Source organism: Flavonifractor sp. An306 (assembly GCF_002159455.1).
GTDB lineage: Bacteria > Bacillota > Clostridia > Oscillospirales > Oscillospiraceae > Flavonifractor.
In genome coordinates this window covers 1-54,713 of the sequence record NZ_NFIQ01000014.1, presented here as the reverse complement: position 1 = coordinate 54,713, position 54,713 = coordinate 1, and the positions used below count along the sequence as shown (strand labels likewise).

Here is a 54,713-nt window from a genome sequence, read left to right as displayed (position 1 = left end):
CGGCGGAGATAATGGCGTTGGCCTCCGCATGGACCGAGCGGCACAGCTCGTACCGCTCTCCGGAGGGGATATTCAGGGCCTCCCGGGTGCAGTAGTTCAGATCCACGCAGTTTTTCCGGCCCCTGGGGGCGCCGTTGTAGCCGGTGGCGATGATCTCGTCGCTCTTCACCAGAATGGCCCCGTAGTGCCGCCGCAGGCAGGTGGCCCGCTCTGCCACCGTCTGGGCGATATCCAGATAATAGTTCTCTTTGTCAATGCGTCCCATGGGTTCCCCTCCGCCGCTTTTTTCCCAAGTATACCGGCTTTTTTCCCCCGGTGCAAGCCATTTTTTCCGCCGCTGAATTCACATATTGTTTACGTTTCCTTCCTTGACGAAAAAAGCCTCAGGCGGTATCATATTATTTAAGAAAAATGTAAGCTTTCTGACCAAAGGAGACGACCCTTGCTCATGCTGATGAATTTTTTCAGAAAACTGATGTACGGGCGGTATGGCAGCGACCAGCTCTCCTTTTTCCTCCTCATCACCTATGTGGTTTTGATCCTGCTGTCCGGCCTGCCTCATATGGGCTTTCTCTCCTGGGTGGCCCTGGTGGTGCTGCTGTGGGATCTGTTCCGCATGTTCTCCCGGCGCATTGACCGCCGCCGGGCGGAAAACGCCCGGTTCCTCCACGCAGTGGGGCCGGCCGTCCGCTGGGTGAAAATGCGCCACACCATCCACCGGGACAAGGAACACCGCTATTTTAAATGTCCCAACTGCGGACAGTACCTGCGGGTGCCCCGGGGAAAGGGAAAGATCACGGTGAGCTGCCGCAACTGCGGCGCCAGTTTTGAGGAGCGGAGCTGACTGCCCGCGCCCGGCCCGGCGCGCCCCTGGCGCGCCGGCTTTTTGCAACCTTTTACAGGAGAGTGAGCACATGAGACAGTGTATGGACGCAGACAATCTGCACCGCCGGCTGAGAAAGGTCATCGGCCAGCTCAACGCCATCGATCGGATGGTGGACGAGGACGTGCCCTGCGAGGAGATGCTGATGCAGATCAACGCCGCCAAAAGCGCCCTCCACAAGGTGGGCCAGGTGGTGCTGGAGGGCCATCTCAACCACTGTGTCCGGGACGGCATCGAGCACGGGGACGCCGACAAGACCATTTCCGAATTTGCCAAGGCCATCGAGCACTTTTCCCGCATGAGCTGAAAACCATCGCCCGCCGCATTGTGCTTGCGGCGGGCGATGGTTTTTTATTTTCCCACGCAGAAGCGCGCAAAGATCCGGGCGGTGATGTCCTCCCGCAGGTTGGCGCCGGTGAGCTCTCCCAGGGCGGACAGGGCCTCCTCCACATCGGTGAGCAGGGCGTCGGGGGTGATCCCCGCCTCCAGGCTGTCCTCCGCCCGGGCCACGCTGTCCAGCGCCCGCCGGGCGGCCTGGGCTTGCCGCAGGTTGGTGAGCAGCTCTCCCGCCGCCCCCTGTCCGCCGGAGGGGAACAGCCGATCCACCGCCTTTGCCAGCGCCTCCAGCCCCTGGCCGGTTTTCGCGCTGAGCTCCACCACCGGCGGCATGGGGTCCAGCGCCGGAAGGGGGGCGGCGGGCAGATCCCCCTTGGTCCACACCAGAATGGTGGGGGCGTGGGCCGTTGCCTCCTTCAACAGGGCGGCGTCCTCCGCCGTAAAGGGCACCGAGCCGTCGCACAGCAGCAGCACCAGGGCGGCCTCCTCCAGGGCGGCCCGGCTGCGCTCCACCCCGATGCGCTCCACCTCGTCGGCCGCCTCCCGGATGCCGGCGGTGTCGATCACCCGCAGGGTCACGCTGCCCAGCCGGCAGCGGGCCTCCACCGTGTCCCTTGTGGTGCCGGGCACCGGGGTGACGATGGCCCGCTCGTACCCCGCCAGGGCGTTGAGCAGGGAGGACTTGCCGGCATTGGGCCGGCCGATGAGGGCGCAGGGGATACCCCCCGCCAGATACCGGCCCCGGTCGTAAGTGGCCAGCAGGGCGGACAGCTCCCCTTTGGCGGTTTCCAGCCCGGTTCGGATGGTGTCCGCCCGGAAGGGGTCGATGTCCTCGTCGGGGTAGTCCAGCACGGCGTGGAAGTGGGCCAGCAGGTCCACCAGAGCGTCGTAAATGCCCTGTACCCGGCGGCTCAGGGCGCCGGAGAGCTGCCCGGCGGCCTGGTGGACGGCGGCGGGGGTCTCCGCGTCGATCAGGTCGGCCACCGCCTCCGCCTGGGCCAGGTCCATCCGGCCGTTGAGCAGGGCCCGGCGGGTGAATTCTCCCGGTCCCGCCTGCCGCACCCCCTGGGCGAACAGGGCCTCCAGAGCCAGGGTGAGCACCATGGGGGAGCCGTGACACTGCAGTTCCGCCGTGTCCTCCCCGGTGTAGCTGTGGGGACCGTGGGAAATGGTGGCCAGGGCCTGGTCAATGACGGCCCCGTCCGCCCCCAGCAGAGAGCCGTACACCAGCTGCCGGTCCCTGGATTCCTCCAGAGGCCGCCCCCCGGCGGGGCGGAACACGGCAGAGGCGGCGGGAATGGCCCCCGGCCCGGAAAGCCGCAGAATCCCAATGGCTCCGGGGGCCGGGCCGGTGGCGATGGCTGCGATGGTATCGGACATGATCATCACCTCAGAGTCAACCTTGTGTTGACCGAATTATACCAGATTTCGTCCCACTTGGGGAGGAAAAAACTTTGGCGAAAGCGACGTGGTTTTTTCTCTTGACTGGTCTTATGTCAACGATTTTTGAATATCCACAGGCTGTGCAAAACTGTGCAAAACTGTGGAAAACCATGTGGACAATGTGGAAAACCCTTCTCCAGTCTGGTTTTTACCAAATCCACATGGGCCCGTTACGATGTATATTTCTCTGTATAACAACAACCAAACGGAATTTATGGTGTCCGGCAGGAAGGCTTTGTCAAATTGGCAAAAAAGATACACCAAATTTAGGTAAAGTTGCCCTTGAACCGGGTGATTTTTGGTGCTAAACTATTATTAGTACTAAAAAATAATTTTTTGGAGGCGTATCAAATGGACCATGCACCCCTGCCCCGGCGGTATCTGATGTTTTTTGCCGGCGTGGTGAGCTCCGCGCTGGGGATCGCCCTCATTACCCTGGCGGGCATGGGGACGTCGGCGGTATCCAGTCTGGCCTATGTGCTGACCTTTGTGTTTCCCGGCGTATCCTTGGGGTGCTTTACCTTCCTGGTGAACTGCGCCATGCTGGGGGGACAGGCGCTGCTGCTGCGCAGCAAGTTTCAGCCCATCCAGCTGCTGCAGGTTCCGGCCACCTTTGTGTTTTCCGCCTGCATTGACCTGTGGATGGATCTGCTGTCCGCCCTGGTGCCGTCGTCCTATGCCGGCCGGTGGGTGGTGCTGCTGCTGGGCTGCGGTTTCCTGGGGCTGGGCGTGGCCCTGGAGGTGGTCCCCAACGTGCTGATTCTCCCCTGCGAGGGCTTTGTACGCACCTGCAGCCAGGTGTTCGGCTGGGACTTCGGCAAGACCAAGACGGGTTACGACCTGGCCATGCTGTGCGCCGCGCTGCTGGTATCCCTGCTGTGCCTGCGGTCGGTCCACGGCCTGCGGGAGGGCACGGTGGTGTGCGCCCTCACAGTGGGGTCCATCTCCCGCTTTTTCTGCCGCCGGATCCAGCGTGTGTGGGAGCACAGGCACCCGTCGCTGGCCCATACGTAAGGGTAACGGCGGAAGGAAACAAGATAAAAACTGCCGCGGGCCATGGCCTGCGGCAGTTTTTTTGTATCCAGTGTCAGCCCAGACGGCTCAGGATCACCTGGGCGGCCTTGACGCCGGAGGCGCCGGCCTGGGCCAGGCCCCGGGTGATGCCCGCCCCGTCGCCCACGGCGAAGAAGCCGGGCAGGGAGGTCTCCAGCTCGCCGGACAGGGCCAGCCGGGCGGAGTAGAACTTTACCTCCGCGCCGTAGAGCAGGGTGTCGTAGTTGGCGGTGCCGGGGGCGATCTTGTCCAGCTGATAGATCATCTCAATGATGTCGTCCAGCTGCCGCTTGGGCAGGGCCAGGGACAGGTCGCCGGGCACGGCAGCGGTGAGGGTGGGACGGACGAAGGACTTGCCCAGCCGGTGCTCGTTGGTGCGGATGCCGCTGACCAGATCGCCGAACCGCTGCACGAGCACGCCGCCGGCCAGCATGTTGGACAGGGAGGCGATGTGCTTGCCGTAGCGGTAGGGCTCGTTGAAGGGCTGGGTGAACCGGTTGGACACCAGCAGGGCGAAGTTGGTATTCTCGCTCTGGAGGGCGGGGTCGGAGTAGGAGTGGCCGTTGACGGTGTTGATCCCCTCCACGCTCTCGGCCACCACATGGCCGTAGGGGTTCATGCAGAAGGTGCGCACCGGGTCGCCGTACTGCTTGGTGCGGTAGACCAGCTTGGACTCGTACACCACGTCGGTGATGTGCTCAAAGACCTTGGCGGGCAGCTCCACCCGCACGCCGATGTCCACCTGGTTGTTGATGAGCTGGATGCCCAGTTCCTTGCACTGGTTGGAGAACCACTCCGCCCCCGAGCGGCCGGGCCCGGCGATGAGCCAGGTACAGTCGATCTCGTCGCCCTGCTGGGTGATCAGGCGGTAGCCCTCGCCGTTGAGGTTTTCGATCCTGGTCACCGGGGTGTGGAATCGGAACTCCACCCCCTTGCGGCACTCCTCATAGATGCTCTGGAGGATTTTCAGGTTGTTCTCGGTGCCCAGGTGCTTGCACCGGGCCTGGAGCAGGTGCAGGTCGTGCTCCAGAGCCTTTTTCTCCAGCGCCCGGGCCGCCGGGGTGTCGGTGGAGAACACCTTGTCAGTGGCCCCGTGCTTCATGTTGATGGAGTCCACATAGTCAATGAGGCCCATCACCTCTTCCCGGGGCATGAAGTCGGTGAGCCAGCCGCCGAAGGCGGTGGTGAAGTTGTACTTGCCGTCGGAAAAGGCGCCGGCGCCGCCAAAGCCGCACATGGTGCCGCACACCTTGCAGTGGATGCACTCCTTCACCTTGCCCGCCACGATGGGGCAGCTGCGGGTATAGATGTCGGCCCCCTGGTCCAGGGCCACCACCTTCAGGTTGGGATTGCGGTGCATCAGCTCGTACCCGGCGAAGATGCCGGCCTCTCCGCAGCCCAGAATGGCAACGTCATACCGTGTGTTCATGTGCGATCTCTCACTTTTCGTTATATTAGGCAGGCATCACACATGCCTATCCAAGTTAGTATTATACCAAAGCGGCAGTTTTTTGACAACAGCAACTAAAAGATTTTCAGGGAGCCTGTTCAAAAATCATCCCCCTGGCGTATAGGGCGCCACCTCCACGCCGGTGTAGTACCACTTCAGGATCTCGTCGTAGGTTTTGCCCTGCTTGGCCAGGGCGTTGGCCCCGTACTGGCTCATACCCACCCCATGGCCGTAGCCGGTAACCGAGAAGGTCACCCCCTGGCTGTCGGCGGTCACAGTAAAGCTGGTGGAGCGCAGTCCCAGCAGGGTGCGCAGGGCCCCGCCGGAGACGGTGACGCCCCCCACGTCCACCTGCTCCACCCCGCCGGCGGAGTTGGGCACGGTGTTCTGAAACCAGCCGGCGGGGTCCCCGGACAGGTCGGCGTCGGGGTACTGGGCCAGCAGCTTGCTTTTGAACTCCTCCAGGGTAAAGGTGACGGTGGAGTGGTAGTTGGGCACCTCGTCCCCCTCGGGGCTGTCCACTCCGGTGAGATAGGGCACTGAATTGCCCCACACCTCCACCGCGTCCACCGTCCGCCCGGCGGCGGAGGAGAAAAACACCGCCTGAATGGGATGGCCATCGTATAAAACGGCCATCCCGTCGGTCTCCGACACGGCGGAGGTGATCTTGGCGGTGTATGCCGCCCCATTGTCCCCCCAGTTGGCGGCGGCCTGGTCCGGGTCTATGTAGGCCTGGCAGCAGGTGATGTCGGTGCACACGTCGGCGTCGGGGTGCTTTTCCACCGTGCGCCCCAGCTTGGACAGGGTGTAGGTCCGGGCGGCGGCGGCCTGGGCCTTCAGCGCCTCCAGCTCAAAGGAGGCGGGCATCTCCGCCGCCACCACCCGCCACAGGTACTGGTCCAGCCCCAGGGTGAGCACGCTGCCGTCGGTCAGCGCCACCCGGATCTGGGTCTGGCTGTCCGCCGAGGGGCTGGGGGTGACCACGGTCCGGTCGATGGGCAGCTCGCCGGTGGGGGCGGCCTGCTCCGTCTGCTCCAGCCCTCCCGTTCCGAAGAGCAGCAGCGGCAGCAGAAACAGAACCAGCAGCAGCGCCAGGGCCGTGGCCACCACCTGTTTCACACCCCACCGCTGTCCATAATTTTGCAAGTTATTCTTCATCACAATTCACTTTCCAACTTGGTTGTGGGTATCCTCTTCAGGTTGTTTTGCCAAAAATCCTTGGAATAACTTGTTTTGGATTGACGGCAGGGGAAAAAGGGATTACAATGAATACCATCAAAATTTGGGAGAAGGAGCGGGTTTGGATGCAAAATGCGGAGCGCGAGGCCTTTGCAGGGTTCCTCACCAGTCTATGCGCGGAGTACCAGAAGCATAACCAGATTGATCCGGCATATTATGAGCGCTACAACGTGAAGCGGGGCCTGCGCAACGCCGACGGCACCGGCGTGATGGCGGGCGTGACCCAGATCGGCAACGTCATGGGCTATTACCTGCAGGACGGCGAGCGGGTGCCCGCCCCCGGCAAGCTGGTGTACCGGGGCATTGACGTGGAGGAGCTGGTGGACGGCTTCGTGGGTGAGGACCGGTTCGGCTTTGAGGAGACGGCCTACCTGCTGCTCTTCGGCCAGCTGCCCACCCGGGAGCAGCTGGCGGCCTTCCAGCAGCTGCTCACCGACAACCACACCCTGCCCCACATGTTTACCGAGGACATGATCATCAAGGCTCCCAGCCCCGACGTGATGAACAAGCTGGCCCGGTCGGTGCTGGCCCTCTATTCCTATGACGACAACCCCGACGACATGTCCCTGCCCAACCAGCTGCGGCAGGCCATCCAGCTCATCGCCCGGGTGCCCGTCATCGTGGCCCACGCCTTCGCCGTGAAGCGGCACTACTACGACGACGAATCCCTCTATCTCCACCGGCCCCAGCCGGGACTCAGCGTGGCGGAGAACTTCCTCTACTCCGTCCGCCACGACAACCAGTTCACCCAGCAGGAGGCCCGGCTGCTGGATCTGTGCCTGGTGCTCCACGCCGAGCACGGCGGCGGCAACAACTCCGCCTTTGCCTGCCGGGTGCTCTCCTCCTCCGACACCGACATCTACTCCTCCATCGCCGCGGCGGTGGGCTCCCTGAAGGGGCCCCGGCACGGCGGCGCCAACAAGAAGGTCATGGAGATGTTTGGCTATATTGAGGAGGGCGTGAAGGACTGGAAGGACGACGACGAGATCAGGGACTTCCTGGGCAGGCTACTGCGGAAGGAGGCGGGGGACCGGTCCGGCCTCATCTACGGCATGGGCCACGCCATCTACACCCTGTCCGACCCCCGGGCCGTGATCCTGAAGAAGTTTGCCAGGCAGCTGGCCCAGACCAAGGGCATGGAGGACGAGTTCCAGCTCTATGAGGCGGTGGAGCGGCTTACCCCCGAGATGCTCCTCTCCGTCAAGGGGGAGAGCAAGGTGGTGTGCGCCAACGTGGACCTGTTCTCCGGCATGGTGTACAAGATGATGGGCATTCCCCAGGAGCTGTACACCCCCCTGTTTGCCGTGGCCCGCATCGTGGGCTGGTGCGCCCACCGTATCGAGGAGGTCTACCAGCCCGGCAACCGGATCATCCGCCCCGCCTACAAGGCGGTGGCTCCCATGCGCACCTTCGTACCCCTGGACCAGCGGTAAGGCTGGAAAAGACGCAGGAAAAAGCAGGCGCTTGTTCAAGCGCCTGCTTTTTTGTGTGTAAAGGGGCTTCAGCGGTCCCATTTCTCGATGAGGGCCCGCAGCTGGTCGGCAAACTTGCCCAGGTCCTTGTTGGTGCCCCCCTTGTTGTGGGCGATGACCTCCATCAGCTTGCGGCCCACCTCCTCCAGCCGCTGGTAGGCGGGAGAGGCGCCGGGGGTGGTTGCCGGCTTTTTCTCCGGCGGCAGGCCGGGGGCCAGCATCTGGTTGCTCAGCAGGTCGTAGACCTCTTCATAATTGGGGGCGTGGGCCTCCAGCCCCCGCTGGCGCAGGGTGGCGGCGTAGAGGTCGGCCACCTCCGCCTCCCCATGGACCACAAAGACCTGCCTGGGCTGGGGGGTGAAGTGCTCGATCCACCGCAGCAGCCCGTCCCGGTCGGCGTGGGAGCTGAGGCCGTGGAAGTTGACGATGCGGGCCCGGACGGCGATCTCCTCCCCGAAGAGCTTCACAGAGGTGACGCCGTTGAGCAGACGCCGGCCCAGGCTGCCCTCCGCCTGGTAGCCCACGAACACCACCGCGCACTCCGGCCGCCACAGGTTATGCTTCAGGTGGTGGCGGATCCGGCCGGCGTCGCACATACCGGAGGCGGAGATGATCACCCGGGGGGTCTTGTCCTCATTGAGGGCCCGGGACTCGGCGCTGGACTCGGTGATGGTGAGCCCCGGGAACTGGAACAGGGTGCCCCCCTTCAGGGCCAGGATGGCCTCCTCGTCCAGATAGCCGTGGAGGTCGCCGGAGAAGATGCGGGTGGCCTCGCCCGCCAGGGGGGAGTCCACCACCACCTGGAAGTTGGGGGCGCTCTTCACCAGCCCCTGCTCCTTCATCTCCCGGATGAAGTACAAAAGCTCCTGGGTGCGGCCCACGGCGAAGGAGGGGATGATCACGTTGCCCCCCTTGCCCAGAGTCTCGTCAATGATGGCGGCCAGGTCGGCGGTGTAGTCCGGCTTCTGGGCCATGTCGTGGAGCCGGTCGCCGTAGGTGCTTTCGGTGAGGACGTAGTCGGCGTCCTTGATGTACTGGGGGTCCCGGATGATGGGCTGGTCCCGGTTGCCGATGTCTCCGGAAAAGACCACCTTCCGGGTCTCGTCCCCCTCGGTGAGCCACATCTCCACGCTGGCCGAGCCCAGCAGATGGCCGGCGTCCACAAAGCGGATCTTCACCCCGTCCTCCACCTGCAGCCGGGTGCCGTACTCGCAGGTGACGATGTGCTTGATGGCGGCCTCGGCGTCGGCCACGGTGTACAGGGGCTCCACCGGCTCCTCCCCGGCCCGCCTGCCTTTCTGGTTCTGCCACTGGGCGTCGCTCTCCTGGATGTGGGCCGAGTCCCGCAGCATGATGCTCAGCAGCTGGCCGGTGAGCCGGGTGCAGTAGATATTGCCCTCAAAGCCCTGCTTGACCAGCAGGGGAATGCGCCCGGAGTGGTCGATGTGGGCGTGGGTGACCACCACCGCGTCGATGTATCCGGCGTTGAAATCCAGGGCCTGGTTGTCCCGCTCATCCCTGCCCTGCTGCAGGCCGCAGTCCACCAAGATCTTCTTGCCGCCGCACTCCACACAGTGGCAGCTGCCGGTAACCGCGTGAGCCGCGCCGAAAAAGGTCAGTTTCATGGTGCACCTCCTTTAAGTACTTCGGTAAGTTGATTGTACCTCCAAAACCGGCCGGTGTAAATAAGCTCTGGAGAAGAAGGGCGGAAAAAGGCGGCCGGACGCAGATGCGTCCGGCCGCCGGGGGAAGGAAAGAGAGAGGAAAGAGAGGAAGAAAATCTATCGTCACACGCCGGGCGTGTTGTCTCTGGTCTGCCCCCACAGCCGGGGGGCAGTCACAAAGGCCGGCCGGTGGTCTGAACACGCAACAGATGGCATTTCTCCTTCCGCGCGTTCCCGGCCTGCGCCTTTATTCATGAACTTTGGCTGTGCGTATAGAATACCACCCTTTCCCAGGGGAGAGGTGGATAAACTTTGAAGCTTATGTAAACGAAGTGTGAATCCGGAGGGGCGGGAGAGGCATGACAAAAATTTCACAATATACTTGTGTAAACTGACCAGACTAATTTTTTGGAAACCGGATTTCATCGGTATTGTTGCCAAAAACAATTTGTTGAAATGGGCAATATGCACAAAACGAAACCCTTACCAAATGGAAACCGTCTACTTTTTGGTTAGTAACTTACCGATTTGTGGGGATTGAAAGCAACCCTGAGAACCGTTACATTAGGAAACGCGATGAGGCAGGTTCCTAGGGAAGCGGGGACACGCCCTTCACTTTGACGAGAGCGAGGGAAACGAAATGGCAAAACAAAAACTCCACGATCCCGGCAATAAGAATTCCGTTGTCAACTTCGGTGCTGGCTGGGTGGTCATCCTCTACTGCCTGCTGATGTTCTTCCTGTATGTGGGCATGTGCAACGACGGCGCCAACATCACCGCCCCCAATGTGGAATACCTCCTGGGCCTGGAGACGGGCACCATCATGAACATGAACTCCCTGGCGGGCCTGGTAGGCGTGGTGTTCTTCATCATCGCCGGCCAGATCAACCGGAAAATCGGCGCCCGGCTCACCTCCGGTATCTGCTGCATCATCTCCGGCGTGGCCTACATCCTGGCCTGCAACGCCCCCAGCGTGGTGCTGTACACCGTGGCCATGTGCTTTGTGTACGGCGGCATCATGTCCGCGGGCTACGTGGCCGGCGGCACCCTGGTGGCCACCTGGTTCCCCAAGAAAAAAGGTGTGGTCATGGGCTACACCACCATGGGCCATAACCTGGCCTCCGCCTTCTATGTCCAGCTGGTGGCCATTCTCATCGCCCCCATGGTGACGGGCATGGCCGACATCGGTCAGAATTTCAAAACCGGCATTGTGCCCATCGGCGTGGGCGCCATCGTTCTGGGTATCCTGGGCATGCTCTTCATCCGCAATACCCCCCAGGAGCGGGGCATCAATCCCGACAATGTGTCCGACGAGGTGTACGCCGCCGAGTACGACACCACCGACGAGGTGGAGGGCGACGGCGGCTGGACCACCGGCAAGCTGCTGCGCACCAAGGAGCTGTGGTTGGCGGCCATCACCACCGCCTTCTTCCAGATCTGCTCCGTGGGCGTGATGAGCCAGCTGGTCAAGCGCAATGTGGAGCTGGGCTTTCAGCAGCAGGAGGCCATGAACGTCATGACCATCCTGGCCCTGGGGGGCGTGGTTGGCTCCTGGCTGGTGGGCGTCATTGACGACAAGATCGGCACCAAAAAGACCATGGTGGGCTTTGGCGTCTGGTACGCGGTGGCCCTGCTGCTCAACTTTACCGCGGTGGACCAGGTGACGGTGCTGGTGTATGTCTCCCTGTTCATGATCGCCATGGGCATCGGCGGCTCCGCCAACTTCACCACCTCTCTGCCCGCCTCCATCTTCGGCCGGCACGGCTTTGACAAGGTGAACAGCGTCATCTTCCCCATCCAGGGCGCGGTGACAGCCCTGTGCTTCCTGGTCAACGGCACGGTGCAGCTCATCACCGGCGGGCAGATCCGCATGGCCTATCTGGTGTTCGCCGGTGTGGCCCTGGTCAACGTGGTGCTGGTGCTTCTGGTGAACGAGCACCGGTACAACCGGGACTTTGCCGCCCAGAACAAGTAAGACTCCAAGAAAAACGGGAGCGCGGTTTGCAGCCGCGCTCCCGTTTTTTTCAGCCCCCCAGGGTCATGCCGTCGCCTCCGGACAGGCCATCCTTCTCCAGCATCTGCTCCAGCACCTGCACGTCGGTGGTGATATCCATGGCGTCGTCCTGGAACAGCTTATCCAGCTGGGCCTCAAACCCATCCACCACTTTGTCCATCATGCCCTCAATGCGGGCCTTGGCCGAGCGGATATTCTCTCCCTCGATGCCCTGCTCCTCCATCCGGGCGTAAGCCTTCAGAATCTTCAGGGTGGTGGGGAGGTAGTAGTTCAAAAAGCTGCGCAGCTGGCCCGCCCGGTTGGGGTGCTGCTTCTGAAAGGAGAAAATCTTGCCGGTGATCTCCCCGATGCGGTCGATCTTCCGGCTCATCACTTCGTCGTCAATATCCTCGTTCAGCCGCCGGATCTCCCCCAGCACCGCATTGTCGTCGTTCATGTCCAGGGGCGCCTCCTCCTGGGGCTCCGCCGCCCGCTCCTCCGGCTGGGGAGGCTCCTGCACCCCCTCGTCGCTGAGGATCAGCCGGGCGGTGGACATGTCCAGATAACCCGTTTCTAAAATGCCACTGTCCAGCATATCCTGGAGATCATGACAGGCCTTGCGGAAGGACACCGGCATGGCCTGAGCCAGGGTGGTGATGGACACGCTCTCCCGCCTGCCGATGAGGGCCAGATATTTGCGGAAGCGCTTGGCCTGCTTGTTGCGCTGGGTGCCCACCCAGGTCATGGCCAGGCCGGCCAGGAAGAAGCCGATGGCCGGGGACAGGATGGCCGAGGCGGTCAGAAAGCCAGCGCCCATGGACAGAATGGGAAGGGCGGTGACCAGAACGATGCCGAAAACGGCGGCGAAGGCAATTCCAGCCACGGTCATGCCCCTGCCCCGGCTCAGGTCCACGGGCCGCCCCTGCCGGGTCATACCCTGGGTGCCGGGGGCGGCGCTCTGACTCCGCTTTCCGCCGCCCAGCAGCTTGCGCAGCAGCAGAAACAGTCCCACCGGGAAAAAGGTGGCCAGCAGAACCACGGTGGCCAGCCAGTACACCAGGTCCTGAGAATTGAACGAATTCCAGTTTTGATTGCTTGCCATGGGCCATGCCCCTCTCGTTGATCTCTGATATTGTGCTTGCTATTGTATCACAGAAGTGTTAAAGATTTGCTGGATAAGTTCTTTAAAAAAGATGAAAGATGAACGTAACTTTATCATACAGCGAAATCCACAAACTGTAAAGCGGTTTCCTGGAGGGAAGGGTGTAACCGTTCTGTAATTGCATTTCCCGAGGAAATCACTATAATATAGAACATCAAGGGGTTTTTGCGCCCCTGAGGTATCGATGTGACGCCGGGCCAAAGGGCCGGGCGCGTTGGAGTGATAGAATATGGGACATGTGGAAGGAAAACGGGTGGAGCCCAAGGGCAAGAAGGGGCAGGGCAAAAGCCGGGCGCCCCTGATCGCCGCGGGCGTGGTGGTGGCCGCGCTGGCGGCCGGCTATGTGGGACTGTGCGCCTATGCCGGCGGCAGCGCCTTCTGGCCCAATACCACCATCGGCGGCATGGATGTCAGCGGCCAGAGCAGAGAGCAGGCGGTGAACACCCTGGAGCAGACGGTGGCTCAGCGGCTGTCCGGCCTGACGGCCCGCTTTGTCTGTGAGGGCAAGAGCTACGAGGTGCCCGGCGGGGAATTTACCACCTATACGGAGGATGCGGTGAGTTCCGCCACCCAGGGACAGAACGTGAATTTCTTCCTGCGGGGCGTCCGCTACCTGACCAGCCTGGCCGCCGGCCAGACATACGACCTCTCCGTGGGGCTGACCGGTACGCCCGAGGCGGTGGAGCAGGCCATCCGGGAGTGCGCCGACGCGGAGGCCCAGACCACCTGGACCTTTACGGACAACCAGCTGGTGTTCCACAAGGGGGTTACCGGCCGCACCATTGACACCCAGGCCCTGACCACCGCCCTGGAGGAGCAGGTGAGCCGGATGCTGGCCGACGGCTCCACCAGCGCCGACCCGGTGGAGGCCCAGGTGACCACCGCGCCCCCCGCCGAACCCGACTTTGACGCCATTCAGAGCGAAATCTGTGTTCCGGCGGCCGACGCCTATCTGGATCAGGACAGCTATGAGATCGTGCCCTCGGTCACCGGGGTGGACTTTGACGTGGAGAACGCCCGGCAGCTGCTGAACGACGCGGCGGAGGGGAGCGACGTCTCGGTGCCGGTTACCCTGACCGAGCCCAAGGTTACCACCGCCACGCTGGAGGCCAACCTCTTCAAGGACGTGCTGGGTACCGGGAGCACCAAGTGCGCCGGTCCCAGCGCCCGGTGGTACAACATCGACCTGGCGGCCAGCCGGATCAACGGCGTGATCCTCATGCCCGGCGACGTGTTCTCCTACAACGACCACTGCGGGCCCTACACCCTGGCCAGCGGCTACCAAAAGGCGGGCACCTACCAGAACGGCCAGAGCATCGACGCCACCGCCGGCGGCATCTGCCAGCTGTCCTCCACCCTGTACTGGGTGACCCTGAAGGCCAATTTGGAGACCGTGGAGCGCAAGCAGCACGCCTTTAACGGCGGCTACATGCCGGTGGTGGGCACCGACGCCACCGTATGGAGCGATGTCATCGACTTCAAGTTCAAGAATGACACCGATTACCCCATCAAGATCGAGGCCTATCAGGATAAAAACCACAATCTCCATGTGACCATCTACGGCACCGATACCACCGGTATCCATGGAGAGCCCTACAGCGTTGCCATCTCCACCGTGCCCTACAAGAATCTCTATAAGCCCAATGACAGTATCCCCGTGGGCAGCGAGCCCCAGCGGGATCCCAACTACAGCCGCTACAACGGCATCACGGTGGACGTGTATCAGAAGCTGGTGGACGCCAACGGCAAGACAGTTGAAACCACCTTCCTCTACCGCAATACCTATAAATCCTCCGACGCGGTGTACTACTATAACCCGGCGGACGCGGCCCGGCTGGGCATCAATACCGAGACCCAGCTGCGGACTGAGACCCCCGTAACCACCACGCCCAGCCCGTCGCCCTCGGCTTCTCCCTCCGCGGCCCCCTCGGCTTCGCCGTCGGCCACGCCGTCTCCGTCCGCTTCGCCTTCGGCTACCCCCAGCGCCACACCCACCCCGGCCGCTACCCCGTCGGCCACGCCCACGCCCGCTGACACGCCGGCGGCTACCCCCAGCGCGGAGCCCACACCCACGCCGGTGACCACCGCGCCGCCGGTGTTCACCCCGGCCTCCAGTCCCACCGCAGGGCCGGACATGGAGCCCGCCGCATAAAGACCATGTTCCGCCGGCCCCCTGGAAACGGGGGGCCGGCGGTGTTGTGCAAGAGAAAGGATGTTAGCATGTTTCAAGGATTTTCCGGCGCCACCGTGGATTTTCTGTGGGGGATCCGGTTCAACAACGAGCGGGGCTGGTTTGAGGCCCACAAGGAGGAATACCGCACCCATCTGCTGGAGCCCATGAAGGCCCTCAGCGGGGAGGTGTATGAGCGTTTCTCCCAGGCCCACAAGGACCTGCCCCTGATCTGCAAGGTGTCCCGTATCTACCGGGACGCCCGGCGGCTGTTCGGCCGGGGGCCCTATAAGGACCATCTGTGGATGAGCCTCCACCGCCCCCATGAGGCGGGGAGCTTTGCCCCCGTGTTCTGGTTTGAGCTCACCCCGGACAGCTGGTCCTGCGGCATGGGCTTCTGGCAGGCCCCGCCCCTGACCATGGCCAAATTCCGGGCCAGAATGGACCGGGACCCCGGCCCCATGGAGACCCTGACCCGCCGCCTGGCCCGGCAGGACCGGTTTGTGCTGGAGGGGCCGGAGTACAAGCGGCCCAAGGCGGCCCTCTCGCCGCTGCTGGCCCCCTGGTACGCAAAAAAGAGCTTCAGCCTCTGCCAGGAGGGGGAGCACTGTGACCTGCTCTGGTCCCACGACCTGGTGGACGCGCTGGTGGAGGGCTATGAGTTTTTGTTGCCATATTACCAGTATATGGAGCTTTTGGAGGGGGATCCGGATCCGAGGGGAGAATAAAAAGACCGTCCGGCGCGCATACTGTGGGGGCGAAAACCTCCGGAAAGGCGGCGGACGGAAGTATGAGATACCAATGGAGGCGGCAGCAGCAGTCCGGATGGACCCTGCTGCTGCTTTTTGCCCTGATTGGGGCGATTGCGCTGACATGGGTTGGGCAGACCAGCCCCAGTGTGACGGCGGACGCCCCGCTGGCAGGGGAGGAGGGGCTGGAGGAGCCGGAGCAGAAGCTGATCGCCCTCACCTTTGACGACGGACCCAGGCGGTCCACCACCACCGAGCTGCTGGACGGCCTGGCCCAGCGGGGGGTGAAGGCCACCTTTTTCCTCATCGGGGCCCAGGTGGAGGCCAACCGGGACGTGGTGCGCCGGATGGACCGGGAGGGGCATCAGATCGGCATTCACACCTACGACCATGTGAAGCTCACCGACCTGAGCAAGACCGACTTTGACGCCCAGGTGGAAAAGACCAGGGCGGAGCTGGTGGCCACCCTGGACCACAACGACTTTCTGCTGCGGCCCCCCTATGGGATGCTGGACGACAGCGTGAAAGCCTGGGCGGGCTGCCCCATCATCCTGTGGTCCATCGACCCGGAGGACTGGAGCGACCAGAACGCCGACCGGGTGGTGCAGGAGGTGGTGAGCCAGGCCAGGGACGGGGGAATCATCCTCATGCACGACATTTTCCCCGAGTCGGTGGACGCCGCCCTGCGGATCGTGGATGCCCTCCACGCCCAGGGGTACTATTTCTGCACCATTGAAGAGCTCTTTGACGCCAGGGGGATCCCTCTGGAGGCCGGACGGTCCTACTGGAACGCCTATCCCTAGAGGGGAAAACAGCCTTGACAGATAAAGTCTACTGTAGTAAACTTTAAATAGTCTACTAGAGTAAACTTTTGGGAGGGCTGTATCATGTGTCAGGGTGCGGAGCAGATCCAGGACGCCGAGCTGGAGGTCATGCGGATTTTGTGGCAGTCTCCGGAGCCGGTGGCGCTGGCGGAGGTCCGCCGGGAGCTGGCCGCCCGGTGCGGCTGGGAGGATTCCACAGTGAAAACCCTGCTGCGCCGGCTGTGCGCCAAGGGGGCGGTCAAACTGGAGCGCCGGGGGATGTACCGGGCGGTGATCACCCAGGCAGAATATGGCCGGTGGTCCGCCAAACGGTTTGTCAGCAAGGTCTTTGAGGGCAGCGCCAAAAAGCTGGTGGCCGCCCTGGTGTCCGACGGACAGCTGAGCCAGGCAGATATAGACGAGCTTTCCGCCCTGTTTCATCAGGGGGAGGAGCCCAAATGAAGGCCCTGGTGCTGACGCTGCTCTCCCTCTCCCTGTCCGGCAGCCTGCTGTGCCTGCTGCTGCTGGCGGTGCGGCCGCTGCTCCGCCGGGTGGGCGGAACCACAGCGGCCTATTACCTCTGGCTGCTGGTGCTGCTGCGTCTGGTGGTGCCGGTTGGGGTGGGGGTGACCGTATCCCTGCCGGAGCGGGGGATGGAGCAGGCGGCCTCCTCACCGCCCGCCGTTCAGCAGGAGCAGATGGGGACACCCGCCGGAACCCCGACAGCCGGGAATACGGCAGTTACAGCGGAGCCCGGAGAGCCGGACGGGGCGCCGGAAACCGCCCCCGCCGCTCCCCAGATGTCTGCCCCCGCCCTGGAGCTGTGGGACGTGCTGGGCGGGGTGTGGCTGGCGGGTGCGGCGGGATATCTGGGCTGGCATATGGCCGCCGGGGCGGTCTTTACCCGCCGGGTGCGGCGGTCTCTGCTGCCCCCGGAACCCCGGGAGCAGGCCCTGCTGGACGCCCTGGCAAAGGGCAGGCGGGTCCGGCTGGCCCACAGCGGCCTGGTGGATACCCCCATGCTCATGGGGCTGCTGCGGCCGGTGATCGTGCTCCCAACCGGCGGGCCCGCCCTGGACAATCTGCCCGCCGTGCTCCGCCACGAGCTGACCCACTACCGGCGGCGGGACCTGTGGTACAAGGCGCTGCTGGCGCTGGTCACCGGCATCCACTGGTTCAATCCTTTGGTACATACCATGGGGCGGGCCGTCAGCCTGGACTGTGAGCGCTCCTGCGACCGGGCGGTGGTGAAAGGGCTGGACGCCGGAGGCCGGCGGGCCTATGGGGATATGCTGCTGGCCCTGGCCGCCCGGCGCAGGCTGCCCCCGGGGGTGACGGCCACTACCCTGTGGAAGGGGAAACGCCAGCTGAAGGCCCGGCTGCTGGAGATCAGGGACTGCAGGCGGGTGACAGGGGCCGGAGTGTGTCTGATGGCGGCGGCCGTTTTGCTCCTGGGCTGCTGCGCCTGCGGGCTGCCGGACTGGCGGGAGGCGGAGCCCGCCCCTGTCTCCTCAGCTGCCCCCGAGAGCAGGGAGGACCCCTACGCCGGCCTGCTGGCCCGGTATGAGCGGGCCATACACACCCAGCAGCTGGACGAGGGCCAGCCCGCCCTGGTGGCCGCGGTGGTGAACCCGGACTGGATCTGGGGGAAGCTGGCCGGTCTACGCTGTGGGATCGGCTGCGCCCGGATGGACCTGAACAGCGACGGGGTGGAGGAGCTGGTGCTGGGCTGGCTGGATGCTGAGCTCTGGAACATGGACGAGGGGTATGTGTTTGCCATCTATACCCTGGTGGATGGCCAGCCCGTCCTGGCGGTGGAGGGCTGGGAGCGGAATCGCTATGTGGTGGGTGAGGACGGATATCTCTACAACGCCGGCTCCAGCGGCGCGGATCAGCACCAGGGCAACAAATACCGGTTTGACCCCAGCCGGGCGGATTTTCTGGAGCTGGTGGAGCAGACCCATGACGTGGAGACCGAGGACCGCTGGATGGCCTCCGGCACAGCCATTGCCGCCACTCCCCTCTGGGAGGAGAGTCTCCCCGCCGGCTTTGAGGGGGTGCTGCTGGGGGAGGAGCCTATCTTCTATTATGCCGACGGGGCGGAGGAGTCCCGGTCGGTGTACATCGGGGAAGTGCCCGCCCTGTTCAGCCCGGACAGTCCCTATGCTGCCGTGGGAGGCTGGGCGGCGGTGGATCTGGACGGGGACGGAACGGCGGAGACGGTGCTCCAGATCACCGATGTGGGCAACGACATGGGGGGCTATCTGATCCTCCGGCGGCAGGGGGACCGGGTGTACGGCTACCCCAGCGGCTGGCGCACCTTCTGGTCGCTGAAGACCGACGGCACCTTCCTCTGCTCGGAGTGGGCGGGGACGAAGGAGTCCGTCGTCTCCCTCCGGTTCACGGATGGGGGCTATGAGCGGGTGGAACACCTGACGGCGGAGGGAGAGCAGTTTATCTTCACCTCCTTTACCGTGGAGGGTCGGCAGGTGACAGAGGAGGAATGGCAAGCCGCCTGGGACGCCCAGGAGCAGAAGCCGGACGCCTGGTGGTACGCATTGCCTGAGGAAACGGAATAACAGGATACGCGGAGGGTCAGGCCTTTGGGCCTGCCCCTCCGCGTATAAAATAGATGAGAGATAGGAAGCTTACTTGTTGCGGTTGAACAGCTTGCGCATGTACTCCACGCCGCTGCCGCCGTTGCCGGACTCATCGGCGTAGCCGGTGCCGCCGTAGGTGTAGGTGCGCTCGGGCACGTCCTTGTTGAGCAGCTCCTCGTCGATCTGCGCCACGCAGCGGGCCATGGAGCCATCGCCCATGTACCAGCGCAGGGGGAAGCAGAAGAAGTTGAACACGGTGCCGGCGGGGATCTTGTCCAGGTCGCCGCCCAGGTTCTCCACGCCCACGATGCCGTGGCCCAGCATCTCCTTGTGGCAGGGCTCCCAGGTGCCCCACACGCCGATGTCCTCCAGCTCGCCGAACTTCTCGTCATAGGCGGCCTGGCCGTGGATGCGGATGTACTCAAACTTGTCGAACTCGGCATAGGCCTCCTCGCCGAAGAGCTCCTTGTACTCCTCGGTGATGGGCTTGCCGGTGGCGCCCAGCAGGTTCATGCGGGTCATGCCGTTGTTGCCCATGGCGGTGTGCAGGGGATGGTCCAGAGCCTGGCTGTCCATGGCCACGCACTTCACGCCCTGCTTCACGAACCACTTGCCGGCGTCGATGCCGGTGCCGATGGAGTAGTGATAGTAGGCCTTGGAGTCGTCAAACAGGCGGTGCATACCGGTGTTCAGGCACAGCACCTTGCCCTTCAGGTCGGCGGGGTTCACGCCGCACTTCTGGCAGGCCTCGTCCAGGTGCTTGTCGGTGATCAGGGTCCAGGGCTCCACGTCCAGCTTGAGCACGATGGCCTCGCCGGTGTAGGCGTCGATGGGCATCTCGTGGGTGTAGCGGGCCCGGCGGCCGTCAAACTCGTACTCCATCACGTGACGGGGAGCGTCGCAGTGGGTGCCGGTGTGCATGGTACAGCTGATCTTGGAGGTGAGCACGCCGCCCTTGGCCATGGTGTGGGCGTTGTCGATCACCGGCTTGTCAAAGTAGGGCCAGCGGGGAATCTCCGCGCAGAAGGGATGAGTCAGATCAATAAATACCTTGCCCATAGTATTGGGGCCTCCTTATCAGTAATCTTTTTTCGTTGAGCGGTTAGACAACCAGGTAACCGCCGGAGCAGTCGCAGTTGCTGCCGGTGATGAAGTTGGACGCATCGGAGGACAGGAACAGCGCGTAGCCCACAAAGTCGTCGGGCTCGCCCAGCCGGCCGATGGGCTCACGATTGAGGAAGTTCTTGTACACGGCGGACTCGGGGTCGAACATCCACTCGGTCAGGTCGGAGCGGAAGACGGTGGGGCAGATGGAGTTGACGTTGATGTGGTACTTGGCGGACAGGTCGCAGGCCAGGCAGGACACCATCAGGTCGGCGCCGCCCTTGGAGGTGCAGTAGCCGGTGTAGCCCGCCATGCCCCGCTTGGAGCGCTGGGAGGTCACAATGACCATCTTGCCCCGCTTGGTGTTGTCGGCCTCGTACTGAGCCACCATCTGATGGGCCACGTACTTGGTGACGATGTACACGCTCTTGCAGTCGGCGTCCATGATGTACTGCCAGTCGGCCACGGACTGCTCCAGCACGTTCTGGGGCTTGTTGTAGCCGTGGGACACGGCCAGGATGTCGATAGCGCCGTACTTGGCCACGCAGGCCTTCACCAGGGCGTCCACATCTTCCTCCTTGGCAGGATCAGCCACGAAGTAGGCGCAGTCGATACCCTCGGCCTTGAACTCGTCCTCCAGAGCCTTCAGCTTGGCGTCGTTGCGGCCGGTCATAAAGACCTTGGCGCCGGCGTAGCCGTAGGCCTTGGCCAGCACGCAGCCCAGCGCGCCGGTGGCGCCGGTGACCAGAGCCACCTTATCCTTTACGGAGAACATATTCTCCACAAAACTCTTCTGAACAGGAACCATGTCGGTAAACCTCCTTTTGACGCTTATGCCGTGCTCAGGTGTTGGGATAGTTGATGATGACCAGCATCCGGGCGGGCAGGTTGCTCTCGTTCATCAGGCCCCGGCCCTCGTTGGGGGGGAAGGAGATGGACTCATCCTTGTGGATGACGTACTTCTTGCCGTCCTTGTCGGTGACGGTCATCTCGCCCTCCAGAACGTAGTAGACCTTCTCCAGCGGGTTGTCCTCATAGGCCCACTCGGCGCCGCCGCCGGGCAGGAAGGTGGACACACCCATCCAGAACTTCTCAGCGCCGGTCTCCTCCTTGCCGTGAATCCGCATGGCCACCATATTGAAGTGGCCCGCCGCCTCATAGGGTTTCAGTTCCGCTACTGTACGCTTGACCATTGAAAATCCGCTCCTTCAATCAAAATAAAATGAGCTGGGTATTGTGTGTGGGGGACGGTGGGAAGCGCCCGTCCTTTTTCTAAAAACAGTGTAGTCAAAATGGATTTTTTGTGCAATACATACAATTGTGTAAGTAGATAACCAGAAAGTCTCCACCCACCAAATGGTAAGTATCCGGAATTTGTGGAAAACAGATAAAGGGGAAAATATGCTTTTGTACACAATGTAAAGTGAACTGGCCGGTCAAAAAGGAAATTGTATAATACGCACAAAAATATTGTTAAAATTTTGGCAGATTGAGGAGGGCCAACACCGGCCTCCACTTGTGAGGGCAGGGGCGGGTGTGGTATGATGGTAGGCACAGGGTACACCCCTTTGCCATCAAGTTGAGACGAGGTGAAGCATCGTGCGTGGCGATCAGCTGGACAGCCCCACCAACCCCTATCATTACATCCTGCACTGCATTGGCGGGAAGTGGAAAATGACCATCCTCCATGAGATCCACACCTATGGCAGCATCCGATTCAATCAGACCCTGAAATCCCTGCCTATTTCGGAGAAGGTGTTCAGCCAGCAGCTGAAAGAGCTGGTACAGGCCGGCCTGATCCGGCGGATTTCTTATGATACCATTCCGCCCAAGGTGGAATATGTGCTCACCCCCAGCGGGGAGCAGCTGATTCCCGCCCTGGATATTCTGTATATCTGGAGTATCCGGCGGATGGATGAGCTGGGGATTCCCATTGACGCAGACGCCTTTGTGGTCCACAAGACCAGCAAATATGTGGACGAGCTGCGGGAGATCATGGAGGCCAACGATTTTACTCCCGACCGCACCCGCCAGGGGGCGGACCGGTCGAAAAACGGGCTTTGAGCAAAAAAGAAACTCCGCCGTTCCCAGAGGGGAACGGCGGAGCTTCTTTTTTGTCAATTCAGAGCCAGGTGGGACCGCTTGAGCCCCTGGCGGATGGCCAGGCACAGAGGCGGGGCGGCGGCAATGGCGATGATGCCGTTGAACAGGGAGGCGGGGATCTTGGCAGCCAGAGTCACCAGAGCCGGTCCGGACTGCAGGCCCTCCACCAACAGGGCGTTGTAGTAATAGCTCTTGGTAAAGTAGAGGATATAGTAGATCACACAGCCCAGGATGGCGCCGGTCAGGCAGCGGACGTAGCCTCCTTCGCTGCGCTTCTGGGCGGAATACATCACCAGCCCCGCCCCCAGACCCATGGCTCCTTTGGTGAGGAAGGTGAGCCAGAACTCCGAGATGAACCGGGGGTCGGTAAAGTCAAACAGCATGGAGCCCAGACCGGAGGCCAGACCGCCGATGGGGCCCAGCAGCAGCCCGGACAGGCAGCACAGGATGTTGGCCAGGGTAAAGGAGGTGTTGCCGCCAATGTTGATGGGAATGGTGATCCGCAGGTAGTTGCTGACAAACACCAATGCGGTCATCATGGCCAGCGCCGCCAGCCGGACCACGGTCATGGACGAACCTTTTTTCATGGGAACCACTTCCGATCTTCTCTTGATGGGGCTATTATAGGACAATACTGACCCTATTTAAATGTCCAGTTTTAGAAAAAACGATAAGGTCAGAAGAGAGAAAAAGCCTGCCGCAGCCAGAGCTGCGGCAGGATGGCGCAATCACAAGTTTTGCACCGGGCTTAATACCGGCCGAAATCGCCGGAGCGGCCCTCGGTGACGTCGGCGCCGAACTCATAGTCCTTGCCGGGCAGAACGGCGTTGAGGGCGATGCCGGCAATGGCGGCGATGGCCAGGTTGGTGAGGGTCACGTGGATCTCACCGGCGCTGAAGGTGATGCCGTTGGAGAAGCCCAGGCCGCACACCAGGATGATGGCGGCGATGATCAGGTTGCGGGAGTTGGTGAAGTCCACCCGGTTTTCCACCACGTTGCGCACGCCGATGGCGGAGATCATGCCGTAGAGGATGAAGGACACCCCGCCAATGATGGCGGTGGGGATGGAGTTGACAATGGCGGCGAAGGCGGGAGAGAAGGAGAGCACCACCGCATAGATGGCGGCCAGCCGGACCACGTTGGGGTCGTACACCCGGGAGAGCACCAGCACGCCGGTATTCTCGCCGTAGGTGGTGTTGGCGGGGCCGCCGAACAGGCCGGCTAGGGAGGTGGCGATGCCGTCGCCCATCAGGGTGCGGTGGAGGCCGGGGTCCTGGATGAAGTTGCGGCCTACGGTGGCGGAGATGGCGGACATGTCACCGATGTGCTCCATCATGGCGGCGATGGCGATGGGGGCCATGACAAAGATGGAGGTCAGGTCAAATTTGGCCAGGAAGAAGGGCTGGATGCCCACCGGGGCGGCGGAAGCCAGGCCGGAGAAGTCGATGAGGGGCACCACGTTGCCGGCGGCGTCCAGGGCGGTGGCGCCCATGGCGTTGGCGATTAGGGCCACCACGTAGGAGCCCACCACCCCCAGCAGGATGGGGATGATCTTCACCATGCCCTTGCCCCAGATGTTGGCCGCCACAATGATGGCCATAGCCACAATGGCCAGCCACCAGCAGGTGGAGGCGTTGGACACGGCGGAGGGGGCCAGGTTCAGGCCGATGAGGATGATGATGGGGCCGGTGACCACCGGGGGCAGAAAGCGCATGACCTTTTTCACCCCCACCGCCTTGATGACGGCGGCCAGGATCACGTACAGAAGGCCGGCCACCACAATGCCGCCGCAGGCGTACTGCAGCTTCACGGCGGGGTCCATGCCGGCGTACTTGCCCGTGTCCAGCTTGGCCATGGCCTCAAAGCCGCCCAGATAGGCGAAGGAGGAGCCCAGGAAGGCGGGTACCTTCAGCTTGGTGCAGATGTGGAAGAACAGCGTGCCGATTCCGGCGAAGAACAGGGTGGTCTGGATGGACAGGGGCAGGCCGTAGCCCTGGACCAGGATGGGCACCAGCACCGTGGCCCCGAACATGGCGAACATGTGCTGCAGGCCCAGAATCAGCATCTTGGGGACGCCCAGCACCCGGGCGTCCCGGATAGGCTCGCCTCCCGGCGTTTTGTTTTCGTTCATAACGATCTCCTCTCCTACCTGGATTCAATTCGAATCATTATACCAGAGGCCGCCGACCATAGCAAGAAAAAAGCATGGCGGGCGGGGAATTTGGGTATCCTTCTCAAGACCGGCAGAAAAAAGGGAAGGGCTGTCGTAGATCTGCGCATTGACAAACGGCCCTGCCTTTATTATAGTAAAACGAAAAAGAGAAGAAGGTGACCCCATGAAACGACCCTTTGTGACAAAGGAGCAGCTGGAGGCGCTCACCCAACAGTTCCCCACGCCGTTCCATCTGTACGACGAAAACGGCATCCGCCAGACCGCCCGGAAGCTGAAGGCGGCCTTTGCCTGGAACCCCGGCTTCCGGGAGTATTTTGCGGTAAAGGCCACCCCCAACCCGGCCATATTGAAGATCCTCCGGGAGGAGGGGTGCGGCACGGACTGCTCCTCCCTCACCGAGCTGATGCTGGCCGACAAATGCGGCTTTTCCGGTCAGGAGATCATGTTCTCCTCCAACGACACCCCGGCGGAGGACTTCAGGCTGGCCCACAAGCTGGGTGCCATCATCAACCTGGACGACTTTACCCACATCGACTTTCTGAAGGAGACCATCGGCACGATCCCAGAGACCATCTCCTGCCGCTTCAACCCCGGCGGGGTGTTTACCTTGGGGGCGTCGGCGGAGGGCTTCCAGGTGATGGACACCCCCGGCGACTCCAAGTACGGCTTTACCCGGGAGCAGCTGTTTGAGGGCTTCAAAAAGCTGAAGGCCATGGGGGCCAAGCGGTTCGGCATTCACGCCTTCCTGGCCTCCAACACCCTTTCCAATGAATACTATCCCACTCTGGCGGGGATCTTATTCCGCCTAGCGGTGGAGCTGGAGCAGGAGACCGGCTGCGATATCTGCTTCATCAACCTGTCCGGCGGAGTGGGCATCCCCTATAAGCCGGACCAGCCCGCCAACGACATCGCCGCCATCGGCGAGGGGGTGCGCCGCCAGTTTGAGGAGATCCTGGTGCCCGCCGGCATGGGGGACGTGGCCCTGTGTACCGAGCTGGGCCGGTTCCTGCTGGGGCCCAACGGCTGCCTGGTGACAAAGGTGCTCCACTTCAAGCACACCTACAAGGAATATGTGGGGGTGAACGCCTGCGCCGCCAACCTGATGCGCCCCGCCATGTACGGTGCCTACCACCACATCACCGTGGCGGGCAAGGAGGATGCCCCCTGCGACCACAAGTACGACGTCACCGGCGGCCTGTGCGAGAACAACGACAAGTTCGCCGTGGACCGGATGCTGCCGGAGGTGGAGCTTGGGGATCTGCTGGTGATCCACGACACCGGAGCCCACGGCTTCTCCATGGGCTACAACTACAACGGCAAGCTGCGCTCGGCGGAGGTGCTCCTCCAGAGCGACGGCACCGCCAGGCTGATCCGCCGGGCGGAGACCCCGGAGGACTACTTCGCCACCCTGACCTTTGAGGAGTAAAACAATACGCCGCGGAACGGCTGTTCCGCGGCGTATTGTTTTTATCTGTTTAGTTGGAGGCCAGCATCAGCCGGGTCCACTCGCTGTCGTACAGGGCCAGGGTGTCGGCGGGCAGGTTCTTGAAGCTCTCACACTGGGCCAGGATGGACTCGTCGGGGTAGGCGTAGGGATCGCCGGACACCTCGGGGTCCAGCTCCTCCCGGACGGAGAGCAGGGGGGAGGAGTACCAGATCTCCTCGCAGTTCTTCAGACCGGCCTGGGTGGAGCACATATAGTTGATGAAGATCTCGGCGTTTTCCTTGTTCTCGGCGTTCTTGGGGATGCACATGGCGTCCACATACAGGTTGGTGCCCTCCTCGGGCAGGCAGAAGGCCAGGTCGGGGTTGACCTCCTGCATGGTGAGGAAGTCGCCGTAGTAGTAGGCGCCGATGGCGGCGGAGCCGCTCTGCATCTTCTCAAAGATGTCGTCCATCACGTAGGACTGCACCAGGGGCTTCTGCTCAATGAGCAGGTCCACGGCCTCCTTGATCTGGTTCTCGTCGGTGGTGTTGTAGGAGTAGCCCAGCTGCTTCAGGGCGATGCCGATGGCGTCCCGGGAGTTGTTGAACATCAGGATCTGGCCGGAATAGTTCTCGTCAAACATGATATCCCAGCTGGTGGGGGTCTCCTCCACCATGGAGGTGTTGTAGATGATGCCCAGCAGGCCCCACATGTAGGGTACGCTGTACAGGTTCTCCGGGTCGTAGTCCGGATTTTTCAGAGCGGGGTCCACATCCTCGAAATTCGGAATATTGTCAAAGTTCAGCGGCTCCAGCATATCCTCCTCGATCATACGGGAGATCATATAGTCGGAAGGAATCACCACGTCGTAGCTGGCGCCCTCATTTTTCAGGACGCCGTACATGGCCTCGTTGCTCTCGAAGGTGTCGTAGACCACCTTGATGCCGGTTTCGGCGGTAAAGTCCTCCAACACGGACTCGTCGATATAGACGCCCCAGTTGTAGACGTTGACCACGCCCTTGTCGGCGGCGCCGGGGTCATCGGCGGTACCGGACTGGGTGCCGCCGCAGCCGGACAGGGCGCCCAGGGTGAGAGCAGCTACGCTCAGGAGTGCGAGAGACTTTTTCAATTTCTTTCTTTATCCCCTTTCGGAAATGAAATAATTATAACCAGCCCGTAAGGGCAAGTTACCACACACAACGGGGCGGCCTTACCGCCCGGGGTTCAGCTTGGCCTTCCGCCGGGCGGAGGCGGTCTCCTGCCGGGCCTGACGGATGTTGACGGTGAGCAGCAGGGCGAACACCACCAGGAACATCAGGGTGGACAGGGCGTTGATCTCGGGGGTCACCGGCTTTTTCACCATGGTGTAGATCTCCACCGCCAGAGTGGTGACGCCGGAGCCCTTGGTGAAGTAGCTGATGACGAAATCGTCGATGGACATGGTAAAGGCGATAATCAGGCCGTTGAGCACGCCGGGCATGATCTCGGGCAGAATCACCTTCCGGAAGGCCAGAAAGCCGGGGGCGCCCAGGTCCTGGGCTGCCTCATAGATATTGGGGTCCAGCTGCCGCAGCTTGGGCATCACCGACAAGATCACATAGGGGGCGTTGAAGGTGATGTGGGCGATAAGCAGGGTGCCGAAGCCGGTGCGCCAGCGCACCCCCAGCAGCTCGCTGAGGAAGCTGTCGTTGAACACCCCGATGGCAAACACAAAGAGCAGCATCATGGACACGCCGGTGATGATGTCCGCGTTGGTCAGGGGGATGTTGTTCACCGCCAGGAAGGCGGTGCGGGAGCGCCGGCGCATGGAGTAGAAGCCGATGGCGGCGGCGGTGCCCAGAATGGTGGCGATGACGGCGGCCAGCACCGACAAAATGATGGTGGTGCGCAAAGCCCCCAGCAGGCGGGTGTTGTGGAAGAGCTCCACATACCACTGGGTGGAGAAGCCGCCCCACACCCGGTTGCTCTTGGTGGCGTTGAAGGAGAACACAATGAGCAGCACAATGGGGGCGTACAGGAACACATACACCAGCAGCGTGAAAAACCGGGAGGGAATCCGATGCTTGTTCACAGGACCGCCACCCCCTCTTCACCTTCGCCGAAGCGGTTCATTACAGCCATCATGACCAGCACGATCACCATCATCACCAGGGCGATGGCCGAGCCCAGGTGGGGGTTGTAGGCGTTGCCCAAAAACTGCATCTCAATGAGGTCGCCCAGCAGCAGCGTCTTGCCGCCGCCCAGCAGGCGGGACAGGGCGAAGGTGGACACCGAGGGGATAAACACCATGGTCACCCCGGAGAGCACCCCCGGCAGGGACAGGGGGAAGATCACCTTGCGGAACACCATGGCCCCGTTGGCCCCCAGGTCCTGGGCGGCCTCCACCACCTTGGGGTCGATCTTGTCGATGACCGAGAAGATGGGCAGCACCATAAAGGGCAGGAAGTTGTACACCATGCCCAGCACAATGGCCCCCTGGGTGTTGATCATATGAATATACTGCAGATTGGTGCCAAAGATGCTGTTGATCAGGTTGAAAAACCCGATGTTGGCCAAAAACTGGTTGATCAGGCCGTTGTCGTCCAGAATGGACATCCAGGCGTAGGTACGCAGCAGGAAATTCATCCACATGGGCAGCATAATGAGCATCATAGCCACCTTGCGCACCATCAGGGACTCCCGGGACAGGAAGTAGGCCAGGGGGTAGCCGATGAGAATGCAGATCAGGGTGGCGGCGATGGCCAGCACAAAGGAGTGCTGAAAGGCGGGGATATAGGTGGCCATGTTGCTGAAGTTGTCCAGGGTCAGCCCGCCCGCCTTGTCGGTAAAGGCAAAGATCACCACCAGGATCAGCGGCGCTACCACAAAAATCGCCATCCACACCACATAGGGGGCGGCCAGCCACTTATTCTTCATCGCCGTCCTCCTCATCCTCCAACCGGTCCTCGTTGAGCTCGTCATACTCGGAGGAGTAGGAGCTGTAGTCGCCGAAGGTGCCGGAGTACTGGCTCTTCTTCATGATGTGGAAGCCGTCGGGGTCGATCTTCACCCCAATCTTTGCCCCCACAGGGGAGTAGTCCGTGGTCTGGATCAGCCACTTGAAGCCGCGGAAGTCCACGATAATGTCATAGTGGATACCCTTGAAGGTGACCTCGGTGACGGTGCCGGTGAGCTGGCCCTCCGCCTCGGGCACGATGTCGATGTCCTCCGGCCGGATGACCACGTCCACCGGCTCGTTGGGGGCAAAGCCCTTGTCCAGGCACTTGAATTTCCGGCCGTACATGCCCACCACGAAGTCCTCGTGCATCACGCCGTCGATGATGTTGCTCTCGCCGATGAAGTCGGCCACGAAGGCGTTCTTGGGCTCGTTGTAGATGTCCTCGGGGGTGCCGATCTGCTGGATCTTGCCCTCGTTCATCACCACGATGGTGTCGGACATGGTGAGGGCCTCCTCCTGGTCGTGGGTGACGTAGATGAAGGTGATGCCCACCTGTTGCTGGATCCGCTTGAGCTCGATCTGCATGTCCTTGCGCAGCTTGAGATCCAGAGCGCCCAGCGGCTCGTCCAGCAGCAGTACCTGGGGCCGGTTCACAATGGCCCGGGCGATGGCCACCCGCTGCTGCTGTCCGCCGGAGAGGGAGTTCACCGACCGCTTGCCGTAGCCGGCCAGATTCACCAGGGCCAGGGCCTCCTCCACCCGCTCCTTGATCTCGGACTCAGGAACTTTGATCATCCGCTTGGGATCCTTGGGGTCGGGCACCTTGTTCACCCGCAGGCCGAAGGCCACATTCTCGAAAATGTTCATGTGGGTGAACAGAGCGTACTTCTGAAAGACGGTGTTGACCTTCCGCTTATGGGGGGGAACGTCATTAATCCTCACGCCGTCAAAAAACACGTCGCCGGAGGTGGGCTTCTGAAAGCCGCCGATGATACGAAGCGTCGTGGTTTTGCCGCACCCGGAAGGACCGAGCAGCGTGAGGAACTCCTTATCGTTGATATAAAGGTTGATATGGTCCAGAATGACGTCATCGTCAAATTTCATGAAGCAATCCGACAGGCGGATCAGTTCCTTGGACATGTATCCTCCCCCATTTCTCAAAAGGTAGTAAAAGGCGTACCCAAACCGGCGGTTGGGTACGCCCTATTGACGAAACAAATATATATGTTCTTGCGAAAAATGTCAATAATAAAACCGTACTTTTTTCAGGGATTTTACGGTTGGGGATCACGGGGGACGGAGGGGAGCAGCTCATAGATGCGCTCGGACTGGGGCGGAGCCCCGCCGGCGGCCTGCCAGCCGGCGGAAAAGGCGATGCGTACCATAGCGAACAGGGCGTTTTCCGCGTCGTCGTACTCGTGGCGATCCAGAAAGTCGGCGAAGCATTTTTCAAATTCGTTGGAGTACATATCCATCACCTCAGATTTTATAATAGCATATATAAAGTCGAAATACAATATAATAAGTTGTATTTAGAATAAAGCAGTACCTAAGAAAGAAAAGCCTTCCCGTTTACACTGAGGAAAAACGGGAAGGCTGAACTGCATGAAACATTATAAAACCATGGTTCAGATCGGACTGAACATCATGTATTATCGGAAACAGCAGGGACTGACCCAGGAGCAGCTGGCGGAAATGGTGGGGATCACCCAGCAGCATCTCCAGCGGGTGGAGACCGCCCACTCTGTCCCCAGCCTGTCCAAGTTGCTGGATATTGCCGACGTTCTGGGCGTCCCCGTTCAGAAGCTGTTTGACGCCCGATGAATCCCTTCGGGGGAGGCGATGCCTCCGGCGGCCCACTTTCGACTGGCCGAAAGTGGGCAAAGGCCAATTAAGGCGGGGGATTCCGATTTCCCCCGCCTTAATAATCCACCCCTTAAAACGGCCAAGAGGGGGAACTGCGGTTCCCCCTCTTTGGAATCTCCCCCTTGGGTTGCGCGAGCTCTAGCCCCGGGGGGTACATCCAATAGGGGGGCCGCAGCCCCCCTGATTGGTCGTTTTAAGGAGGGGTGCAGGGGAGGGAAATCGAAATCCCTCCCCTGCCGTCTTTTCCCCCTTTTCGACGCCGAAAAGGGGGCGCCCGCCGCGCAGGCGCGCTTCCTATTCGGGAAAATACTCCTCCACAAAGTCCACCTTTTCCACGGTGAACACCCTGCCCCGCAGATACTCCAGAATACCCCCGTCGGTGGGGAAGGTAAATTCCAGCTTATAGGAGTACAGAGCCTGGAAGGAGCGGCCGTACTGCTTGTTGTCCCGCTCCCGGCCATACTTGCCGTCCCCCAGCAGAGGGTGGCCGGCGGCGGCGAACTGAGCCCGGATCTGATGGGTGCGGCCGGTCAGAAGCTCGCACTCCACCAGGGAAAGCCCCCGGTTGACGGTCAGCGTTTTATATAAGGTGGCGGCGCTCTTGCCGCCGGGCACCGGCTTGCGGAACACCTTCACCTGTGCCTTGTCCTCGTCCTTGAGGAGGAACCCCTCCAGCCTGCCCTGGGGGGGCGTCATCTTCCCATGGATGATGGCCAGGTAATATTTGGCGATCTCCCGGTCCCGGATCTTCTGGTTGAGGATCCGCAGGGTCTCGGCGTTCTTGGCCGCCATGACGATCCCCCCGGTGTTCCGGTCGATGCGGTTGCACAGGGCGGGGGTGAAGGAGTGCTCGTCCCTGGGGTTCCACTCCTTCTTCTGATAGAGGTAGGCCTGGATGTGGGTGATGAGGGTGTTCACCTTCTCGTGCTCGTCGGCGTGGCACAGAAGGCCGGGCCGCTTGTTGAGGAGCATCAGGTTTTCGTCCTCATAGACGATATCCAGCTTGGGCTTGAACACCGCCAGAAAGGCGTTGTCCTCCCGGGGCTGATCAAAAAACTCATCGTTGATATACAGCTGCAAAAGGTCCCCCACCTGGAGCCGTACGTCCCGCTGGGAGCCCTTGCCGTTGACCTTCACCCGCTTGAGACGGATGTACTTCTGGGCCAGGGGGCCGGGGAGCAGAGGCAGGGTCTTGGCCAGCCAGCGGTCCAGCCGCTGCCCGGCGTCATTTTTGCCGATGGTAAATTCCTTCATGGGCAATTCTCCTGAAAAACCGGCGGTGGGCCGGGATAGTAGCGGTATTATATCATAAATTACGGAAAAAGTGAAAAAGTATTTGACAAGGACGGCGATTTTCAGTATAATGTCTGCTGTGCCATTGTGTGAGGTGTATCATGAGACTTGATCTCCGGTCTATCATCCATGTCCCCGGCGCGTCCCTGCCGTTCCAGTTTGAGCTGGACCTGTCCCAGCTGGATTTTTATGGGGAAAAGCCCTTTGCTCACCCTGTCCGCGTCAGCGGTACGGTGCGCAATATGGCCGATGCCCTGCTGCTGGAGGGAACGGCGGAAACCACCCTGGAGCTGGTGTGCGACCGCTGCCTGAAGCCCTTTTCTCAGGCGTTGCGCCTGCCGGTGAGCACCCTGCTGGCGGAGGAGCTGGAGGACGAGGAGAACGACGAGATCGTGCTGCTGGAAAACGGCCATGCCGATCTGACGGAGCTCTTCACCACCGCGCTGGTGTTGTCCATGGACGCCAAGCACGTCTGTTCGGAGGATTGCAAGGGGCTGTGCCCCACCTGCGGCGCCGACCTGAACAACGGCCCCTGCAACTGCGGGAAAGAGATCGATCCACGTTTGGCTGTACTTGCGCAGCTGTTGGATAAAGAGAATGAGTAAGTTTTGCCCGGCCAGGGCATGAACCTAAGGAGGTGTCATGAATGGCAGTCCCTAAGAGTAAAGTGTCCAAGCAGCGCCGGAATAAGCGCCGCAGCTCCGTTTGGAAGCTGGAGACTCCCGGCGTCACCACCTGCCCCAAGTGCGGTGCGTTCCGCCTGCCCCACCGGATGTGCAAGAACTGCTTGACCTATAAGGGCCATGAGTTCGGCAAGGTGGAGACCACCGCTGAGGCGAAGTAAATAGCCGAAAAGAACGAGGGGAGACAAGCCCCTCTTTCTTTTTGCCCAAAAGTGGGGTACAATAAGACAAATGACCCGTTGAAAAAGGAGCCCTCGACCATGAGCCTGACAAAAATTGCATCGGTGGACCCGGGCAGCCCGGCGGCCCGGGCGGGCCTGCGGCCGGGGGAGACCCTGACCCACATCAGCGGCCACCCTATTGTGGATGTGCTGGACTATAAATTTTACGCCTATGACCCCCGGCTGGAGCTTACCCTCACCGGCCCCGACGGCGGCAGCCGCACCGTCTGGGTGCGAAAGGGGGAGGGGGAGGACCTGGGCCTGAATTTTGAGACTTACCTGATGGACAAGGCCCGCTCCTGCGCCAACCGCTGCATCTTCTGCTTTGTGGATCAGATGCCGCCGGGGATGCGGGATACCCTCTATTTCAAGGACGATGACGCCCGCCTGTCCTTTTTGATGGGAAATTATATTACGTTGACGAATCTTTCTTGGCGAGAAATACAGAGAGTAATTGATTTGCGCATCAGTCCCATCAATATTTCGGTCCACGCCACCGACCCGGAGCTGCGTGCCGCCATGCTGAAAAACCGCCGGGCGGGGGAGTGTCTGGAGATCATGACCCGGTTCGCCGGGGCGGGGATCCGGATGAACTGCCAGGTGGTGGCCTGTCCCGGCGTCAACGACGGCCCCGCCCTGGACCGCACCCTGCGGGAGCTGAGCGGGCTGCACCCTGCGGTGACCAGCGTGGCGGTGGTGCCGGTGGGGGTGACCCGATTCCGGGAGGGTTTGTGCGAGATTCAGCCCTATACCAGGGAGCAGGCCGCCGCCCTCATCGACCAGGTGGAGGCCTTTGCCGCCGCTTTTCTGGAACAGCACGGCACCAGCCTGGCCTGGTGCTCCGACGAGTTTTACCTGCTGGCCGGGCGGGCGCTGCCGGAGAAGGGCTATTATGAGGATATGGCCCAGCTGGAAAACGGCGTGGGGATGCTGCGCCTGCTGACCAGTCAGGCGGAGCTGGGCCTGGAGGGCGAGAAGCCGGAGGACGATGCCCCCTTTTCCATTGCCACCGGGGTGTCCGCCGCCCCCTTTGTGCAGGAAATTCTTGACATAGCCCGGAAACAATGTGGTAATATAAAAGGAACGGTCTATCCCATTGCCAACCGCTTTTTTGGGGAGACCATTACGGTGTCCGGCCTCATTACCGGCGCCGATCTGCTGGAGCAGCTGCGGGGCAAGGACCTGGGCCGGCGGCTGCTGCTCCCGGACAACATGCTTCGGGCGGGGGAACGGGTGTTTTTGGACGACGTGACAGTGGAGCAGCTGGAGGAGGCCCTGGGAGTAACCGTGATTCCCGTGCCTGCCGACAGCGGCTTTGACCTGGCCGACGCCATCCTGGGCCGGGAAGTGGTCCGGGACTGTCCCCAGCTGCCGCCGGAGGCGGAATACTACCGCTACAACCCCTGAGAGAAAGGGAGGAAGTGATCCTATGAAGCCTTTAATCGCCATCGTGGGCCGGCCCAACGTGGGCAAGTCCATGCTGTTCAATAAGCTGGTGGGCCAGCGGCTGTCCATTGTGGAGGACACCCCCGGCGTTACTCGGGACCGGCTGTACGCCGAGGCGGAGTGGCTGGGCCGGAAATTCGACCTGGTGGACACCGGCGGCATCGAGCCGGGCACCGACAGCGAAATTCTGGCCTTCATGCGCCAGCAGGCGGAGATCGCCATTCAGAACGCCACCGTCATCATCTTCCTGTGCGACATCAAGACCGGACTCACCGCCTCCGACCAGGAGGTGGCCAATATGCTGCTGCGCTCCGGCAAGCCGGTGGTGCTGGCGGTAAACAAGATGGATCAGGTGGGCCACACCAACCCGGATATCTATGAGTTCTACAATCTGGGCCTGGGGGACCCCATCGCCGTCTCCGCCGTCCACGGCCACGGCACCGGCGATCTGCTGGACGAGTGCTTCAAGTACTTCCCCCCGGAGGACCAGGAGGAGGAGGACGAGGATGTCATCAAGGTGGCCATCATCGGCAAGCCCAACGTGGGCAAGTCCTCCCTGGTGAACCGGATCCTGGGGGAGCAGCGGGTGATCGTCAGCGACATGGCGGGCACCACTCGGGACGCGGTGGACAGCTACTTTGAAAACAAGAAGGGCAAGTATCTGCTCATCGACACCGCCGGTATGCGGAAAAAGTCCAAGGTGGACGACCCCATTGAGAAGTTTTCCGTCCTCCGGGCCACCATGGCCATCGAGCGGGCCGACGTGTGCCTCATCATGATCGACGCCAATGAAGGGGTCACCGAGCAGGACACCAAGGTGGCCGGCCTGGCTCACGAGGCGGGCAAGGCCTGCATCATCGTGGTCAACAAGTGGGACTCCATCGAGAAGGACGACAAGACCATGGACAAGATGCGGCAGGATGTCCGCCGGGACCTCTCCTATATGACCTACGCCCCCATCCTGTTCATCTCCGCCCTGACGGGCCAGCGGGTGGACCGGCTGTTCGACCTGATCAACTATGTGGTGGATCAGGCCTCCTTGCGCATCACTACCGGCATGCTCAACTCGGTGCTGGCCGACGCCACCGCCCGGGTCCAGCCCCCCACCGACAAGGGCCGGCGGCTGAAGATTTACTATATGACTCAGATCGGCGTCAAGCCCCCCCATTTCGTCTGCTTCTGCAACGACGCCAAGCTCTTCCACTTCTCCTATCAGCGCTATCTGGAAAATCAGATCCGTTCCACCTTCGGACTGGAGGGCACTCCGGTGCGCCTTACCATCCGGCAAAAGAGTGATAAGGAGGGCTGACCATGCCGGTGAATATGCCCCAGGGCGTCTCCCCGGGCGCCATTGCCGCCATTCTGGCCGTGACGGCGGTATTCGCCTACTTCTGCGGCTGCTTCAACGGGGCGGTTATCGTCTCCAAGTATATCCTGCGGGACGATGTGCGCACCCATGGCAGCGGCAACGCGGGCCTGACCAATTTCCACCGCACCTTCGGCGGGCCGCTGACCTTTGTGGTGATCCTCACCGACGTGCTCAAGGCGGTGGTGGCCATTCTGGTGGCCGGGTGGCTCTTCGGCGGGGTGACGGTCTATGATGGCTGGGCGCCCCTCTGGCCGGTGCTGGCCAAGTACTGGGCGGGCACCTTCTGCCTGCTGGGCCATATGTTCCCCTGCATGTTCCACTTCAAGGGCGGCAAGGGGATCCTCTCCGGCGGTACCATCGCCATCATGATCGACTGGCGGGTGGCCCTGGTGGTGTGGGGCGGCTTCCTGGTGCTGGCCATCCTCACCAAATGGGTCTCCCTGGGCTCCATCTGGGCGGGGGCATCCTTCCCCTTTGCCACCTGGTTTGTGTACCATAACTGGCTGCTGCTGGCGCTGGCCATCTTCCTGGGCGGGCTGATCGTATGGAAGCACCGGGGCAACCTGAAGCGGATTCTCAGCGGCACCGAATCCAAGTTCAGCCTGCACCATAAAACGGATGGAGGAAAGCAAGCATGAAAATCTCTGTCATGGGCAGCGGCGGCTGGGGCACCGCTTTGGCCCTGGTCCTGCTGGAAAACGGCCACGACGTGACTCTGTGGTCCTATACCGAGGCGGAGTCCGCCGTGCTGAAGGAGCAGAGGGAAAACCCCATGCTGAAGGGGGTCCCCCTGCCGGAGGACCTGAAGCTTACCTCCGACAGCAGCTGTGTAAAGGGCTGCGGCGTAGTGGTGCTGGCCACCCCCTCCTTTGCTGTGCGGGCCACCGCCAGAGCGCTGGCCCCTCTGCTGGAGCCGGGGACGGTGCTGGTATCGGTGTCTAAGGGTATTGAGAAAGATACTTCTCTCACCCTCACCGAAGCCATTGCCCAGGAGGTGGGGGAGCGCTGCCCCATTGTGGCGCTGTCCGGCCCCTCCCACGCCGAGGAGGTGGGGCGGCAGATTCCCACGGCGGTGGTGTCCGCCTCCAAGGACCGCTCCGCCGCCGAGCTGGTCCAGGATCTGTTTATGAACGAGCGGTTCCGGGTGTACGCCTCCGACGACGTGGTGGGGGTGGAGCTGGGGGCCGCGCTGAAGAACGTTATCGCCCTGTGCGCCGGCGTGTGCGACGGCATGGGCTATGGGGACAACACCAAGGCTGCCCTGATGACCCGCGGCCTCACCGAGATTGCCCGGCTGGGGGTGGCCATGGGGGGACGGCGGGAGACCTTTGCCGGACTCACCGGCGTGGGAGATCTGATCGTCACCTGTACCTCCATGCACTCCCGTAACCGCCGCTGCGGGATCCTGATCGGGAAAGGGGTGCCTGCCCAGCAGGCTGTGCAGGAGATCGGCGCGGTGGTGGAGGGCTACTACGCCGCCGCTACCGCCAGGGCTCTGGCCCAGAAGGTGGGGGTGGAAATGCCCATCACCGAGGCGGCCTATCAGGTACTTTACTGCGGCAAGGATCCCCAGTCGGTCATTGTGGAGCTGATGACCCGGGAACGCAAGCACGAACTGGAAGATAGCTGGGTTTAAAAAATTAAAAAGAAAATTGAAAAAAGGGCTTGCAATTCCGGTTAAGCTGTGGTAATATAATCAAGCCGTCTGAAACAGGGCGGCGATTTCCGGGTGTGGCGAAGTTTGGTATCGCGCTTGAATGGGGTTCAAGAGGCCGCTGGTTCGAATCCAGTCACTCGGACCAATAGGAAAGCCTTGGAGCTGTAGAGCTCCAAGGCTTTTTTTATGCCCTGGGAGGGGCAGTTTTCCCTTTGTTTTCCCTTTAAGATTTCTCTAACCGGAGAGGCTTTCGATGAACTTCTCCATGCGGTCAGCGCTGTCCCGCTTCATCTGATCGGTCACATGGCCGTAGATATCCAGGGTGAAAACGGCCGTAGCGTGCCCCAGGTTTTCCTGTACGGTTTTAATGTCGTCACCCCCCTTGATGGCGGCCACGGCATAACTGTGCCGGAGATCGTGGAAACGGGTGGCCGGGAGACCAATCTTGTCCGCCAGCTTCTTGAAGTCCTTGTATACGGTGTAGGGACGAAGGGCCTCCCCCAACTCGTTGGTGAACACCAGACCAGTGTTTTTCCAGGCTTGGCCAACCTGCAGGTGGGCTTCGGCCTGTCGGCTCCGTTCCTGCTTCAGGAGAGCAAGAACGAAGGGAGGCGCGGTGATCTTCCGCGTCCGGTCGCTTTTCGTAGAGGCGAGCTCATAGGTTGAAGTACCGTAACCATGGCCGGGCATCTTTTGGAGCTGCTTGTCGATCAGCAGGGTGCCCTTGGCAAAGTCCACACAGTCCCAGGTGAGGCCCAGCACCTCGCCCTGCCGCAGGCCGGTAAAGAGGGTGAGCAGGTAGAGCCGTTCAAACCGGTGCCCTTTTGCTGCAGCCATAAACTGCCGGATGGCGTCATCGTCCAGCGGTTTGATCGGCTTGCGCCGAACCCGCGGGCGGACACAATGGTCGGCCGGGTTGTCCCGGAGATAGCCAATATCCACGGCCTGCTGGAGTGCCTTGTGGAGTGTGCCATGGATTATAGAGATGGTCTTAGGCGACAGACCGCTCTTCTGGAGGCCGACGTAAAACCGCTGTACCATGTGGGTGTGCAGTTCGCAGAGCCGGATCTTTCCCAGCTCAGGCCGGAGGTGGTTTCGAACCTGGCACTGATAGGATTCCAAGGCCCGGGGCTTCAGATGGCTGGTGTAGTTCTCCAGCCAGATATCCAGCCATTCAGAGAGAAGAAGCTGACAGGGCTCCTGATAAGTCCCCTGATCCAACTCCACCGTCACCTGGCGGAGTTTTTGAGCGACTTCCCCCTTTGTCTTTCCGGTGATGGACTTCTGCTGCTGCCTGCCTGTTTTTGGGTCATATCCAGCGGTATAGCGCCCTTCCCAATAGGTGTACTCTTTTCCGTTGCGGGTGACTGTTTTTTTGCGGATACTGCCCCCGCCGGAGACCCCACGTGCCGGTTTTGCGGTGCGCGGCATATTATATCCCTCCTTCTGCGTGATCCAGACTGGTACAGGCATCATACTCGCCGGACAGGGGATGCAACAGGGAGTTTTTGTATGAGTCCTGACCCCCCAGAAGGAAGAGCTGAAGCTCATGCTTCAGCACCCGGATCTGACGGCTGACCCGGATACAGCGGATCTGCTCGGTGTGGATCAGCTCCAGCACACTGTTTTTACCCAGCTGCAAAATCGGCTGGAGATCAGACACGGTCAGGAGCAGAGGCAGCTCTGCCAGACAGGGCTGACACTCTGGATATGGGATGCCGCTGGTCAGGTATGTGATAAAGTCAGTACGGAGAACCCGCAGCCGCTGGCCTACATGGATGCAGCGCAGCTGCTCGCTGCGGGCCAGCTGGTAGGTTGTGCTTTTGCTGATCTGAAGCACTTCGGCCACATCCTCAATGGTCATAACCAGAGGTAGATCCTCAAAGGAGACGGGACGACGCATTACATATCACCGCCTTCTCTGGAGGCCAAGTAGATCTTGGTCACCTCATCCCGGCCATGCCCCAGGAGACGAGCCACGGCCAGACGGGCCTGCTTGGGGGTGTCGCCGGCGGTGAGACGGGCATCATACCACTCGGCGGCACAGGTATGCCGAAGACCGTGAAAGGTCATTGGCCGCTGGGAGTCCGGATCCTGAGCGTAAATCCGATGGGTGGCGATGAAGGATTGCAGCGCCTTAATAGCCTGGTGGGTGGGCAACCCGTTCCCAACAAAGAGCTTGCTTCCTCGGGATGTCCTGTCCAGGTGGTACCGGAGGCGAGGCGCCAGGATAGGCGCAAGCGGCACCGTCCGGACAAGCCCACCTTTGCCCTTGATGGTGATGGCGTGCTCCCGGAGAGCCTGGCAGGCAGTGGCGGTGTCAATGCGGAAGCACTCATGGATGCGAAGGGCAGTGTACCGGCCCAGCAGAAGAATGGTCACATAGTCCTCCCGTCCCAGCTCGGCGGCATAGGTTAGCATCCTGGACAGCTCCTGCTCACTCCAGGTTCGATCTACACCCAGATAGGAACGGCGCTGGAGAGCCAAGTCGCTATTGTCTGGCAGCTCATATCGAGGGGAAGGCATGAGATCGTGGTAAAAACGGATCGCTGCCAGATCCGTTTTGATGGTAGATGGAGCCTTCCCACTTTCCTGCAGGTGGCGGGTGTAGGCGATCAGGTGCTTGGGCGCGACGTTGGCCAAACGCTCCACATGGTATGTATCGGCCAGCCAGCGGCAGAATCGCTGCATGGCCTCGTGATATCGGGCACGGGTGCGGAAGCTCCCTTGCCGGTTATGCCGGTGCAGTCGGTCAAGCTGAGAGAGTAGATTCTGATATTGTTTTGACATAGATACCGTCCTTTCAAATCACAAAAGGACGCAGTCCACCCAATGGCGCAGGCCGGCTGTTTCCGGCGGGTTTCCGCAGATCGCCCGGATCACAGTCAGCGTCTGGCACTGGAATGACTGGATTCATAGGACGAATTCGGATCTATATTTATAATCTGTCTCTGTTGAGTATGATCGCCGCTGACCCGGTGCAACCGGGCGGTAAGATAGTCTTACCGCGGCGGACGCGCGCCCTGGGTGGGGTGCAGACTGTGCTGCTGGCGTCCTGTGTTCCGCCCCCGGCAGCGGGGCGGGAATGGGTGGGAAGGGGACACGGCTCTGCCTGCTGCCGCGCCGGCCGGCGACGAACCCGACCTGAACTGTCCAATTAAACTGTGTCAATGTAAGCTCCTCTCGTGCGGTGGCCGGGAAGATTCCTCGAGACCATTCCGTGTAGTGATTGAGTTGCTGCAGTTGGATACTCCAAAAACCGCTGCGGTTTTTCTCTATAGATACAAAAAGGCCCGAAAACAAATCATCCTTGTTTTCGGACCCAATGGGTCTATATTTCATTTTGTAAGCAGGCAGGCTTTCCATGTCTGACAAGTCTCCGCTGGGTGGGCGTATCCTCCCCAACAGGTAAAAATCTGACCTAAAAAATCTGACCTAAGTACAGAATAATGATAGCATGATATATTTTAGCTGTACAGTTGCACTTTATGCTATAGACTATGGTTTGCATACTCTAAAACCATACTTCTTTAATCAGCTACTATAGTCTACCACATTTCCAGCAAGGGGTCAAATTGGCGCCTCCAAAGCGCAGTTTCCCCTGCACACTTCGTACAATCCTAACAACGTGCACAATGCGGATCTAAGCCCGACGAGCGGGACCTTGGGTACCCAAGAACCTGCCCCCGCAATTTCAGCGAGTACGTGCATACAATCAATACAATACATATATAACACAATATATTGTGCATGTCAATGATAGAAAGTATATATAATGTATATCAAGTTGAACGCCCGGGGCTATCAGTCCCGGGCGTATCTATTATCTCGTTGGGGCGTCCTATTCGGACGCCTTATTTTTTTCCATCTGAGTGAATTTAAATTCGATATACTCCATTACGTCCTTCTGATCTTCCGGCGGCAGCTGATTATATCGGAATACCAGGTACGGTTGAGGCTGTCCCTGAGAAATTTCTGAAGCGTCCTCACCAAGTAACTGACTGACGGTGACGCCTAGATACTGAGCAAGGAGCTGAACCTTCTCGACAGAAGGAACAATGCCACGGCGTTCTATTTGGCTCAGCAAACTCTTTCCGGCGCCGCTTTCCATACACGCGACAGTTGGCTTTACCCCTTTGATCTGACAGTACACTTTTACATTTTGCACAAAAAGCTGCTTGTCCAAGGGGTAGATCACCTCTTAAATAAGGAATTAGTAAAAAGGTCATATTTTTAAAATATGAGAAAATATAATTGACATTCTCATATTTCGGATTTATGATTTACCTGCGGAGTAAATCATTGATATAGTGAGCGGGAAAAATTGGCACCGCCCAATATGTAGGTATTATTTTTTATCTTATCATTTACGCCGCAAGTAATCAAGCGAAATGTGAAAGGAGATGCCGTATGCCTATCCGCCAGTTGAGAGAGCGTCTCGGAATGAGTATGGCTGAGCTTGCTGAGAAAATGGGCGTAACAGTAGCCACTGTTTCCCGCTGGGAAACGGGTGAAGCATTACCGGTTACCAGCCGGCTGGGTGCTTTGGCTGATGCGCTGCACTGCACGATCGACGAGCTGTATGGCAGAGCAGGCCCGCCGGAGCAGGAACGCCCTGCCAGCTAATTGAAGCCTATCACACGGAAGGAGGGAGTACCATGCAGGGAGAGTACCAAAACATCTACAAAGTAGCTCGTCGAGCGGCAGGTTATACCCAGGAAGCGGCAGCGGAACGGCTGGGAATATCCGTAGAAAGTGTACGGGCGTATGAAACCGGACAGCGAATCCCGCCCAATTACATCGTTGAGTTAATGGTCATTTTGTATAATGCACAGCATTTGGCTTATCAGCACCTCCATGAGAGCAATGTCCTGATGGAGCATGTTGTCCCGGCGCTGGAGCAGCGCAGCCTGATGGCCGTGGCTGTCCGGATTTATAACCGGATCAACCGCTTCAGCCAGGATCACAAGTTGGAACGGCTTATGGAAATAGCAGAAGATGACCACATCGATGACAGCGAGCGTGCAGAGTTCGACGAGATCATGGTTGACATTCGGGAAATCATCAAATCAGGTTTGGAGATGGATGTATACTGTGCGCATCCGGCCCCGGAAGAAACGGGAGTGTGACCATAATGATCTTGTGGATGCTGCCCGTAACGCAAAAAGAGAGGCCCCACTGTCTGCGGGCACAGACAGCAGGGCCAAAGAGATCCGTGTGAAAACAGAAGTACACTAAGAAATATGGAGTATAAAGCAATGGGAGCAGGAATAAAAAAGCCAAAGCTCAAAGATACCGAGGAAAGACCTATCATAAAGAATCAAGAACTAGCTGATATGCTTACGGATGCTTATACGATTGTATCTTTGATCAAAGAATGCTTTCAAACGGAAGGGCTTGATGAGCAATTGATTCGAAAAATTTCTATGCAACTCAAATCTGAAAAAGAGCTGCTGTTTATGCTTCTAGGAATTCAGTGATAAAACTTTCAACATCTTCTGGCAACTTGTCCTTTTCAAGAATGGCATTTTTGAGGCGGTATAATTCCGGAGCATCACGTAAAAGCAGAGTAATTTTAGATTTGCTATCTGGCTGCGCATATAGGTTATATCCATCAAATATTGTACCATCTCGACCAGATTCTGACCACTCATGTATGAGGTAGAAAAATCCATTTCCAAACGGGAGGAAATAGGATTCATCATACATAACTTTGTGGTACTCGCATTCAAATAAAAGATAGTACAGGTTTTCATTTTGCTTGGAGGTCTCTTCTGTTTGCTGGTACAGAGGATGCCACTCCCGCCGATCCTCAAGAGTTTCTGATATGAGACAGTCGATAAAAGTATTTATAAGATCTCTCTTCATATTCAATCCTCTTTCCTCAATAAAACTAAAATTCTGCGTAATTTCTTACACAACCTGTGTCGGTATTTTGTTTTCTGGCATGATGCGTCACTTATGCAATAGAAATTCAGGAAAAACAATGTCCAACGGATGCTGCATCGGAGCCTTAGAGAGAAGCATTTATACGATGTAAGCAAATCATTTAGATGTAAATCAATTCGCTGTAAAAAATCCACGGTATAAATTCCATCCATCAATGAACCGGCGTATCCATCAAGTTCTTTCTGCAGTCGTTTTCTAGTATTAGACAAATCTCGCCGATCTAACTCGATACGGATGCGATGCTTAAAACGTAGCATAGTTATCAGTGTCAAAAGAGAGATGATGATGCCCAATATATCAATAAGGCATGAATAACTAGAAAATAGTGAACAAAGATTTAGAGGCAACACATACACCCCCTTTTGCAGCATTTTATCACGTTACAGTAACAGTTGCAAGAGTGTGGCCCAACGTGCAAGGAGGTGCTCTATGGAAAGGCAAAAAAGAGGCCCCACTGTCTGCGGGCACAGACAGCAGGGCCAAACAATGGTTTCGTGCATGAAAACCATAATTATGATAGCACAAACAGTCTGAATTTTAAAGGGGAGGGAGTAAAATGTGGAACACCAATCAGTGGAAACCGCTGGATCTGAGGCGGCGGGGCCAGCTGGGCCCCTATGATGGGGAGCTGATCGTCCTGCATTTGATCCCCAAGACGCAGGCCCGCAGCGAGCGGTATTACGTCGGTCGCATGGAGATCTACCAGGGACATACATATTTGAGCGGCTGCGGCTCTACCGTGACCATGGCGGGGCTGTGTAAGCGTTATGAGCTGCGGTGGATCCGCTTGCAGGAGGATGGAGGTGATGGGCGATGGCCGATGTGATCCGTGTCCAGCGCAGCAGCGGGTATACGGTGCTGCCCAACGGGATTTTACGGGATACCGGGCTATCGCTCAAAACCAAGGGGCTGTTTGCCATTATTCTCTCCCTGCCGGAGGACTGGGATTACAGCGTGGCTGGTCTGGCCACTGTGGCAGGCTGCGGCCGGGACGCTATCCGAAGCGCACTGGCGGAGATGGAGGAAGCCGGGTATCTGTCCCGCTCCAGATCTCATGGGGACGGCGGAAAGTTCACCGGTATCGTGTATACCATCCGGGATCAGGCGGAGCCATTGTCGGAAAACCCGACTATGGCTGAAGAAGCACCATTGTCGGGTTTTCCAATATTGGCTGAACCAATATTGGCTGAGCCGTCGTCGGAAAATCCGACGCAATTAAATAAAGATATACAAAATAAAGATTTAATAAACCCCCATAGTCCCCCAGAGGGGGACAAGCCCCAGCGAAAAAAGCGGCAGCGGAGGCCCAAGTCGGAGCCGAGCTGGAAGCCGGAACGGTTTGAGGCCTTCTGGGACTATTACCCACGGGGCGAGGATCGGATGGGAGCTGTGGCGGAGTGGGACAAGCTCCGGCCGGACGATGCCCTCATTGACCGAATGGCCCGGGCACTGGCCCGGCAGAAGGCCAGCGAGGAGTGGCAGAGAGGTATCGGCATACCCTACGCCTGCCGGTGGCTGCGCAAGCGCCGGTGGGAGGACTTGCCGGCTCAGCTGCCTGTGTCTGGCTCTCCGGCCGTACAGGTGGTACAGCGTGAGGAGGTGCCCACATGGTGAGCCTGGAGGCCAAAGACCGCCTCTCCAACCAGGAGGCCGTGCTGGGTGCGCTGCTCATTGAGGACAAGCTGATTGGGCCGGTGCTCAGCAAGGTGTCGGAGCGGGACTTTCTGGACGATACCTATCGGCAGGTTTTCTTGGCCATCCGGGCCCAGTTTGTCAGCGGCAAGCCGGTAGATCCGGTGACTGTCCGGGACAGGCTGGGTGGGGGAGAGGACTGGAGCACGCTGCTCCTCCAGATCATGGAGGATGTGCCAACAGCCGCGAACATCTGGGAGTATGTGCCCCGGATGCAGGAGCAGGCCCGATTTGTACAGGCTCGAAGGATTGTCCTGGAAATGTACGAGGCCCGGGACATGGAGGAGATCCGCCGGGGTTCGGACAAGATCCAGGCCCTCGCTGTGGAGCGGCAGGATGTACGGCGGATGAACATGGAGCAGATGCTCCAGTCTTTTTGGCAGCGGCACACTACGCCACACCGGTATATGACCTGGGGCCTGTCCAAGTTGGACGAGCAGCTTTTTGCCGACCTGGGGGACATGGTGGTGCTGGGCGGCTACCCTTCCGCAGGCAAGACCGCCCTGGCGGTGTCCTTTGCCTACCATCAGAGCGAGGCTAAGCGGGTGGGATTTTACTCTCTGGAGACCAGCCGCTACAAGCTGGCAGACCGGCTGATCTCCAACATGGCGGGTATCGAAATGGCCGCCATCAAGCGGGGGGCACTTACAGAGGGAGAATGGGCTCAGGCGGCCGACGCGGCTCCCAAGATCCTCAAGCACCAGCTGGAGCTGATTGACGCCTCCGGCATGACGGCCAGTGACATCCGGGCAGATGCCCTGGCCAACCGGTACCAGATCGTCTATGTGGACTATCTCCAGATCGTAGAGCCGGAAACCCGGAAGGCCAACCGGACAGAGCAGGTGTCTGCCATCAGCCGGACGTTCCAGCAGATGGCCCATGGAAACGGCATTCTGGTGGTGGCGCTGTCCCAGCTAACACGGTCGGAAAAGACCAAAGACGAAAGCAAGTACATCGAGCCCACCATGAGCGACCTGCGGGAATCTGGGCAGATCGAGCAGGACGCCGACGCCATTCTGCTGCTCTACCTGGAGGAACCATCCCGGCCCAACGAGAGCCGCCGGGTTCTCAAGCTGGCCAAGAACAAGGACGGCGAGCGGGGGCGGATGTACCTCACCTTCGACGGGGCCTATCAGCGGTTTCGCCAGTCCGTGGTGGAGGGGGCAGCGCCTCAGACGGCTCCCATGAAGCGGCCCAGGCAGTACAAACAGGTGAGCTTTGCCGACCGCTTCTGGGAGGGCATCTATGACGATGACCCCAACGACCCTTTCCGGCCGACCGAAAAAAATCAGACCGGCGGCGCCGACGGGCAGGCAAAGCCGGAGTAAGAAACAGGAGGACTTGTGCATGAAAACATTTGCCATTGTGAATCGCAAGGGCGGGGTGGGCAAGACCACCACCGCCGTCAATCTGGCCTATGTGCTGGCCACCAGCTGCGGCCTGCGGGTGCTGCTGGTGGACGCCGACGGGCAGGCCAACGCTACCCAGATTCTGCTGCCTTCCGGCGAGTACGCCGGCCTGGGCGCTCTGCTGCGGGGGTATGCCATTTGCTACGACGAGCTGACCGTACATACCGACGTGCCTGGCCTGGATGTGCTCCCGGCGGCGGAGGACCTGTGGGCCCTGGACCTGGAGGCCGCCGGGGGGAACCGGGGCCGCTGTTACCGGGCCGTGCGGGATATGCGGGAGGCCATGGAGGAGGACAACGCCTATGACGTGATGGTCATTGACTGCCCGCCCAATCTGTCCGCCGCCTGTGTGTCTGCCATCTTGGCCAGTGACGCGGTGATTATCCCCGTGCTATCCGACGCCTGCTCCGCCACCGGCGTGGGCGACCTGGTGGACCAGATCGCCAGCCTGCGCTCCCTCCACCCGGAGCTGCGGGTGGCCGGGGTGCTGGTCAACCAGTGGCATCGCTCCCCCGTGGTGGAGGTTTCGGTGGCCTACCTCCGGGAGGAGGGGCTGGTACCGGTCTATGATACCGTGATCCGCCGCACCGACAAGGTGCCGGAGAGCTCCTGGGCCCGGATGGCGGTTCAGGCCTGGAGCCCCTTCTGCTCGGCGGCCCGGGACTACCGGGCCTGGGTGGCGGAGCTGCTGGAAAAGGAGGGTATCCAGCATGGGAAAGCCTGACCTGGGGGCGCTGATCGCCCAGACCATGGCCCCGCCGTCGGAAGAGCGGGACATTGAGACCATCACCGGTGAGATCCTGGACGCCAAGCGGGCCGGGGGTGAGGCCATCCTCACCATCGGCCGGTGCCTCATTGAGGCAAAGGACATGCTCTCCCATGGAGAGTGGCGGTCCTGGCTGGAGGAGCGAGTGGAGTTCTCGGAACGATCCGCCCAGCGGTTTATGAGATTGGCCCGGGAATGGTCAAATCCGACAACGTTGTCGGATTTGGGAGCTTCCAAAGCCTTGGCGCTCCTGGCCCTGCCGCCGGAGGAACGGGAGACCTTCCTTGAGGAGCACAATGTGGTGGATATGTCCGCCCGTCAGCTGGAGCAGGCCATCAAAGAGCGGGACGAGGCCCGGGCTGCGGCCGAACTCGCCGCAGCGGAGCAGCGGGCTGCGGAGCAGGCCCGTGATAAGATGGCGGAGGATATGCGGTTGCTCAATGCCCGTTTGTCTGGGGCTCGTGAGGAGCGGGAACAGGCCATGCAGGCCGTTTCCCGTTTGGAAGATGAGCTGGCAGAGTTGAAGGCAAAGCCGGTTGACGTGGCCGTGGAGACGGTGGTGGATCAGGCTGCCGTGGACAAGGCAAGGGCGGACGCCATTGCCGAGATGCAGGCCGAGCTGGACAAGGCCAAGGAGGCCCAAAAGAATGCGGAGGAAAAGCAGAAGGCTGTGGAGGAGAACCTGGCCGCAGTTCAGCAGCAGCTGAACGAGGCCCAGCAGGCGGAGCGCCGGGCCGTGATCTCGGGGGACAAAGATCTGGCGATGTTTGAGCTTCTGTTCTCTCAGGGGAACGAGGCTGTCAATAAACTCCACGGACTGCTTCTTAAAGTACGGAGCAGAGGTGATACCGAGTTAGCGGAAAAGCTCCAGAAAGCCCTGCTTGCGCTGGCTGATGTCACAAGGAGGTGTGCGGAATGAGCGACCGGGCTATCAGGCTGTTGAATGAGCAGCAGAGCAAAGTCAAGGAGCGCTCCGCACCCTGGATGGTGGCGGAGCAGCTGAAGGATATTTGCCGGAGAGAACCGGAGAGCGCGGAGCTGCTGGCAAAGGACTTGGAGAACCCCCAAATGGGGATCGTTCAGGCGGAGAAAAAAATCAAAGCCTTTGCGGACAGCCATAAGACTGGCGGTTTCTCCTGCGTCATGCCGCTGGAGGCAGAGGAGATTCTGCGAGAGTTTTATGGGCTTGGCGCCGCCTCTGCTGCGACCGGCGGGGATGCTCCGAAGGTGCTCAACCTGGTGGACTTTCTGTGAGGTGCGGCATGGATATGAACTGGAAAGCACTTGCCGCTATGCTTCCCATCCAGCCCTGCGACGAGCTGAAGCAGGATGTGCTGATGGATATCTACGATGCGAGAGGACTGGGTTCCAACCTGATCTTGTATCACCGGGAGTCAATCAGCTTGGCAGACGAGATTCAGCAGATCATGGATCCGCAGGATTGGGCACGCTGGGAGCAGTCAAAAAAGCGCCGCTGGGGCGCACGCTGCACCTGCACCTGCTGCGGGGAAGATTTTATCGCTGGTTATGTGAGGAACGGCATTGTCCTGACGGAAGGACCGGACGGACAAACATACGATGGGTATGCGGAGCTGGGGCCGGATTCCACTGCATATTTGGACGGCGAAACAGCTGTTTGCCCTCATTGCTGGACTGCCGCTGAGGTGACCCGCCGCTCAGCGCTGCGCCAAGGGAGGACATACCAGGCTTTGCAGGCGGAGGTTGTACACGTTGAGCGCTATACGGCGGTCATGTACTGGATGGTTCGCCGGTGGCAGGATGCCGATGGCACCGATACAACGGTCTTTGTACCTCACTCGGCCCTGATTGTAGACCAGGAGGGAAAGCTGCGTCGGTTCCGGGCCGAGCTGCGCAACGGTGATGTGAGGGAGACAGTGTGGATTCCCTGCGCGTGGTCAAGAGACCCGATGCAAATGGCCTATTATTCCTGGGAGGCTGTAAATCATCGGAAGATAGGCGGCTGGACGCTTGCCTAAGGGAATTACCGCCACCACGCTCCGCAATATGCTTAACGGAGACGAGGTATATCCCATTGATACGTGGCGAAAGGTGGGAAGGGGACTGGATAAGCTGGGCGGGACTGGGCCAAAGGAAAGTGGTGGATAGCATGGGAGACTGCGTCCGTATCGAGGAATACATGCCTACCTGTGATAACTGCTATTGGCATGATGGCACTATGGGAGTTTGCAGGCATCCGGGAGGCTGGTACAGGGATAAGCGGTATCATCGTTGTGCAACATTTCGTCGGAGGACTGCCGGTCAGGACAAGGGAGGAGAACAGGGTGAAAAGTAAAGATTTGAGGCGTGTCACCATGCTGGTGACGAGCCGGACCGCAAAGAACCTGGAGCGACTGGCCCGGATGGACGGCCAGCCCACCATTGGCCGGGTGATGGACAAGCTGGTGCGGGAGAAGATGCTTTCCCTCCGGCACCCGGAGTATGGACGCTCTCTTTCTCATTTGGGTAGATCTGAGAGGATAAAGTGATGGCAAAACGATTAAAGACCATCACAGCCGGCCGGCTGGTGATCGTAGGCTGTTACACCATCCCAACGCCGCGCAGCTCAGACCGGGAACGGCGGGCCCTGCGAGAGATCTCCACCGCAGCGCAGATGCGCATGAACCTGATTCGATCATGGCAGAAATTAGAGGCCCTGCTGGCCGCAAACTTCACCCGGCGGGATCTCCATTTAGTTTTTACATATGATGACGAGCACCTGCCTGTCAGCCGGGCCGAAGCGGTGAAGCTGATGAAAAAGTTGATCCGTCTGCTGCGGGAGTACCGGAAAGCCAGGGGACAGGAGACCAAGTATATCTACGTGACCGAGCAGCTTAGTGCAGAGGGAGGTCGGCTCCACCACCATATGATCCTCAACAGTACCGGGGCGGACCTGGAGGTGATCCGCTCTCTCTGGCCTTACGGTTCGGTGGAGCTGGAGCCGCTGGATCTGTGGGAGGGATATGAGGCTCTGGCGAAATACCTGACCAAAGAACCCCGGGAGTGCGGCAAGGCGGAGAGTGGCGCCCGCACCTGGGCAGCTTCTATCGGACTGAAGAAGCCCAAGGTGGAGAGTGAGATCGTCAGGGACAACATCACGGTGGCTGCTCCGCCTGGGGCCATCATCCTCAGCTCTCCGCCGCCCATTGAAAATGAGTTTGGCATCTTCACCACTATAAAGTATTACTTGCCGATCAGAAAGGAGAAAAAAGGAGCCAGGCCACCGCGCAAGCGACAACAAAATAGCCCTCGAGTCTTTATTCGGTCTGGAAACCAGGTGTAACAAGTAAAAAAGTCCATAGAAAGTGAGTGAAAAAGTTGAAAGCAGAGCGCGAGTGTGGTAAACTATCCGTAAGGAACGGACGTTACGTCTGTCCCAACTGCAAGCAGACCACAAACCAGAAGTCTGACCCGGAAACACAGGCTCAGGGTTTGATCCTCTGGTGCCGGAGCTGCAAGGCAGAGTACATCGTGAATATCGAAGATGGCCAGTGCTTCGTTGTAAGCCGGTGCCGATGACTTCCCGCATGGGGAAGCGTCGGTGCCGGCTTTTTGTTTTGCCCGGAGGTGATAGCCCGTGGCCATGAAGCCGCTCCGATCGTGCCGGCATCCCGGATGCCCGGAACTCACACGGGAGGGGTATTGTTCCAGACACAAGCCCAAGCGGGCGGGACGCCGGGCGTCGGCGGAGTACCACGCCTGGTACAACCTGCCTGTATGGACAGACGAGTTGCGGCCAACTCAGCTCCTGCGTGAGCCCTGGTGCCGGGAGTGCACCAAACGTGGACTACGCACCCGAGCCACCGTGGTGGATCATATCACGCCCCATCGGGGCGAATGGAAGCTGTTCATCGATCCGGCAAACCACCAAAGCCTATGCAAGCACCATCACGACCAAAAGACCGCCAGGGAGCAAGCGGAAGAACAGCGGAAATCAGACAGAAATTGACCGACAGTGACTTCGGGAGGCTACGCCCGCGCCTGAGCGCGAGCGCGTGTGTCTGCCCGGGCGCACCCAGGGGCAAGCCTTCGGCTTGCCGCACCTCCCCCCACCTGAAGAAAGTTTCGAGGGGAGGTGCGCAAGACCGCGCGGGCCCTCGAATGCGAGAAAATCTCCCCCATCAGGGTTTCGATACCCGGCTGTGCGGGGAGCAGGAGGTGAGATCCATGCCGACGGCACCCAAAGTGTTGGACAACATGAGCAAAAATTTGACCGAGGAAGAGCGTCAGCTCCGGGAGCAGGCCGAGGATGGGGTGATCCCCGACCGTGGCCGTGATAGCCGGATGGAGAAGCCGGCTATCATGACCAAAAACGCCGCCGCCGGCCGGTACTGGCGGAAGGTGCTGGAGCGGATGGACGGTCTTGTCATCCTGGATGATCTGGACAGCGACGCCCTGGGCGTGTACTGTGTCATGCTGGCCCGGTATGAGAGCCAGTGCAAGGTGCTGGTCCAGGTGACCAAGCAGCTGAAGGACGCCAAGGATAAACCGGAGGCGGTGGCCGACGCCGTGGCCAAACTGGATGCGGTGAGCGGTAAGATGCAGTCCCTGGAGCGGAATATCCTTCAGTACGCCGAGAAGCTGGGACTTACCCCTTCCGGCCGGGTGCGCCTGGCCCAGAAGCGGGCTCAGGCAGCATCTGAGGCACAGGCCGATCCGGACGGCGATCTCTATGGCGACTAGATGGCAGTCCGGCCTTCACCACCCGGTAAGTGTCTACGCCAAGCAAGTGACCCAGGGGCGCCTCCGGGATCAGTGCTGCAAGTATGAGATCCTGGCCTGCCAGCGGCACCTGGACGACCTGAAACGCCAGGGTACGGAGGACTTCCCCTATGTGTTCGACACTACCCGGGCCGACCGGATCATCCGGTGGTTCGGCCAGTGTATCCAGGTGCGGGGTGTGGATGCCGGCAAGCCAATCACTCTGGAGCCTTGGCAGGTATTTGACTTGGGCTGCACTTATGGCTGGGTCCACAAGGTCACCGGCGCAAGGCGCTTTACGCACACCTACAACAAGCGGGCCCGAGGCAATTATAAATCCAGCGAGAAGTCCTGCCAGGGCCTGCACCATATGTGCGGGGATGCCATCTATCCGCCCTATCATCCGGAACTGGCCCGATTCGAGCAGGAGCCAGAGGTAGAATGTGCGGCCGTGGACCGGGGCCAGGCCATGCGGGTGCTGGGGGATGCCAAGAAGATCGCTCTGGCCAGTCCCAACATCGCCAAGCGTTTGCTGGTGCCCCGCTCTATCCGCTGCTCTACAACCGGGTGCTGGCCATGCTGCTCACCATTGATGGGGTGGAGAACTTCAGTACCCTGACGGTGAACGACGGGACGGAGGATCTGTCTATTCCGGCGGATCATGTGCCGGTTCTGGGGGAGGTGACGGTGACATGAGGTCGCTGGAGTCCATGCTCCCCGGCTTTTTGGCAGCCACACTCCAGGACAGAGAGCTGCAACGGGTGTTGGGGCAGGCTGTGGAGCGGCTGGCCCAGGATAAAGAGCTGACCCTGGAGCAGCTGTTTCCGTCCACCGCCAGCGGCTGGGGCCTGGAGCTGTGGGAGCGGGCCTGGGGGATCCCGGTGGACCGCACCCAAAGCGACGCCCGCCGGCGGGACAGGATCCTGGCGAAGGTCAAGGGTACCGGCACCACCACTCTGGAGGTAATCCAGGGCGTGGCTCAGAGCTTTGCACCCTGGCCGGTAGAGGTGGTGGAGGAGTCCGACCAGTACCGCTTTGTGATCTGGTATACCGGGACCATCGGGGAGGTTCCCCACAAGGAGGATCTGGAGGCGGTGGTCAACGAGCTCAAGCCCGCCCACCTGGACTGGACCGTAAAATACCGGCAAAATGTGCGGACATCGGTCTATACGGGCTGTTTGTCCCGCCGGTCAGATGTGATTCTGTTGAGGCAGGTGAACTGAATGGGAATTCCGAATATGGTGATCACAGATCTGGGAAAGGCGCTGCTGGCCAAGTCGCCCACGGGAACGGCCCTCCCTGTGACCCGCTGGCAGATCGGGAAGGGCACCCTGGAGGAGGGACAGCCGCTTCAGGAGCGCACCCAGCTGCTGGAGCCGGTCAAGTACATCCCGCTGGCCGAGGTGAAGAACCAGGGCAATCAGTGTACCGTCACCGGACAGTTTCTCAATACAGGCATGGAGGAGTTCCGCTGGGAGGAGCTGGGCCTGCTGGCCACCGACCCGGATTTGGGAGAGATCCTGTACGCCTACGGCAACGCCAGAGGGAACGGGGACCTCATTGAGGCGGGGGAAGAGAAGTATCGGGAGGCCATTTTCGGCATTGAGCTGGTATTCGATGGGGTAGCCAATGTGACCGCCGTCATTGATCAATCCCTGGTGTTTATTCCTATGAGTCAGAAGGGACAGCCCGGAGGAGTGGCCACCCTAGACGATACGGGAAGGCTGCCAGAGGAACAATTGCCAGAGATATCCTTTGACCCTGCTGGGAGCGCCGCAGCGGTGCAGAGCAATCTCAACGCTCACATTGGCAATCGCAATAATCCTCATGGGGTAACCGCAGCACAGGCTGGCGCGGACCCTGCTGGAAGTGCGTCTGCGGTACAGGCAAACCTGACGGCTCACACTAATAATAAAAGTAACCCACATGGAGTTACTGCTGCGCAGGCCGGCGCAGACCCCGTTGGAAGCGCGGCATCTGTGCAGGCCACTTTGATGCCGCTCATTACTGCCGTACAGAATACAGCAAACCGCAAAGCGCGTATTGTATATGGTAAATATTCTGGAACAGGAACCAAAGAAGCAAAAATAACATTCGATGCAAGACCTTCTATTGTTTTTATAGGAGGCATGCAGGCATCAACACAAAAAGCTACCGGAGTTACTATAGCAATAGATGGTATGAAATCGTTGGCGGTTTCTGATAAATTCTCGTATGTAAATTCGGCAAGTGCGGGTACAGCATCTTTCTCTGGTGGATATGCTAGTTTTGGAAGTAACTATGTAAGCATATCCGTAGGTGATTACGGTTCAGGGATTAACCAATCAGGAGCAGTTTATTTTTATTGTGCTATATTCACTGAATAAGAGGATTTATTATGACCATTATTCAATTAAACCCGTCAGAAAACGGAGCACATCCCATCCAAACACAGTCTGGTCGTACAGCATGTTGGCTTGATGACTGGGTCGAAGTTCCGGCCTATTTGGAGGATGCTGTTTGGGATTGTATGGGCTGGTGTATCCTGAATATTCAGGATGGAAAATTGGTTAGTATTACGCCGACTGCCCAGCCTAAGCCGGAGCCTGGGCCGGTGACACCTACCACAGATGAACGGCTTTTTGCCTTGGAAAACGCAATGCTCAGTATGATGGGGGTAAAGACAGATGTATGAATTCGTCCTACTTCAGTTCAAAATGCACCGGATCAATGAGGAGCAGGTGCGTGCCATGATACCTCAGTACCTGACTGTCGAGCAGGCGGAAACCATCATCAACGGACCCAACGCCTGACGGTGTGGGAATATATTTGCAAAGGAGAAAAGACTATGAACAAGAAGCTGCACAAGTACGTCAACGAGATCATCGACCTGGGGACTGCCG

Annotated in this window: 60 protein-coding genes and 1 tRNA gene (1 of these 61 running past the window's edge); 39 read left to right on the top strand and 22 right to left on the bottom strand. The window is 60.1% G+C overall.

Annotated elements, in window-relative coordinates:
* A protein-coding gene (locus tag B5F88_RS05255; protein ID WP_087342534.1) for a deaminase crosses the window boundary here: on the bottom strand, positions 1–265 show its 5' portion. Its footprint begins 218 nt before the window's first position; the window shows 265 of its 483 coding nt (coding positions 1–265); its start codon is at positions 263–265; its stop codon lies off the left edge, out of view.
* A 183-nt stretch (positions 266–448) separates the two neighbouring features.
* Here B5F88_RS05255 and B5F88_RS05250 point away from each other — a divergent pair, with 183 nt between their 5' ends.
* Together B5F88_RS05250 and B5F88_RS05245 are read left to right on the top strand one after the other, a co-directional pair.
* Entirely contained in the window at positions 449–844 is a 396-nt protein-coding gene (locus tag B5F88_RS05250; RefSeq protein WP_087342531.1) for a hypothetical protein, read from the top strand.
* Positions 845–914: 70 nt separating this feature from the next.
* Positions 915–1,190 (top strand): metal-sensing transcriptional repressor, encoded by a 276-nt coding sequence (locus B5F88_RS05245; RefSeq protein ID WP_087342528.1) that lies wholly within the window; start codon positions 915–917, stop codon positions 1,188–1,190.
* A gap of 44 nt (positions 1,191–1,234) precedes the next feature.
* Here B5F88_RS05245 and mnmE read toward each other — a convergent pair whose 3' ends face one another.
* A complete protein-coding gene (mnmE, locus tag B5F88_RS05240) occupies positions 1,235–2,599 on the bottom strand; it encodes a tRNA uridine-5-carboxymethylaminomethyl(34) synthesis GTPase MnmE (RefSeq protein ID WP_087342526.1) in 1,365 nt (454 codons plus the stop codon).
* 414 nt (positions 2,600–3,013) lie between these two features.
* Between mnmE and B5F88_RS05235 the strand changes: the two genes are divergently transcribed.
* Positions 3,014–3,676, top strand: a complete 663-nt coding sequence (locus B5F88_RS05235) for a DUF6198 family protein (RefSeq protein ID WP_087342523.1) — start codon at positions 3,014–3,016, stop codon at positions 3,674–3,676.
* A 73-nt stretch (positions 3,677–3,749) separates the two neighbouring features.
* On the opposite strand, the gene B5F88_RS05230 is transcribed toward B5F88_RS05235, so the two are convergent.
* On the bottom strand, positions 3,750–5,144 hold the full coding sequence (locus B5F88_RS05230; RefSeq protein ID WP_087342520.1) for an NAD(P)/FAD-dependent oxidoreductase: 1,395 nt from the start codon (positions 5,142–5,144) through the stop codon (positions 3,750–3,752).
* 126 nt (positions 5,145–5,270) lie between these two features.
* Positions 5,271–6,323 carry a stage II sporulation protein D gene (spoIID, locus tag B5F88_RS05225; RefSeq protein WP_242959643.1) on the bottom strand — a complete coding sequence of 351 codons (1,053 nt, stop codon included), beginning with the start codon at positions 6,321–6,323 and terminating at the stop codon, positions 5,271–5,273.
* Positions 6,324–6,469: 146 nt separating this feature from the next.
* On the opposite strand from spoIID, the gene B5F88_RS05220 reads away from it, so the two are divergent.
* On the top strand, positions 6,470–7,837 hold the full coding sequence (locus tag B5F88_RS05220) for a citrate/2-methylcitrate synthase (protein WP_087342553.1): 1,368 nt from the start codon (positions 6,470–6,472) through the stop codon (positions 7,835–7,837).
* A 68-nt stretch (positions 7,838–7,905) separates the two neighbouring features.
* Here the strand turns inward: B5F88_RS05220 and B5F88_RS05215 are convergent, their stop codons facing one another.
* The gene (locus B5F88_RS05215) at positions 7,906–9,501 is read right to left on the bottom strand and encodes an MBL fold metallo-hydrolase (protein WP_087342518.1); all 1,596 of its coding nucleotides are present in this window, start codon (positions 9,499–9,501) and stop codon (positions 7,906–7,908) included.
* A gap of 679 nt (positions 9,502–10,180) precedes the next feature.
* On the opposite strand from B5F88_RS05215, the gene B5F88_RS05210 reads away from it, so the two are divergent.
* A complete protein-coding gene (locus B5F88_RS05210) occupies positions 10,181–11,515 on the top strand; it encodes an MFS transporter (protein ID WP_087342515.1) in 1,335 nt (444 codons plus the stop codon).
* A gap of 49 nt (positions 11,516–11,564) precedes the next feature.
* On the opposite strand, the gene B5F88_RS05205 is transcribed toward B5F88_RS05210, so the two are convergent.
* Entirely contained in the window at positions 11,565–12,635 is a 1,071-nt protein-coding gene (locus B5F88_RS05205) for a 5-bromo-4-chloroindolyl phosphate hydrolysis family protein (protein ID WP_087342512.1), read from the bottom strand.
* Between the two features lie 289 nt (positions 12,636–12,924).
* Here B5F88_RS05205 and B5F88_RS05200 point away from each other — a divergent pair, with 289 nt between their 5' ends.
* The 5 genes from B5F88_RS05200 (at position 12,925) to B5F88_RS05180 (ending at position 18,996) form a co-directional block, all read left to right on the top strand.
* Positions 12,925–14,847 (top strand): VanW family protein, encoded by a 1,923-nt coding sequence (locus tag B5F88_RS05200; protein WP_087342509.1) that lies wholly within the window; start codon positions 12,925–12,927, stop codon positions 14,845–14,847.
* A gap of 68 nt (positions 14,848–14,915) precedes the next feature.
* Positions 14,916–15,593: a DUF2461 domain-containing protein gene (locus B5F88_RS05195; RefSeq protein WP_087342506.1), complete on the top strand. Its 678-nt coding sequence runs from the start codon at positions 14,916–14,918 to the stop codon at positions 15,591–15,593.
* 62 nt (positions 15,594–15,655) lie between these two features.
* A complete protein-coding gene (locus tag B5F88_RS05190) occupies positions 15,656–16,417 on the top strand; it encodes a polysaccharide deacetylase family protein (RefSeq protein ID WP_087342503.1) in 762 nt (253 codons plus the stop codon).
* A gap of 84 nt (positions 16,418–16,501) precedes the next feature.
* Complete coding sequence (locus tag B5F88_RS05185; protein WP_087342500.1) at positions 16,502–16,879, top strand: BlaI/MecI/CopY family transcriptional regulator; 378 nt, start codon at positions 16,502–16,504, stop codon at positions 16,877–16,879.
* Complete coding sequence (locus tag B5F88_RS05180) at positions 16,876–18,996, top strand: M56 family metallopeptidase (RefSeq protein WP_087342497.1); 2,121 nt, start codon at positions 16,876–16,878, stop codon at positions 18,994–18,996. The genes B5F88_RS05185 and B5F88_RS05180 overlap by 4 nt, the downstream gene beginning before the upstream one ends.
* Positions 18,997–19,065: 69 nt before the next feature.
* On the opposite strand, the gene B5F88_RS05175 is transcribed toward B5F88_RS05180, so the two are convergent.
* Genes B5F88_RS05175 through B5F88_RS05165 form a run of 3 tightly spaced genes read right to left on the bottom strand, consistent with a single transcriptional unit; the run spans position 19,066 to position 21,314 of the window.
* Complete coding sequence (locus B5F88_RS05175; protein WP_087342494.1) at positions 19,066–20,076, bottom strand: cyclase family protein; 1,011 nt, start codon at positions 20,074–20,076, stop codon at positions 19,066–19,068.
* 43 nt (positions 20,077–20,119) lie between these two features.
* The gene (locus tag B5F88_RS05170) at positions 20,120–20,929 is read right to left on the bottom strand and encodes an SDR family oxidoreductase (protein ID WP_087342491.1); all 810 of its coding nucleotides are present in this window, start codon (positions 20,927–20,929) and stop codon (positions 20,120–20,122) included.
* A gap of 34 nt (positions 20,930–20,963) precedes the next feature.
* Positions 20,964–21,314, bottom strand: coding sequence for a cupin domain-containing protein (locus B5F88_RS05165; protein WP_087342488.1), 351 nt, complete (start codon positions 21,312–21,314; stop codon positions 20,964–20,966).
* 406 nt (positions 21,315–21,720) lie between these two features.
* Here B5F88_RS05165 and B5F88_RS05160 point away from each other — a divergent pair, with 406 nt between their 5' ends.
* A complete protein-coding gene (locus tag B5F88_RS05160) occupies positions 21,721–22,185 on the top strand; it encodes a helix-turn-helix domain-containing protein (RefSeq protein ID WP_087342485.1) in 465 nt (154 codons plus the stop codon).
* 53 nt (positions 22,186–22,238) lie between these two features.
* Here the strand turns inward: B5F88_RS05160 and B5F88_RS05155 are convergent, their stop codons facing one another.
* Positions 22,239–22,811 carry an ECF transporter S component gene (locus B5F88_RS05155; protein ID WP_087342482.1) on the bottom strand — a complete coding sequence of 191 codons (573 nt, stop codon included), beginning with the start codon at positions 22,809–22,811 and terminating at the stop codon, positions 22,239–22,241.
* A 161-nt stretch (positions 22,812–22,972) separates the two neighbouring features.
* The gene (locus B5F88_RS05150) at positions 22,973–24,355 is read right to left on the bottom strand and encodes a uracil-xanthine permease family protein (protein WP_087342479.1); all 1,383 of its coding nucleotides are present in this window, start codon (positions 24,353–24,355) and stop codon (positions 22,973–22,975) included.
* A gap of 205 nt (positions 24,356–24,560) precedes the next feature.
* Here B5F88_RS05150 and B5F88_RS05145 point away from each other — a divergent pair, with 205 nt between their 5' ends.
* Positions 24,561–25,823 carry a diaminopimelate decarboxylase gene (locus B5F88_RS05145; RefSeq protein ID WP_087342476.1) on the top strand — a complete coding sequence of 421 codons (1,263 nt, stop codon included), beginning with the start codon at positions 24,561–24,563 and terminating at the stop codon, positions 25,821–25,823.
* A 49-nt stretch (positions 25,824–25,872) separates the two neighbouring features.
* Here the strand turns inward: B5F88_RS05145 and B5F88_RS05140 are convergent, their stop codons facing one another.
* The 5 genes from B5F88_RS05140 to B5F88_RS05120 form a co-directional block, all read right to left on the bottom strand.
* Positions 25,873–26,952: a spermidine/putrescine ABC transporter substrate-binding protein gene (locus B5F88_RS05140; protein WP_087342473.1), complete on the bottom strand. Its 1,080-nt coding sequence runs from the start codon at positions 26,950–26,952 to the stop codon at positions 25,873–25,875.
* An 81-nt stretch (positions 26,953–27,033) separates the two neighbouring features.
* The gene (locus B5F88_RS05135) at positions 27,034–27,894 is read right to left on the bottom strand and encodes an ABC transporter permease (protein ID WP_087342470.1); all 861 of its coding nucleotides are present in this window, start codon (positions 27,892–27,894) and stop codon (positions 27,034–27,036) included.
* Positions 27,891–28,739, bottom strand: coding sequence for an ABC transporter permease (locus B5F88_RS05130; protein ID WP_087342468.1), 849 nt, complete (start codon positions 28,737–28,739; stop codon positions 27,891–27,893). Before B5F88_RS05130 ends, B5F88_RS05135 begins: the two co-directional genes overlap by 4 nt.
* Positions 28,729–29,901, bottom strand: a complete 1,173-nt coding sequence (locus B5F88_RS05125; protein WP_087342465.1) for an ABC transporter ATP-binding protein — start codon at positions 29,899–29,901, stop codon at positions 28,729–28,731. Before B5F88_RS05125 ends, B5F88_RS05130 begins: the two co-directional genes overlap by 11 nt.
* A 134-nt stretch (positions 29,902–30,035) precedes the next feature.
* The gene (locus B5F88_RS05120; RefSeq protein WP_087342462.1) at positions 30,036–30,230 is read right to left on the bottom strand and encodes a hypothetical protein; all 195 of its coding nucleotides are present in this window, start codon (positions 30,228–30,230) and stop codon (positions 30,036–30,038) included.
* 136 nt (positions 30,231–30,366) lie between these two features.
* Between B5F88_RS05120 and B5F88_RS05115 the strand changes: the two genes are divergently transcribed.
* Complete coding sequence (locus tag B5F88_RS05115) at positions 30,367–30,585, top strand: helix-turn-helix transcriptional regulator (RefSeq protein WP_087342459.1); 219 nt, start codon at positions 30,367–30,369, stop codon at positions 30,583–30,585.
* 336 nt (positions 30,586–30,921) lie between these two features.
* Here B5F88_RS05115 and B5F88_RS05110 read toward each other — a convergent pair whose 3' ends face one another.
* Positions 30,922–31,881, bottom strand: a complete 960-nt coding sequence (locus B5F88_RS05110; protein WP_087342456.1) for an RluA family pseudouridine synthase — start codon at positions 31,879–31,881, stop codon at positions 30,922–30,924.
* Between the two features lie 140 nt (positions 31,882–32,021).
* Between B5F88_RS05110 and B5F88_RS05105 the strand changes: the two genes are divergently transcribed.
* The 7 genes from B5F88_RS05105 to B5F88_RS05075 all read left to right on the top strand — a co-directional run bounded on the left by B5F88_RS05105 (position 32,022) and on the right by B5F88_RS05075 (position 37,441).
* On the top strand, positions 32,022–32,525 hold the full coding sequence (locus B5F88_RS05105) for a DUF177 domain-containing protein (RefSeq protein ID WP_087342453.1): 504 nt from the start codon (positions 32,022–32,024) through the stop codon (positions 32,523–32,525).
* Between the two features lie 41 nt (positions 32,526–32,566).
* Positions 32,567–32,764, top strand: a complete 198-nt coding sequence (rpmF, locus tag B5F88_RS05100; protein ID WP_087342450.1) for a 50S ribosomal protein L32 — start codon at positions 32,567–32,569, stop codon at positions 32,762–32,764.
* 99 nt (positions 32,765–32,863) lie between these two features.
* Positions 32,864–34,231 carry a DUF512 domain-containing protein gene (locus tag B5F88_RS05095; RefSeq protein ID WP_087342448.1) on the top strand — a complete coding sequence of 456 codons (1,368 nt, stop codon included), beginning with the start codon at positions 32,864–32,866 and terminating at the stop codon, positions 34,229–34,231.
* Between the two features lie 22 nt (positions 34,232–34,253).
* Positions 34,254–35,579: a ribosome biogenesis GTPase Der gene (der, locus tag B5F88_RS05090; RefSeq protein ID WP_087342446.1), complete on the top strand. Its 1,326-nt coding sequence runs from the start codon at positions 34,254–34,256 to the stop codon at positions 35,577–35,579.
* A 2-nt stretch (positions 35,580–35,581) separates the two neighbouring features.
* Positions 35,582–36,277 carry a glycerol-3-phosphate acyltransferase gene (locus B5F88_RS05085; protein ID WP_087342442.1) on the top strand — a complete coding sequence of 232 codons (696 nt, stop codon included), beginning with the start codon at positions 35,582–35,584 and terminating at the stop codon, positions 36,275–36,277.
* Positions 36,274–37,275 (top strand): NAD(P)H-dependent glycerol-3-phosphate dehydrogenase, encoded by a 1,002-nt coding sequence (locus B5F88_RS05080; RefSeq protein ID WP_087342440.1) that lies wholly within the window; start codon positions 36,274–36,276, stop codon positions 37,273–37,275. Before B5F88_RS05085 ends, B5F88_RS05080 begins: the two co-directional genes overlap by 4 nt.
* An 89-nt stretch (positions 37,276–37,364) precedes the next feature.
* Positions 37,365–37,441 (top strand) — tRNA-Pro (locus tag B5F88_RS05075).
* An 89-nt stretch (positions 37,442–37,530) separates the two neighbouring features.
* Here the strand turns inward: B5F88_RS05075 and B5F88_RS05070 are convergent.
* The 4 genes from B5F88_RS05070 to B5F88_RS05055 form a co-directional block, all read right to left on the bottom strand.
* On the bottom strand, positions 37,531–38,727 hold the full coding sequence (locus B5F88_RS05070; RefSeq protein WP_087342438.1) for a site-specific integrase: 1,197 nt from the start codon (positions 38,725–38,727) through the stop codon (positions 37,531–37,533).
* Position 38,728: 1 nt separating this feature from the next.
* The gene (locus tag B5F88_RS05065) at positions 38,729–39,199 is read right to left on the bottom strand and encodes a helix-turn-helix domain-containing protein (protein WP_087342435.1); all 471 of its coding nucleotides are present in this window, start codon (positions 39,197–39,199) and stop codon (positions 38,729–38,731) included.
* Positions 39,199–40,086, bottom strand: a complete 888-nt coding sequence (locus B5F88_RS05060; protein ID WP_087342432.1) for a tyrosine-type recombinase/integrase — start codon at positions 40,084–40,086, stop codon at positions 39,199–39,201. Before B5F88_RS05060 ends, B5F88_RS05065 begins: the two co-directional genes overlap by 1 nt.
* A 1,051-nt stretch (positions 40,087–41,137) precedes the next feature.
* Entirely contained in the window at positions 41,138–41,482 is a 345-nt protein-coding gene (locus B5F88_RS05055; protein WP_087342429.1) for a helix-turn-helix transcriptional regulator, read from the bottom strand.
* Positions 41,483–41,706: 224 nt separating this feature from the next.
* Here B5F88_RS05055 and B5F88_RS05050 point away from each other — a divergent pair, with 224 nt between their 5' ends.
* The 3 genes from B5F88_RS05050 to B5F88_RS05040 all read left to right on the top strand — a co-directional run bounded on the left by B5F88_RS05050 (position 41,707) and on the right by B5F88_RS05040 (position 42,776).
* Positions 41,707–41,922 carry a helix-turn-helix transcriptional regulator gene (locus B5F88_RS05050; RefSeq protein WP_087342426.1) on the top strand — a complete coding sequence of 72 codons (216 nt, stop codon included), beginning with the start codon at positions 41,707–41,709 and terminating at the stop codon, positions 41,920–41,922.
* 32 nt (positions 41,923–41,954) lie between these two features.
* On the top strand, positions 41,955–42,425 hold the full coding sequence (locus B5F88_RS05045) for a helix-turn-helix transcriptional regulator (RefSeq protein WP_087342424.1): 471 nt from the start codon (positions 41,955–41,957) through the stop codon (positions 42,423–42,425).
* 114 nt (positions 42,426–42,539) lie between these two features.
* Positions 42,540–42,776, top strand: a complete 237-nt coding sequence (locus B5F88_RS05040) for a hypothetical protein (protein ID WP_140402059.1) — start codon at positions 42,540–42,542, stop codon at positions 42,774–42,776.
* Here the strand turns inward: B5F88_RS05040 and B5F88_RS05035 are convergent.
* Positions 42,754–43,164, bottom strand: coding sequence for a hypothetical protein (locus B5F88_RS05035; protein ID WP_087342419.1), 411 nt, complete (start codon positions 43,162–43,164; stop codon positions 42,754–42,756). The genes B5F88_RS05040 and B5F88_RS05035 overlap by 23 nt on opposite strands.
* Positions 43,165–43,801: 637 nt before the next feature.
* Here B5F88_RS05035 and B5F88_RS05030 point away from each other — a divergent pair.
* From B5F88_RS05030 to B5F88_RS21735, 16 genes are all read left to right on the top strand, one after another.
* Positions 43,802–44,071, top strand: a complete 270-nt coding sequence (locus B5F88_RS05030) for a hypothetical protein (RefSeq protein WP_087342416.1) — start codon at positions 43,802–43,804, stop codon at positions 44,069–44,071.
* Positions 44,059–44,859 (top strand): helix-turn-helix domain-containing protein, encoded by an 801-nt coding sequence (locus B5F88_RS05025; protein WP_087342413.1) that lies wholly within the window; start codon positions 44,059–44,061, stop codon positions 44,857–44,859. The genes B5F88_RS05030 and B5F88_RS05025 overlap by 13 nt, the downstream gene beginning before the upstream one ends.
* On the top strand, positions 44,853–46,265 hold the full coding sequence (locus B5F88_RS05020) for a DnaB-like helicase C-terminal domain-containing protein (protein ID WP_087342410.1): 1,413 nt from the start codon (positions 44,853–44,855) through the stop codon (positions 46,263–46,265). The genes B5F88_RS05025 and B5F88_RS05020 overlap by 7 nt, the downstream gene beginning before the upstream one ends.
* Before the next feature lie 19 nt (positions 46,266–46,284).
* On the top strand, positions 46,285–47,070 hold the full coding sequence (locus B5F88_RS05015; RefSeq protein ID WP_087342407.1) for a ParA family protein: 786 nt from the start codon (positions 46,285–46,287) through the stop codon (positions 47,068–47,070).
* Complete coding sequence (locus B5F88_RS05010) at positions 47,057–48,031, top strand: DUF3102 domain-containing protein (RefSeq protein ID WP_087342404.1); 975 nt, start codon at positions 47,057–47,059, stop codon at positions 48,029–48,031. Before B5F88_RS05015 ends, B5F88_RS05010 begins: the two co-directional genes overlap by 14 nt.
* Positions 48,028–48,366: a hypothetical protein gene (locus B5F88_RS05005; RefSeq protein ID WP_087342401.1), complete on the top strand. Its 339-nt coding sequence runs from the start codon at positions 48,028–48,030 to the stop codon at positions 48,364–48,366. The genes B5F88_RS05010 and B5F88_RS05005 overlap by 4 nt, the downstream gene beginning before the upstream one ends.
* Before the next feature lie 8 nt (positions 48,367–48,374).
* Positions 48,375–49,109, top strand: a complete 735-nt coding sequence (locus tag B5F88_RS05000; RefSeq protein WP_087342399.1) for a hypothetical protein — start codon at positions 48,375–48,377, stop codon at positions 49,107–49,109.
* 306 nt (positions 49,110–49,415) lie between these two features.
* Complete coding sequence (locus tag B5F88_RS04995; protein ID WP_087342552.1) at positions 49,416–49,619, top strand: hypothetical protein; 204 nt, start codon at positions 49,416–49,418, stop codon at positions 49,617–49,619.
* Complete coding sequence (locus B5F88_RS04990) at positions 49,619–50,413, top strand: hypothetical protein (RefSeq protein ID WP_087342396.1); 795 nt, start codon at positions 49,619–49,621, stop codon at positions 50,411–50,413. The genes B5F88_RS04995 and B5F88_RS04990 overlap by 1 nt, the downstream gene beginning before the upstream one ends.
* A 300-nt stretch (positions 50,414–50,713) precedes the next feature.
* Positions 50,714–51,079 (top strand): HNH endonuclease signature motif containing protein, encoded by a 366-nt coding sequence (locus tag B5F88_RS04985; RefSeq protein ID WP_087342551.1) that lies wholly within the window; start codon positions 50,714–50,716, stop codon positions 51,077–51,079.
* Between the two features lie 218 nt (positions 51,080–51,297).
* Positions 51,298–51,813, top strand: a complete 516-nt coding sequence (locus tag B5F88_RS20615) for a P27 family phage terminase small subunit (RefSeq protein WP_162612112.1) — start codon at positions 51,298–51,300, stop codon at positions 51,811–51,813.
* Positions 51,803–52,450 carry a hypothetical protein gene (locus tag B5F88_RS04975; RefSeq protein ID WP_140402057.1) on the top strand — a complete coding sequence of 216 codons (648 nt, stop codon included), beginning with the start codon at positions 51,803–51,805 and terminating at the stop codon, positions 52,448–52,450. The genes B5F88_RS20615 and B5F88_RS04975 overlap by 11 nt, the downstream gene beginning before the upstream one ends.
* 73 nt (positions 52,451–52,523) lie before the next feature.
* Positions 52,524–53,054: a putative phage tail protein gene (locus B5F88_RS04970; RefSeq protein ID WP_087342388.1), complete on the top strand. Its 531-nt coding sequence runs from the start codon at positions 52,524–52,526 to the stop codon at positions 53,052–53,054.
* Positions 53,055–54,197, top strand: coding sequence for a phage tail protein (locus B5F88_RS04965; protein ID WP_087342385.1), 1,143 nt, complete (start codon positions 53,055–53,057; stop codon positions 54,195–54,197). It abuts the gene before it with no gap.
* Between the two features lie 11 nt (positions 54,198–54,208).
* Complete coding sequence (locus tag B5F88_RS04960) at positions 54,209–54,505, top strand: hypothetical protein (RefSeq protein ID WP_087342381.1); 297 nt, start codon at positions 54,209–54,211, stop codon at positions 54,503–54,505.
* Complete coding sequence (locus tag B5F88_RS21735) at positions 54,498–54,623, top strand: hypothetical protein (RefSeq protein WP_275532912.1); 126 nt, start codon at positions 54,498–54,500, stop codon at positions 54,621–54,623. The genes B5F88_RS04960 and B5F88_RS21735 overlap by 8 nt, the downstream gene beginning before the upstream one ends.
* Positions 54,624–54,713 lie beyond the last annotated feature (90 nt).

Bases quoted from the DNA above. Each gene is read 5' to 3' on its own strand.
- B5F88_RS05195 (WP_087342506.1), top strand. From the start codon at position 14,916: ATGTTTCAAGGATTTTCCGGCGCCACCGTGGATTTTCTGTGGGGGATC.
- B5F88_RS05040 (WP_140402059.1), top strand. From the start codon at position 42,540: ATGGAGTATAAAGCAATGGGAGCAGGAATAAAAAAGCCAAAGCTCAAA.
- B5F88_RS05060 (WP_087342432.1), bottom strand. From the start codon at position 40,086: ATGTCAAAACAATATCAGAATCTACTCTCTCAGCTTGACCGACTGCAC.
- B5F88_RS05085 (WP_087342442.1), top strand. From the start codon at position 35,582: ATGCCGGTGAATATGCCCCAGGGCGTCTCCCCGGGCGCCATTGCCGCC.
- B5F88_RS04970 (WP_087342388.1), top strand. From the start codon at position 52,524: ATGAGGTCGCTGGAGTCCATGCTCCCCGGCTTTTTGGCAGCCACACTC.
- spoIID (WP_242959643.1), bottom strand. From the start codon at position 6,323: ATGAAGAATAACTTGCAAAATTATGGACAGCGGTGGGGTGTGAAACAG.
- B5F88_RS05110 (WP_087342456.1), bottom strand. From the start codon at position 31,881: ATGAAGGAATTTACCATCGGCAAAAATGACGCCGGGCAGCGGCTGGAC.
- B5F88_RS05020 (WP_087342410.1), top strand. From the start codon at position 44,853: ATGGTGAGCCTGGAGGCCAAAGACCGCCTCTCCAACCAGGAGGCCGTG.
- B5F88_RS05155 (WP_087342482.1), bottom strand. From the start codon at position 22,811: ATGAAAAAAGGTTCGTCCATGACCGTGGTCCGGCTGGCGGCGCTGGCC.
- B5F88_RS05050 (WP_087342426.1), top strand. From the start codon at position 41,707: ATGCCTATCCGCCAGTTGAGAGAGCGTCTCGGAATGAGTATGGCTGAG.
- B5F88_RS05200 (WP_087342509.1), top strand. From the start codon at position 12,925: ATGGGACATGTGGAAGGAAAACGGGTGGAGCCCAAGGGCAAGAAGGGG.
- B5F88_RS05000 (WP_087342399.1), top strand. From the start codon at position 48,375: ATGGATATGAACTGGAAAGCACTTGCCGCTATGCTTCCCATCCAGCCC.
- B5F88_RS05180 (WP_087342497.1), top strand. From the start codon at position 16,876: ATGAAGGCCCTGGTGCTGACGCTGCTCTCCCTCTCCCTGTCCGGCAGC.
- B5F88_RS05125 (WP_087342465.1), bottom strand. From the start codon at position 29,901: ATGTCCAAGGAACTGATCCGCCTGTCGGATTGCTTCATGAAATTTGAC.
- B5F88_RS05190 (WP_087342503.1), top strand. From the start codon at position 15,656: ATGAGATACCAATGGAGGCGGCAGCAGCAGTCCGGATGGACCCTGCTG.
- B5F88_RS21735 (WP_275532912.1), top strand. From the start codon at position 54,498: ATGTATGAATTCGTCCTACTTCAGTTCAAAATGCACCGGATCAATGAG.
- B5F88_RS05035 (WP_087342419.1), bottom strand. From the start codon at position 43,164: ATGAAGAGAGATCTTATAAATACTTTTATCGACTGTCTCATATCAGAA.
- B5F88_RS05175 (WP_087342494.1), bottom strand. From the start codon at position 20,076: ATGGGCAAGGTATTTATTGATCTGACTCATCCCTTCTGCGCGGAGATT.
- B5F88_RS05170 (WP_087342491.1), bottom strand. From the start codon at position 20,929: ATGGTTCCTGTTCAGAAGAGTTTTGTGGAGAATATGTTCTCCGTAAAG.
- B5F88_RS05245 (WP_087342528.1), top strand. From the start codon at position 915: ATGAGACAGTGTATGGACGCAGACAATCTGCACCGCCGGCTGAGAAAG.
- B5F88_RS05230 (WP_087342520.1), bottom strand. From the start codon at position 5,144: ATGAACACACGGTATGACGTTGCCATTCTGGGCTGCGGAGAGGCCGGC.
- mnmE (WP_087342526.1), bottom strand. From the start codon at position 2,599: ATGTCCGATACCATCGCAGCCATCGCCACCGGCCCGGCCCCCGGAGCC.
- B5F88_RS05185 (WP_087342500.1), top strand. From the start codon at position 16,502: ATGTGTCAGGGTGCGGAGCAGATCCAGGACGCCGAGCTGGAGGTCATG.
- B5F88_RS05030 (WP_087342416.1), top strand. From the start codon at position 43,802: ATGTGGAACACCAATCAGTGGAAACCGCTGGATCTGAGGCGGCGGGGC.
- B5F88_RS05065 (WP_087342435.1), bottom strand. From the start codon at position 39,199: ATGCGTCGTCCCGTCTCCTTTGAGGATCTACCTCTGGTTATGACCATT.
- rpmF (WP_087342450.1), top strand. From the start codon at position 32,567: ATGGCAGTCCCTAAGAGTAAAGTGTCCAAGCAGCGCCGGAATAAGCGC.
- B5F88_RS20615 (WP_162612112.1), top strand. From the start codon at position 51,298: ATGCCGACGGCACCCAAAGTGTTGGACAACATGAGCAAAAATTTGACC.
- B5F88_RS05080 (WP_087342440.1), top strand. From the start codon at position 36,274: ATGAAAATCTCTGTCATGGGCAGCGGCGGCTGGGGCACCGCTTTGGCC.
- B5F88_RS05015 (WP_087342407.1), top strand. From the start codon at position 46,285: ATGAAAACATTTGCCATTGTGAATCGCAAGGGCGGGGTGGGCAAGACC.
- B5F88_RS05120 (WP_087342462.1), bottom strand. From the start codon at position 30,230: ATGTACTCCAACGAATTTGAAAAATGCTTCGCCGACTTTCTGGATCGC.
- B5F88_RS05250 (WP_087342531.1), top strand. From the start codon at position 449: ATGCTGATGAATTTTTTCAGAAAACTGATGTACGGGCGGTATGGCAGC.
- B5F88_RS05045 (WP_087342424.1), top strand. From the start codon at position 41,955: ATGCAGGGAGAGTACCAAAACATCTACAAAGTAGCTCGTCGAGCGGCA.
- B5F88_RS05215 (WP_087342518.1), bottom strand. From the start codon at position 9,501: ATGAAACTGACCTTTTTCGGCGCGGCTCACGCGGTTACCGGCAGCTGC.
- B5F88_RS04960 (WP_087342381.1), top strand. From the start codon at position 54,209: ATGACCATTATTCAATTAAACCCGTCAGAAAACGGAGCACATCCCATC.
- B5F88_RS04990 (WP_087342396.1), top strand. From the start codon at position 49,619: ATGGCAAAACGATTAAAGACCATCACAGCCGGCCGGCTGGTGATCGTA.
- B5F88_RS05130 (WP_087342468.1), bottom strand. From the start codon at position 28,739: ATGAAGAATAAGTGGCTGGCCGCCCCCTATGTGGTGTGGATGGCGATT.
- B5F88_RS05005 (WP_087342401.1), top strand. From the start codon at position 48,028: ATGAGCGACCGGGCTATCAGGCTGTTGAATGAGCAGCAGAGCAAAGTC.
- B5F88_RS05070 (WP_087342438.1), bottom strand. From the start codon at position 38,727: ATGCCGCGCACCGCAAAACCGGCACGTGGGGTCTCCGGCGGGGGCAGT.
- B5F88_RS05220 (WP_087342553.1), top strand. From the start codon at position 6,470: ATGCAAAATGCGGAGCGCGAGGCCTTTGCAGGGTTCCTCACCAGTCTA.
- B5F88_RS05210 (WP_087342515.1), top strand. From the start codon at position 10,181: ATGGCAAAACAAAAACTCCACGATCCCGGCAATAAGAATTCCGTTGTC.
- der (WP_087342446.1), top strand. From the start codon at position 34,254: ATGAAGCCTTTAATCGCCATCGTGGGCCGGCCCAACGTGGGCAAGTCC.
- B5F88_RS05010 (WP_087342404.1), top strand. From the start codon at position 47,057: ATGGGAAAGCCTGACCTGGGGGCGCTGATCGCCCAGACCATGGCCCCG.
- B5F88_RS05235 (WP_087342523.1), top strand. From the start codon at position 3,014: ATGGACCATGCACCCCTGCCCCGGCGGTATCTGATGTTTTTTGCCGGC.
- B5F88_RS05025 (WP_087342413.1), top strand. From the start codon at position 44,059: ATGGCCGATGTGATCCGTGTCCAGCGCAGCAGCGGGTATACGGTGCTG.
- B5F88_RS05145 (WP_087342476.1), top strand. From the start codon at position 24,561: ATGAAACGACCCTTTGTGACAAAGGAGCAGCTGGAGGCGCTCACCCAA.
- B5F88_RS05205 (WP_087342512.1), bottom strand. From the start codon at position 12,635: ATGGCAAGCAATCAAAACTGGAATTCGTTCAATTCTCAGGACCTGGTG.
- B5F88_RS05115 (WP_087342459.1), top strand. From the start codon at position 30,367: ATGAAACATTATAAAACCATGGTTCAGATCGGACTGAACATCATGTAT.
- B5F88_RS05165 (WP_087342488.1), bottom strand. From the start codon at position 21,314: ATGGTCAAGCGTACAGTAGCGGAACTGAAACCCTATGAGGCGGCGGGC.
- B5F88_RS04965 (WP_087342385.1), top strand. From the start codon at position 53,055: ATGGGAATTCCGAATATGGTGATCACAGATCTGGGAAAGGCGCTGCTG.
- B5F88_RS04985 (WP_087342551.1), top strand. From the start codon at position 50,714: ATGAAGCCGCTCCGATCGTGCCGGCATCCCGGATGCCCGGAACTCACA.
- B5F88_RS05095 (WP_087342448.1), top strand. From the start codon at position 32,864: ATGAGCCTGACAAAAATTGCATCGGTGGACCCGGGCAGCCCGGCGGCC.
- B5F88_RS05150 (WP_087342479.1), bottom strand. From the start codon at position 24,355: ATGAACGAAAACAAAACGCCGGGAGGCGAGCCTATCCGGGACGCCCGG.
- B5F88_RS04975 (WP_140402057.1), top strand. From the start codon at position 51,803: ATGGCGACTAGATGGCAGTCCGGCCTTCACCACCCGGTAAGTGTCTAC.
- B5F88_RS05105 (WP_087342453.1), top strand. From the start codon at position 32,022: ATGAGACTTGATCTCCGGTCTATCATCCATGTCCCCGGCGCGTCCCTG.